The 56,201-nt window shown below is 61.9% G+C and carries 49 protein-coding genes, 1 other RNA gene and 1 pseudogene; 21 read left to right on the top strand and 30 right to left on the bottom strand.

Annotation, left to right across the window (positions count from 1 at the left end):
* Positions 1–78: 78 nt before the first annotated feature.
* Positions 79–978, top strand: coding sequence for an SDR family oxidoreductase (locus tag ATY29_RS34285; protein WP_003564778.1), 900 nt, complete (start codon positions 79–81; stop codon positions 976–978).
* A 365-nt stretch (positions 979–1,343) separates the two neighbouring features.
* Here the strand turns inward: ATY29_RS34285 and ATY29_RS34280 are convergent, their stop codons facing one another.
* A complete protein-coding gene (locus ATY29_RS34280; protein WP_025416591.1) occupies positions 1,344–2,096 on the bottom strand; it encodes a pyridoxine 5'-phosphate synthase in 753 nt (250 codons plus the stop codon).
* Between the two features lie 445 nt (positions 2,097–2,541).
* On the opposite strand from ATY29_RS34280, the gene ATY29_RS34275 reads away from it, so the two are divergent.
* Positions 2,542–3,234 (top strand): MerR family transcriptional regulator, encoded by a 693-nt coding sequence (locus ATY29_RS34275; protein WP_003564782.1) that lies wholly within the window; start codon positions 2,542–2,544, stop codon positions 3,232–3,234.
* A gap of 62 nt (positions 3,235–3,296) precedes the next feature.
* Here ATY29_RS34275 and ATY29_RS34270 read toward each other — a convergent pair whose 3' ends face one another.
* Together ATY29_RS34270 and ATY29_RS34265 are read right to left on the bottom strand one after the other, a co-directional pair.
* On the bottom strand, positions 3,297–4,424 hold the full coding sequence (locus ATY29_RS34270) for an ATP-dependent DNA helicase (RefSeq protein ID WP_003564784.1): 1,128 nt from the start codon (positions 4,422–4,424) through the stop codon (positions 3,297–3,299).
* An 83-nt stretch (positions 4,425–4,507) separates the two neighbouring features.
* On the bottom strand, positions 4,508–5,434 hold the full coding sequence (locus tag ATY29_RS34265) for a LysR family transcriptional regulator (RefSeq protein ID WP_025416592.1): 927 nt from the start codon (positions 5,432–5,434) through the stop codon (positions 4,508–4,510).
* A 131-nt stretch (positions 5,435–5,565) separates the two neighbouring features.
* On the opposite strand from ATY29_RS34265, the gene ATY29_RS34260 reads away from it, so the two are divergent.
* The 4 genes from ATY29_RS34260 (at position 5,566) to ATY29_RS34245 (ending at position 8,919) form a co-directional block, all read left to right on the top strand.
* A complete protein-coding gene (locus ATY29_RS34260) occupies positions 5,566–6,045 on the top strand; it encodes a carboxymuconolactone decarboxylase family protein (protein ID WP_025416593.1) in 480 nt (159 codons plus the stop codon).
* 68 nt (positions 6,046–6,113) lie between these two features.
* Complete coding sequence (locus tag ATY29_RS34255) at positions 6,114–6,869, top strand: SDR family oxidoreductase (RefSeq protein WP_097534144.1); 756 nt, start codon at positions 6,114–6,116, stop codon at positions 6,867–6,869.
* Positions 6,870–6,935: 66 nt separating this feature from the next.
* On the top strand, positions 6,936–7,352 hold the full coding sequence (locus ATY29_RS34250) for a cupin domain-containing protein (RefSeq protein WP_025416595.1): 417 nt from the start codon (positions 6,936–6,938) through the stop codon (positions 7,350–7,352).
* Between the two features lie 85 nt (positions 7,353–7,437).
* Entirely contained in the window at positions 7,438–8,919 is a 1,482-nt protein-coding gene (locus tag ATY29_RS34245; RefSeq protein ID WP_097534225.1) for a cyclic nucleotide-binding domain-containing protein, read from the top strand.
* 452 nt (positions 8,920–9,371) lie between these two features.
* Here the strand turns inward: ATY29_RS34245 and ATY29_RS34240 are convergent, their stop codons facing one another.
* On the bottom strand, positions 9,372–9,860 hold the full coding sequence (locus tag ATY29_RS34240) for an RrF2 family transcriptional regulator (RefSeq protein WP_025416598.1): 489 nt from the start codon (positions 9,858–9,860) through the stop codon (positions 9,372–9,374).
* A 222-nt stretch (positions 9,861–10,082) separates the two neighbouring features.
* Here ATY29_RS34240 and ATY29_RS34235 point away from each other — a divergent pair, with 222 nt between their 5' ends.
* Genes ATY29_RS34235 through ATY29_RS34225 form a run of 3 tightly spaced genes read left to right on the top strand, consistent with a single transcriptional unit; the run spans position 10,083 to position 11,789 of the window.
* Complete coding sequence (locus ATY29_RS34235) at positions 10,083–10,463, top strand: COG4315 family predicted lipoprotein (RefSeq protein WP_025416599.1); 381 nt, start codon at positions 10,083–10,085, stop codon at positions 10,461–10,463.
* Positions 10,464–10,494: 31 nt separating this feature from the next.
* Complete coding sequence (locus ATY29_RS34230; RefSeq protein ID WP_003564800.1) at positions 10,495–11,010, top strand: RNA polymerase sigma factor; 516 nt, start codon at positions 10,495–10,497, stop codon at positions 11,008–11,010.
* Positions 11,007–11,789 (top strand): anti-sigma factor family protein, encoded by a 783-nt coding sequence (locus ATY29_RS34225; RefSeq protein WP_003564802.1) that lies wholly within the window; start codon positions 11,007–11,009, stop codon positions 11,787–11,789. Before ATY29_RS34230 ends, ATY29_RS34225 begins: the two co-directional genes overlap by 4 nt.
* A 3-nt stretch (positions 11,790–11,792) precedes the next feature.
* On the opposite strand, the gene ATY29_RS34220 is transcribed toward ATY29_RS34225, so the two are convergent.
* The 3 genes from ATY29_RS34220 to nthA are packed head-to-tail and all read right to left on the bottom strand — an operon-like array spanning position 11,793 to position 13,406.
* Positions 11,793–12,164: a nitrile hydratase accessory protein gene (locus tag ATY29_RS34220; protein WP_003564803.1), complete on the bottom strand. Its 372-nt coding sequence runs from the start codon at positions 12,162–12,164 to the stop codon at positions 11,793–11,795.
* Complete coding sequence (gene nthB, locus ATY29_RS34215; RefSeq protein ID WP_097534143.1) at positions 12,151–12,810, bottom strand: nitrile hydratase subunit beta; 660 nt, start codon at positions 12,808–12,810, stop codon at positions 12,151–12,153. The genes ATY29_RS34220 and nthB overlap by 14 nt, the downstream gene beginning before the upstream one ends.
* Entirely contained in the window at positions 12,807–13,406 is a 600-nt protein-coding gene (gene nthA / locus ATY29_RS34210) for a nitrile hydratase subunit alpha (RefSeq protein WP_244597494.1), read from the bottom strand. Before nthA ends, nthB begins: the two co-directional genes overlap by 4 nt.
* 381 nt (positions 13,407–13,787) lie before the next feature.
* Here nthA and ATY29_RS34205 point away from each other — a divergent pair, with 381 nt between their 5' ends.
* Both ATY29_RS34205 and ATY29_RS34200 read left to right on the top strand, forming a co-directional pair.
* On the top strand, positions 13,788–15,062 hold the full coding sequence (locus ATY29_RS34205; RefSeq protein ID WP_097534142.1) for an SDR family oxidoreductase: 1,275 nt from the start codon (positions 13,788–13,790) through the stop codon (positions 15,060–15,062).
* A pseudogene (locus tag ATY29_RS34200) lies at positions 15,062–15,537 on the top strand (DUF2269 family protein). Before ATY29_RS34205 ends, ATY29_RS34200 begins: the two are co-directional and overlap by 1 nt.
* Here ATY29_RS34200 and ATY29_RS34195 read toward each other — a convergent pair.
* Positions 15,529–16,122, bottom strand: a complete 594-nt coding sequence (locus ATY29_RS34195; protein ID WP_003564813.1) for a LysE family translocator — start codon at positions 16,120–16,122, stop codon at positions 15,529–15,531. The pseudogene ATY29_RS34200 and the gene ATY29_RS34195 sit on opposite strands and share 9 nt — an antisense overlap.
* Before the next feature lie 154 nt (positions 16,123–16,276).
* Here ATY29_RS34195 and ATY29_RS34190 point away from each other — a divergent pair, with 154 nt between their 5' ends.
* The gene (locus tag ATY29_RS34190) at positions 16,277–17,125 is read left to right on the top strand and encodes an aldo/keto reductase (protein WP_097534223.1); all 849 of its coding nucleotides are present in this window, start codon (positions 16,277–16,279) and stop codon (positions 17,123–17,125) included.
* Between the two features lie 142 nt (positions 17,126–17,267).
* Here ATY29_RS34190 and ilvN read toward each other — a convergent pair whose 3' ends face one another.
* A complete protein-coding gene (gene ilvN / locus ATY29_RS34185) occupies positions 17,268–17,840 on the bottom strand; it encodes an acetolactate synthase small subunit (protein ID WP_003564820.1) in 573 nt (190 codons plus the stop codon).
* 20 nt (positions 17,841–17,860) lie between these two features.
* Positions 17,861–19,651, bottom strand: a complete 1,791-nt coding sequence (locus tag ATY29_RS34180) for an acetolactate synthase 3 large subunit (protein WP_097534141.1) — start codon at positions 19,649–19,651, stop codon at positions 17,861–17,863.
* A gap of 324 nt (positions 19,652–19,975) precedes the next feature.
* Here ATY29_RS34180 and ATY29_RS34175 point away from each other — a divergent pair, with 324 nt between their 5' ends.
* Complete coding sequence (locus tag ATY29_RS34175; protein WP_003564823.1) at positions 19,976–22,000, top strand: ATP-binding protein; 2,025 nt, start codon at positions 19,976–19,978, stop codon at positions 21,998–22,000.
* Here the strand turns inward: ATY29_RS34175 and ATY29_RS34170 are convergent.
* Both ATY29_RS34170 and miaA read right to left on the bottom strand, forming a co-directional pair.
* Positions 21,985–22,899, bottom strand: coding sequence for a dihydrodipicolinate synthase family protein (locus ATY29_RS34170; RefSeq protein ID WP_003564825.1), 915 nt, complete (start codon positions 22,897–22,899; stop codon positions 21,985–21,987). The genes ATY29_RS34175 and ATY29_RS34170 overlap by 16 nt on opposite strands.
* Positions 22,900–22,982: 83 nt before the next feature.
* Positions 22,983–23,879, bottom strand: a complete 897-nt coding sequence (gene miaA, locus ATY29_RS34165; protein WP_025416605.1) for a tRNA (adenosine(37)-N6)-dimethylallyltransferase MiaA — start codon at positions 23,877–23,879, stop codon at positions 22,983–22,985.
* Between miaA and serB the strand changes: the two genes are divergently transcribed.
* The gene (gene serB, locus ATY29_RS34160) at positions 23,878–24,768 is read left to right on the top strand and encodes a phosphoserine phosphatase SerB (protein ID WP_003564829.1); all 891 of its coding nucleotides are present in this window, start codon (positions 23,878–23,880) and stop codon (positions 24,766–24,768) included. The two genes, miaA and serB, sit on opposite strands and share 2 nt — an antisense overlap.
* Positions 24,769–25,071: 303 nt before the next feature.
* Here serB and ATY29_RS34155 read toward each other — a convergent pair whose 3' ends face one another.
* From ATY29_RS34155 to ATY29_RS34135, 5 genes are all read right to left on the bottom strand, one after another.
* Positions 25,072–26,793, bottom strand: coding sequence for a Do family serine endopeptidase (locus ATY29_RS34155; RefSeq protein WP_003564831.1), 1,722 nt, complete (start codon positions 26,791–26,793; stop codon positions 25,072–25,074).
* Positions 26,794–27,000: 207 nt separating this feature from the next.
* Positions 27,001–27,960, bottom strand: a complete 960-nt coding sequence (hflC, locus tag ATY29_RS34150; RefSeq protein WP_003564833.1) for a protease modulator HflC — start codon at positions 27,958–27,960, stop codon at positions 27,001–27,003.
* A gap of 3 nt (positions 27,961–27,963) precedes the next feature.
* Positions 27,964–29,043, bottom strand: a complete 1,080-nt coding sequence (gene hflK, locus ATY29_RS34145; RefSeq protein WP_003564835.1) for an FtsH protease activity modulator HflK — start codon at positions 29,041–29,043, stop codon at positions 27,964–27,966.
* A 149-nt stretch (positions 29,044–29,192) separates the two neighbouring features.
* Positions 29,193–29,711: a dihydrofolate reductase gene (locus ATY29_RS34140; protein WP_097534140.1), complete on the bottom strand. Its 519-nt coding sequence runs from the start codon at positions 29,709–29,711 to the stop codon at positions 29,193–29,195.
* A 13-nt stretch (positions 29,712–29,724) separates the two neighbouring features.
* A complete protein-coding gene (locus ATY29_RS34135; RefSeq protein WP_003564838.1) occupies positions 29,725–30,519 on the bottom strand; it encodes a thymidylate synthase in 795 nt (264 codons plus the stop codon).
* A 111-nt stretch (positions 30,520–30,630) separates the two neighbouring features.
* Between ATY29_RS34135 and ssrA the strand changes: the two genes are divergently transcribed.
* The 4 genes from ssrA to ATY29_RS34115 all read left to right on the top strand — a co-directional run bounded on the left by ssrA (position 30,631) and on the right by ATY29_RS34115 (position 32,246).
* Positions 30,631–30,993: a transfer-messenger RNA gene (gene ssrA / locus ATY29_RS34130) on the top strand.
* Between the two features lie 128 nt (positions 30,994–31,121).
* Complete coding sequence (locus ATY29_RS34125; RefSeq protein WP_003564953.1) at positions 31,122–31,637, top strand: SspB family protein; 516 nt, start codon at positions 31,122–31,124, stop codon at positions 31,635–31,637.
* 49 nt (positions 31,638–31,686) lie between these two features.
* Entirely contained in the window at positions 31,687–31,881 is a 195-nt protein-coding gene (locus ATY29_RS34120) for a DUF4169 family protein (protein WP_003564956.1), read from the top strand.
* Between the two features lie 140 nt (positions 31,882–32,021).
* Entirely contained in the window at positions 32,022–32,246 is a 225-nt protein-coding gene (locus ATY29_RS34115; protein ID WP_003564964.1) for a ribbon-helix-helix domain-containing protein, read from the top strand.
* A 101-nt stretch (positions 32,247–32,347) separates the two neighbouring features.
* On the opposite strand, the gene ATY29_RS34110 is transcribed toward ATY29_RS34115, so the two are convergent.
* From ATY29_RS34110 to ATY29_RS34100, 3 genes are all read right to left on the bottom strand, one after another.
* Positions 32,348–36,052, bottom strand: a complete 3,705-nt coding sequence (locus ATY29_RS34110) for an AsmA family protein (protein WP_025416609.1) — start codon at positions 36,050–36,052, stop codon at positions 32,348–32,350.
* A gap of 89 nt (positions 36,053–36,141) precedes the next feature.
* Positions 36,142–37,554 carry an FAD-binding oxidoreductase gene (locus ATY29_RS34105; RefSeq protein WP_097534138.1) on the bottom strand — a complete coding sequence of 471 codons (1,413 nt, stop codon included), beginning with the start codon at positions 37,552–37,554 and terminating at the stop codon, positions 36,142–36,144.
* Positions 37,555–37,764: 210 nt separating this feature from the next.
* Entirely contained in the window at positions 37,765–38,799 is a 1,035-nt protein-coding gene (locus tag ATY29_RS34100; RefSeq protein WP_097534136.1) for an aldo/keto reductase, read from the bottom strand.
* A 92-nt stretch (positions 38,800–38,891) separates the two neighbouring features.
* On the opposite strand from ATY29_RS34100, the gene ATY29_RS34095 reads away from it, so the two are divergent.
* Entirely contained in the window at positions 38,892–39,794 is a 903-nt protein-coding gene (locus ATY29_RS34095) for a LysR family transcriptional regulator (RefSeq protein ID WP_097534134.1), read from the top strand.
* 249 nt (positions 39,795–40,043) lie between these two features.
* On the top strand, positions 40,044–41,138 hold the full coding sequence (locus ATY29_RS34090) for an AbrB family protein (RefSeq protein ID WP_097534132.1): 1,095 nt from the start codon (positions 40,044–40,046) through the stop codon (positions 41,136–41,138).
* Here the strand turns inward: ATY29_RS34090 and ATY29_RS34085 are convergent.
* Positions 41,098–42,009: an AraC family transcriptional regulator gene (locus ATY29_RS34085; RefSeq protein ID WP_003564971.1), complete on the bottom strand. Its 912-nt coding sequence runs from the start codon at positions 42,007–42,009 to the stop codon at positions 41,098–41,100. The genes ATY29_RS34090 and ATY29_RS34085 overlap by 41 nt on opposite strands.
* 40 nt (positions 42,010–42,049) lie before the next feature.
* On the opposite strand from ATY29_RS34085, the gene ATY29_RS34080 reads away from it, so the two are divergent.
* A complete protein-coding gene (locus tag ATY29_RS34080; RefSeq protein WP_003564974.1) occupies positions 42,050–42,457 on the top strand; it encodes a PTH2-like family protein in 408 nt (135 codons plus the stop codon).
* 50 nt (positions 42,458–42,507) lie between these two features.
* Here ATY29_RS34080 and ATY29_RS34075 read toward each other — a convergent pair whose 3' ends face one another.
* The 9 genes from ATY29_RS34075 to ATY29_RS34035 all read right to left on the bottom strand — a co-directional run bounded on the left by ATY29_RS34075 (position 42,508) and on the right by ATY29_RS34035 (position 56,060).
* The gene (locus ATY29_RS34075; RefSeq protein ID WP_003564977.1) at positions 42,508–43,173 is read right to left on the bottom strand and encodes a YiaD family glycine zipper/OmpA-like lipoprotein; all 666 of its coding nucleotides are present in this window, start codon (positions 43,171–43,173) and stop codon (positions 42,508–42,510) included.
* Positions 43,174–43,416: 243 nt separating this feature from the next.
* Positions 43,417–44,415, bottom strand: coding sequence for a flagellin N-terminal helical domain-containing protein (locus tag ATY29_RS34070; protein ID WP_097534130.1), 999 nt, complete (start codon positions 44,413–44,415; stop codon positions 43,417–43,419).
* Between the two features lie 276 nt (positions 44,416–44,691).
* Entirely contained in the window at positions 44,692–47,847 is a 3,156-nt protein-coding gene (locus ATY29_RS34065) for an efflux RND transporter permease subunit (RefSeq protein WP_097534128.1), read from the bottom strand.
* On the bottom strand, positions 47,844–49,055 hold the full coding sequence (locus tag ATY29_RS34060; RefSeq protein WP_097534126.1) for an efflux RND transporter periplasmic adaptor subunit: 1,212 nt from the start codon (positions 49,053–49,055) through the stop codon (positions 47,844–47,846). The genes ATY29_RS34065 and ATY29_RS34060 overlap by 4 nt, the downstream gene beginning before the upstream one ends.
* Positions 49,056–49,321: 266 nt before the next feature.
* Positions 49,322–50,230 carry an adenylate/guanylate cyclase domain-containing protein gene (locus tag ATY29_RS34055; protein ID WP_097534124.1) on the bottom strand — a complete coding sequence of 303 codons (909 nt, stop codon included), beginning with the start codon at positions 50,228–50,230 and terminating at the stop codon, positions 49,322–49,324.
* Between the two features lie 169 nt (positions 50,231–50,399).
* Positions 50,400–51,950 carry a SpoVR family protein gene (locus ATY29_RS34050; RefSeq protein WP_003564984.1) on the bottom strand — a complete coding sequence of 517 codons (1,551 nt, stop codon included), beginning with the start codon at positions 51,948–51,950 and terminating at the stop codon, positions 50,400–50,402.
* Positions 51,947–53,221: a YeaH/YhbH family protein gene (locus ATY29_RS34045; protein WP_003564986.1), complete on the bottom strand. Its 1,275-nt coding sequence runs from the start codon at positions 53,219–53,221 to the stop codon at positions 51,947–51,949. Before ATY29_RS34045 ends, ATY29_RS34050 begins: the two co-directional genes overlap by 4 nt.
* Before the next feature lie 12 nt (positions 53,222–53,233).
* A complete protein-coding gene (locus tag ATY29_RS34040) occupies positions 53,234–55,177 on the bottom strand; it encodes a PrkA family serine protein kinase (protein WP_003564987.1) in 1,944 nt (647 codons plus the stop codon).
* Between the two features lie 406 nt (positions 55,178–55,583).
* Complete coding sequence (locus ATY29_RS34035) at positions 55,584–56,060, bottom strand: VOC family protein (RefSeq protein ID WP_097534122.1); 477 nt, start codon at positions 56,058–56,060, stop codon at positions 55,584–55,586.
* Positions 56,061–56,201 lie beyond the last annotated feature (141 nt).

The following is a 56,201-nucleotide window of genomic DNA, read 5'->3' as shown; positions in this document are numbered from 1 at the left end:
TTTACACCGCGAAGTCAATTCCTATTCTAGTGTTAGTCTCTTTTTGAGACCGCCGTCAAACGCAGAAGGAAATGACGTATGAGCGAAACCATCCTGGTCACCGGTGCTGCCGGACAGCTCGGCCAGCGTGTCATCCACCACCTCATCGAAACCTACAATGTCGCCCCGGGCAGGATCGTCGCGGCAACGCGCAGCCCCGAGAAGCTCTCCGCTCTCGAAGACAAGGGCGTCGTTACCCGCAAGGCCGATTTCGATGATCAAGCCGGCCTGGAGAAGGCTTTTTCGGGCGTCGACCGGCTGCTGATCATCAGCACCGATGCGCTTGATACCCCCGGCAAACGCCTCACCCAGCACAAGGCCGCCGTCACTGCTGCCGCCAAGGCAGGCGTTAAGCACATCGCCTATACCTCGATGCCGGCGCCAGACGATTCGCTCGTCACCTTCGCACCCGATCACCTCGGCAGCGAAAACACCGTTAAGGCAAGCGGCATCGCCTATACGATCTTCCGCAACGCCTGGTATCACGACAATTACCTGCACGGCATGCCGCACAACCTGCAGGGCGGCAAATGGTACAGCGCCACGGGCGACGGCAAGGTCTCGACCATCGCGCGAGACGACTGCGCCCTGGCTATCGCCGCAGCTCTTGCCTCCCGCACATCCGAGAGCGCCACCTATACGCTGACGGGCACGGCATCGCTGAACAACCGGCAGATCGCCGCCATCGTTTCCGAAGCCGCCGGCAAGCCACTCGACGTGATCGACGTCAATGACGAACAGCTCGGCCAGGGTATCCGCGGCGCCGGTCTCCCCGGCTTCGTCGCCGACATGCTGGTGTCAGCCGACGCCAATATCCGCGCCGGCAAGTTCGACATCGTCACCGGGGACTTCACCAAGCTGACGGGCAAACAGCCGCAGACGCTGAAGGATTTCTTCGTGGCGCATAAGGCTGCGCTGACGGCGGCCGGCAGCCATTGATCTCTCATACATCCCCGCGCAACATCGCAGGGATGCAGTGCGAGTGAGGAAGCTTCACGTCAAATAAGTTACGCACGGCACGGACGCGCCGTGCGTGAATTCCTGTAAAATCGCGCGGGCCAAGCCCTGAGGACAGAAATGACGGAGGAGAGGAAGTGCCGTGTAGGCCCCCCTCTGCCCTGCCGGGCATCTCCCCCACAAGGGTGGAGATCGGCAAGAGGTTGGACCTTCGTTCCCCCACTGCCGTAGCGCAGCAGCTATACGGTAGTTATTTGGGGAAACCATCGCGCCCAGCCGATCTCCCCACCTGTGGGGGAGATCGGCTGGGCAGAGGGGGTAACCCCAGGCACTGCTGGACGATACTGTCAAACCACCTGCCCACAAGCACGGCGGAACCGCCGAACCGTTTCCGCCATGCCATATTCCAGTGCATCGGCGGTCAGTCCGTGGCCGATCGAAACCTCAGCCAGATCAGGAATGCGCTTCACCAGCTCAGGCAGGTTTGCGACCGTCAGATCATGCCCGGCATTGACGGCAAGGCCGATCGCCAGAGCCGCATCCGCCGTCTTCCCCAGCGCTTCGAGAATCGGGCCCGCCCGTTCCGGCGCGTCGTAGCAGCCGCCATAGGGGCCGGTGTAGAGTTCGATCCGGTCGGCGCCGACCGCCTTGGCGATCTCGACCGCCTGCGCATCGCCATCGCCATCGGCAAACAGCGAGACCCGGCATCCCATCGCCTTCAGCCGCGCAACGGCATCGGTCAGGAAGGCCTGGTATTTGCGGAAATCCCAGCCGTGATCGGAGGTTGCCTGCGCGGGATCGTCGGGCACCAGCGTCACCTGCTCTGGCGCGGCGCCGGCGCAGAGCTCGAAGAATTCCTCGGTGGGGTAACCCTCGATGTTGAACTCGGCCGCGGGGAATTCATCGTCGATCAGGTTGCGGATGACGGCTAAGTCGGAAAAACGGATGTGCCGCTGGTCGGGGCGCGGGTGCACGGTCAACCCGCTGGCGCCGGACTTCAGCGCGATACGCCCGAGCGCTTCGACGCTCGGCCAGGGCAGGTCGCGTCGGTTGCGCAGCATGGCGATGGCGTTGAGGTTCACGGATAGCTTGGCGGGCATGATTTATATCCATCGGTCACGGGAATAAGAGGCCCTGCTTTTAAGCCAAGTGCCGCGCGATGGCCAACGAGATTCGCAGATGGATGCGATGCAGATCGCTCATGGAACGTGGCGTCCACCCCGCGCGCGTACTGCAAACAGCAATTCCCGTCGCCTTTGAAAACGACCGGAAAATACTGCAGCGCAGCAGATGTTTTGCTGCAAACACACAAGGCAACCGGTGCAAAATATGCCGTCGCGTTGCTATCCCATTTAAAAGAGATTATTTTTAGCACTTATAAAAAAGATCGTTCACGCATAACGTGGACATTGTGTCGCGTAAACGTAAGCCGCGTACTGCTTCTTTCCCACGATAAGAAATGCCTAGAGGAAAACCCCACTCGCCGCGCCCGGGAAGCAACTGGCAAATCCGCATGAGGTGCAACACGATGCCCTAGGAGGGTTCATGCCAGACGGTTCCAAACGCCTGTTTGCTACCGCCGGTATTGCGTCGGAGGCCCGGTCGAAATACCGGTTTCTGCCTTCGGCCGCGCTGCCGCCGGATCTACCGGACGGTCCGGTGCCAATCGCCGATATGGCCAACGCATTCGGCGTTACGCACCGGACACTGCATTTTTACGAAGAAAAGGGATTGATTTCGGCCAATCGCATCGGCCTGATGCGGGTCTACGGTCAGGACGACGTGATGCGCATGGCGGTCATCACCGTCTGCCGGGAGACGGGCATGCCGATTGCCGTTATCCAGGAACTGATGGACGAGCTTCGCAAGGCCGATTCGCAGGAAAGGGCCGAGGTGATGTTCCGCGAGGCCTTGCAGGTGCGCAAGCGCGAGCTGACGGCCGAGATGTCGACGCTGCACCGCCAGCTCCAGCAGGTCGGCGACCTCCTGGATTTCGACGGCAGCATCGAAGAGCCGCCGCTGAACGACAACCAGGACAGCGCCGGCCTGACCCCACAGGAGCGGGGCTGCCTGGAACTGATGGCGGAAGGCTATTCCACCCAGCGGATCGCCCGGGCGCTCGACCTCAAGCATGACGAGACCCGGGATCTCGAAGCCGGAATCATCTTGAAATTCCGCGCCAACAACCGCTTCCAGGCGATCGCCAAGGCAGTGCTGCTCGGCATCGTGCAGGCCTGACGCGCCGCATACAAGCCTGGACGTCCCCGACGGCCGCCACCGTCGCTTCCCCTCCAATCCGCTCAGCGAACGATCGTCAGCGTCTCCGCCGCGCGGGTGATCGCGGTATAGAGCCAGCGTTCCCGTGTATCGCGAAAGGCCCAGCTCTCGTCGAACAACACGACGTCGTTCCACTGCGAACCCTGCGCCTTGTGAACGGTCAGCGCATAACCGTAGTCGAACTCGTCGTAGCGCTTGCGGGTGTTCCAGGGGATCTCGCCCTCGACATCTTCAAAGGCCTGCTTCAGGAGCTTGATCTTCGCTGCCCCGCGGTCCATGTCGTCGTCTTCGGGACGGACCAGCAGATTGATGCCGGGTTTGGTCGTTTCCTTGGACGAGGTCATCACCTGCCAGAGTGAGCCGTTGAGCAGGCCCTTGGCGGGATCGTTGCGGAGGCAGACGAGCTTGTCGCCGGTCTGCGGATACTCGGCATTGAAGCCTTTCAACTCGCGCAGGCGCTGATTGTAGCGCCGCCGCGTCCTGTTGGTGCCGACAAGCACCTGGTCGGCTTTCATCACGAGATCCTGGGTAACCTCGTGCTTCGAGATCACCTTGGCCGTGCCGTAATCGCCGTACATCACCTCGTTGCCTTCGCGCACCTGCATGGCAAGCTTGATGATCGGATTGTCGCGCGCCTGGCGGTGGATATCGGTGAGCAGGTAATCCGGGTCCTGATTGGTGAAGTAACCGCCGCCGCTGACCGGCGGCAGCTGGCCGGGATCACCGAGCACCAGGATCGGGGTGCCGAAGCTCATCAAATCCTTGCCGAGCGCCTCGTCCACCATCGAGCATTCGTCGACGATGATCAGCGCGGCTTTCGCGACCGGGCTCTGCCGGTTAATCGAAAACATCGGCGCGATCGAGGTCTTGCCGGTTTCCTCGTCCTCCACCGCTTCCTCGCCGCGCGGGCGATAGATCAGCGAATGAATGGTCTTGGCGTTGGAGGCGCCGCGCGAACGCAGCACTTGCGCCGCCTTGCCGGTGAAGGCGGCAAACAATACGTCGCCATCGACATTCTCGGCGAAATGCCGGGCAAGCGTCGTCTTGCCCGTTCCGGCATAGCCGAACAGGCGAAAGAGTGGCGAACGCCCTTCATTCAGCCATTTCGAAACAGCCTTGAGGGCTTCGTCTTGTTGCGGCGCAAATTGCATGATCGGACGACTTGGCAGGATTCGCAGCCGTTAGGCAAGGCGGAAACTGATGCGGCAGAGCCGATGATGGCAGATCCCGGCGCTCAGCCGTTCCAGCCTCGGTCCGCGCCGCTCGTGGCCATCGACGGGTCCCGCCCGATGGCATCGGTCAGAAAATCCAGAACCGTCTTGACGCGCAGCGGCATGTTCCGTCTCGAGGGATAGACGACGGTGATCGGCAGGCGGCTCGGCCGAAAATCCTCCATCACCGGGATCAGCCGGCCGGCGGCGATATCGGGCATAGCGATGATATGGGAGAGCACCGCCAGTCCGGCGCCGGCAAGCGCCGCCCTGTGAATGGCGACGGCGTTGCAGGCGGTCAGCCGCGGCGAGATCCGAACCGAAATGTCTTCCGAGCCGTTCGAGAACGACCATATGTTGGCCCCGCCTGCCCTGCTGTAGCACAGGCATTCATGGTCCTTGATGTCCTTCGGAGCGAGCGGCGCCGCCCTGCGGGCGAGATAGGCGGGAGACGCTACGAGGAAGGCCGTCGTCCAGCCGAGCCGCCGGCAGACGAGGCTGCTGTCGGCGACGGAGCCGAGGCGCACTTCGAGGTCCAAGCGCTCCTCGATCATATCGGAGCTCTGCTCCCTTAAGAGCAGTTCCACCGAGAGCTTCGGATGGGCGGATAGAAGATCGCCCAGCAGATCGCTGAGATAGAGGCCGAGTGGTGCCGGAACGCTGAGCCTGACCTTTCCGGAAGCCATGGCGCCCTCCGATCCGGCCGCATCGCCGAGTTCCTCTACTGCTTCGAGTATCCTTAGGGCCATCGGCAGCATGCGCTCCCCCTCCGCCGTCAGTGACAGGCCGCTCGTCGTGCGGTGCAGGAAGCGGGTGTTGAAATGGCCCTCGAGGGCTGCCACCTGCCGCGACACCGCCGGCTGGGTCACGTCGAGATCGTGCGCCGCCGCCGAAAACGAGCCCGTCTCCACGACGCGCTGAAAGGTCCGCAATGCCGAAACGATATCCATCCCTGCCCCCTCATACTTTTGCACATAGGCTTTATGTCGCCAAACTAAGCGAGAATGGCTTTACAGTCCAGCAATTAAGGATATCTTTTATCCATAAGGATATTGAATATCCTTAATTAGAGGAGAAAGACATGACCCAGCGATTGAACTACGCCCAGCAGTCCCCCGAGCTTTTCAAGAAGTTCATGGAATTCAGCATGGCGCTGCGTAGCAGCGTGATCGACGAAAAGCTGCAGGCCCTCATCGAGATCCGCGCCTCGCAGATCAACGGATGCGGCTTTTGCCTCGACATGCATGTGAAGCAGGCAAAAATCCATGGTGAGAGCGAGCTGCGTCTCCATCACGTCGCCATCTGGCGGGAATCGAACCTGTTCGTTCCCCGCGAGCGCGCAGCGCTTGCCTGGACCGAAGCGCTGACGAAACTTCCCGAGGGCGGCATTCCCGACGAGGTCTATGAACGGGTTCGCGGCCAGCTTTCAGAAAAGGAAATCTCCGACCTGACCTTCGTCGTCATGGCCATCAATGCCTGGAACCGCGTCAATGTCGGCTTCAAGACCGTTCCCGGTTCTGCCGACAAAGCCTACGGCCTCGATAAAGCGGGCCTGAACTAAACCTTACAATTCATTGAGAAGATTCACCTTTGACGCTGCCGCATCCCGGCAGCGAACGGAGATCCGTTATGAAAATCGTCGTCATCGGCGGAACCGGCCTCATCGGTTCGAAGACTGTCGAACGCCTGCGCAAGCGCGGGCATGAGGTGATTGCCGCCTCGCCGAACTCAGGCGTCAACACGATCACCGGCGAAGGGCTGGCAGAAGCGCTTGCGGGCGCCCAAGTCGTGCTCGACCTCGCCAATTCGCCGTCCTTCGAAGACAAGGCCGTGCTCGAATTCTTCGAAACCTCGGGGCGCAATCTTCTCGCCGCCGAGAAGGTCGCGGGCGTCAAGCACCATATCGCGCTTTCGGTCGTCGGCACCGACCGCCTGCAGGAAAGCGGTTATTTCCGCGGCAGGCTCGCCCAGGAAAAGCTGATTGAAGCCTCGGGCATTCCCTATACCATCGTGCATTCGACGCAGTTCATGGAATTCCTGAACGGCATCGCCCAATCCGGCACGGTCGGCGAGACGGTCCGCCTGTCGCCGGCCTATGTGCAGCCGATCGCTTCCGACGACGTTGCCGACGCCATGGCCGACGTGGCGCTCTCCGCCCCAGCCAATACGGCGGTCGAGATAGCAGGTCCGGAACGGGCCCGCCTGAGCGAACTCGTTGCCCGCTACCTGAAGGCGACGAAAGACCCGAGGACCGTCGAGGCCGACGCCGAGGCGCGATATTTCGGCGCAAGGCTGAACGATCGGTCGCTCGTCTCCGACGACAATCCGCGGCTCGGTACGATCACCTTCGAAGAGTGGTTCGCCAGATCAGCCCAGTCGAAGTGATTGCCTTGCCTCAGGACGCGGCCGCTCGGGCGCGTCCTCTCCATCCCAGCAACAAAGGAGATTCCCATGATCAGAGCATCAGTCATCGTCGCCGCCCTCGCCTTTCTCACAGCCACCGGCGCTGCCGCCCACGACAGCGGCAAATCCGCGAAGGTGACGCTCGTCTATGAGCACGAACTGCCGAACGTACCGGGCAAAAGCATCAAGGGCGTGCTGGTCGAATACGGCCCGGGCGGCTTCTCCGAAGGCCATACCCACCCGGACTCGGCCTTCATCTACGCCACTGTGCTCGAGGGATCGATCCGCAGCCAGGTCAATGACGGCCCGGTCAAGGTCTTTCAGGCCGGAGAGAGCTTCTCGGAAATGCCGGGCGACCGCCATGGCGTCAGCGCCAACGGCAGCGAGACGAAACCCGCCCGCCTGCTCGCCGTCTTCGTCGTCGACACCGACCAGAAAGAACTGACATTCCCGCTGCAGAACTGATGGTCCCCCGCGCAAGTCGATGCTTGCGCGGCTGGCCGACATGCTGAATCATGTGCCGCCCGCCCCCTTCCGGAGACAGACAGAGATGATCTACGACGCGCTCTTCGGCAAGCCGCTAATATCCCTCATCGTGGTAGGCTTTGCCGGCATCCTCGTCTGGTACTTCCTCTCCAGCCAGCGGCCGACGACGCGTCTGGTGGTGCAGATCCTCTTCTTTGCCGTGATGACGCTGATCCTCGTCGGTAGCGGCATGGAACCCCACCGCTTTCAGGGCTATCAGTCCGAAGACCCGCAGGCCCTGCTCGTCATTGTCGCCAAATCGCTTTGGTGGGTCCACCTAGCATGGGCCGTCATCGGTTTCATCAGGCTTTATCTGGTGCTGGAGGGCAGTCCGCGCGAGGCGCGCCTGCTGCAGGATCTGGTCATCGGCGTCGTCTATATCGGCATGGCGCTCTCGATCCTCGCCTTCGTCTTCGGCGTGCCGATCGGAACCCTCGTCGCGACCTCAGGCGTGGTCGCCATTATTCTGGGTCTGGCGCTGCAGAACACGCTCGCCGACGTCTTTTCCGGCATCGCGCTGACGCTCGGCCGGCCCTATGTCATCGGCGACTGGATCCTGTTGAGCGACGGCACGGAAGGGCGCGTCGTCGAAAGCAACTGGCGCGCGACGCACATCCTGACCAGCGCAAACAATATCGTCGTCCTGCCGAACAGTTTTCTCGCGAAGCTCGGCCTGACCAATGTCAGCCGGCCGGACGAGACCCATCTCCTGATCCTCACAATCCGTATCGCCCCGACGCGGATGCCGGCATCGGTCCGCAAGATCATGCTCTCTGCTCTCACGAGCTGCAATACGATCGTGCGCGATCCGCCGCCGGTCGTCGCCTTGAAGGGGCTGGATGCCACCGCGCTCGAAGTCGAGCTGCAATTCCGGGTAACGAGCCCCAGCCAGCGCGTGCCGGCGCGAAACGAGGTGCTCGATCTCGTCTATCGCCATTGCAAATCCGCCGGCCTGCTTCTGGCCGTTCCGCCCGCAGCCAGTGTCCTGACCGCCGATCTGCCGACGGAAGAAAACGCCAAGCCGCCGAGCGTGACGCCGCTCGCGCTGATCGAAGCTATTCCGGTGTTTGCAACGCTGACATCCGATGAAAAGCAGAAACTCGCCGAAACCACCGCCGTGCGACAATTCCGCAAGGGCGATGTGATCGCGCGGGAGGGCGAAATGCTGCCCTCGCTGATGATGGTGCGCGCCGGCATCATCGTGGCGCGGCGCGAAGGCGAAGAGCGCGGACGGTTTGCGCCGGGCGATTTCTTCGGCGAGACCGGCCTGCTTGCCGGCATGCAGGAAGTCTGCGCCCTGGAGGCCCTGACCCCAGTGACCGTCTATGAAATCGACCAGGAGGCCTTCGCGCCGCTGCTCGCCGAACGCCCCGCATTGGCCGAAGAGATCGCCGAAGCCCTCGCCGGCCGCGCCGAACGCTTCCGCGATGGCGCCGCCCTGCCTACTGAACAGGCCCGCAACGCCCACGCCATCCTGAAGACCATCAGGACCATCTCCAGGGCGTAGCTATTGGCTTTACAGTCGATGACGACGCAATAACTCGAAGATCATAGGATCGGTGAAATTCGCAATAGGATCGTCACTGATGTCTGTTTTTCGATGATACTCACCTGCATCAAACGCCTCATATATCCCGTAAAATGGTTCCGGTAGCTCTGTCGCATTGGATTCTCCCAAGCCCGTCAGCACGCCAGACCATAGGTCGTTCATGAGTCGATCACAGACTTCATAAGACAGCTCTCGATCTTGATATTTTTGCGCAATCCGAAGAGCCGTGGAATTGTAAAACTCCCAATTGGCCATAAAGCCAGCCCATTTTCTTATATCGCTATCAGCAATACGGACCTCCGCCAGAGCGAGACTTGCATGAGGAAAGTTTCTAGAAAATCACACATCTTCGTCATTCAAAAAAGCGGTCATCCCTATTTGTCAACCGGACCCAAATTTAGACGGCGCCCTCAGCCGGCGCGCTTCAGCACCCATTCGAAGGTGCTCTGCCAGAGGTCGGGTCGCACCTCCTCGGATAGGATGCCGACTAGATCGGAGAGCCGGACGCGCCTCAGCGTATCGCGCCAGGCCTCGTCGGCTTCCCACATGATGCGCGCGACCGCACAAGGCTTGCTATCGCAATAGCCGGCCGGCCGGCACGGGTTGTTCTCCCGGATGTTCGTGCAGGTGAAGCTGCGCGCCTTTCCCTCGACCGCTTCGACGATGTCGAGGAAGTTTATCTCGGAGGCGGATCTCGCAAGTCTGTAGCCGCCGCTCGGGCCGAGCGTGGTATCGACGAGGGAGGCTTGCGAAAGGCTTTGCAGCGCCTTGGAGAGATATTCCTTCGGCAGACCATGAAGCTCGGCGAGCGCCTTGGTGGAGAGATACCTGCCCTCGGGCAGGCCCGCGAGAATGGCGCAGCAGTGCAGCGCCCACTCGACCTGGCTTTTCAGGATCATTCAGCAACTCGTCATGGCTGGTTCTGCGAACCGAATTAAGGATATAGAATATCCGCAAAACAGCATGATGTAAATGATCTGACGGGGCAGACTGTAGCGTTGAACTGGGGGCGCGCTTCCCCTGCCACGACTATTTTCGCTGGATGGGGAATAAAACCGCCTCGTCCGGTGTCTCATCTCAGGTATCGCAGAATTGCGTGCCCAACCTCAAGGAGAGACATCATGACATCCGTGAAATTCCTGTCCGTCGTGGCGGCAGCCGCCCTTGCCGCGACCGCCGCCTTCGCCGCCCCTCCCGTCAAGGAAGTCGAATCGGCCAAGGGCAAGGTGCTTGCCGGCGAAAACGACATGACCCTCTACACCTTCAAGAAGGACGCCAAGGGCGTTTCCAACTGCAACGACGATTGCGCCAAGAACTGGCCGCCGCTGATGGCCGCTTCCGGTGCCAAGGCCGATGGTGCATATTCGATCATCGAACGCAAGGACGGCACGAAGCAATGGGCCAAGGACGGCATGCCGCTCTATTACTGGGTCAAGGACAAGAAGGCCGGCGACATCACCGGCGACGGTGTCGGCGGCAATTGGGATCTCGCCAAACCTTGATAGTCTGGGCCTTGAAGCCAAGGAAGCCGGAGTGAAGATACCCGCACCCGAAACATTCGAGGGCGAGATCCTGGCCCTCCTGCCCTCGCTCAGGCGCTATTCGCGCAGCCTGACGCGTTCGGACGCCGATGGCGAGGATCTGCTCCAGGACTGCGTCGAGAAAGTGCTGGCGCGCCGTGGCCAATGGCGCGGCCTCAACCTGCGCGGCTGGGTCCTGACCATCATGACCAATCTCTACCGCAACGGCCGGCGCGGCAAGGCGCGCGACGGCCTGGTCGAGCTTGATGCCGCCGGGGATATGGCCGCTCCCGAACCCCCGGCCGATCCGCTGGAGCGCGCACGGCTCGATAATGCATTGAACAGCCTTTCGGAGGAACACCGCGCCGTGCTGATGCTCGTGGTCATCGAAGGATACACTTACAGCGAGGTTGCCGCTTCCCTCGACATTCCCATCGGCACCGTCATGTCCCGGCTGTCGCGCGCCCGCCGGCGCGTTGCCGAGCGGCTGAAGGCCGACAACGTCATTACGCTTCGGAGACCGAAATGAACGAAGCCAACCCGATCGTCACCGAAGCCGATCTCCACGCCTATGCCGACGGCCAGCTGCCGGAAACCGCGCGTGCCCGGATCGAAGCATTCCTTGCGGATAATCCCGGCGAGGCGGCGATGGTCGCCGAATGGCAGGCGCAGAATAGCGGCATCCGATCACTGTTCTCAGTCTACGAGAAGGCAAAGGACACCGACCCCCTGCTCGTCGCCCACACACGCGCCGTCTCCTCTCCGCCGAAACGCTGGGCGATCGCCGCCGCGGCTCTCGTCGTCTTCGCGCTCGGGACCGTCAGCGGCCACTATGGCCCGGCACTTCTAACAAGGCCGGACCTGCAGCTTGCCAGCTCCGAAACCTTGCCGAAACAGGCGGAGACCGCCTTCATGGTCTACGCCGCCGAGGTTCGCCACCCGGTCGAGGTCTTCGCCGACGAGGAGGCCCATCTCGCCACCTGGCTCGGCAAGCGCCTGGCGATCCAGAACCTGAAGATCCCGAACCTGCAGCCGCTCGGCTTCAAGCTGGTCGGCGGCCGCCTGCTGCCGGTCGATGGCAGGCCCGGCGCCATGTTCATGTACGAGAACCAAGGGGGCGAACGCCTGACCGTCATGGTCGGCCGCAACAAGGAAAACCGCACGACGAGCTTCCGCTTCGCCTCCTCGGGCAATCTCGAAACCTTCTACTGGATCGACGGCGAACTCGGTTATGCCGTCACCGGCGAGATCACGCGTGAGACCCTGCGCGGTATAGCCGAGGAGTGCTACAGGCAGTTTCCGTCGTGAAGATCAGCGCAACGGATCGTTGATGAGTTCGATCCGCTGCCCATGCGGCGTCGCTTCCGCGGCCCGCTGCCAGCTCTGCTGCAGGTCGAGAATGACGGATGCATCCGCTATGCCGCGGCTGACCAGCAGTTCGCAAAGGGCCGCCACCCAGCAGTCGAAATAGTCGCTGCCATCCTCCGCGCGGCCGGGCTCATGCAACTCCTTAGACAGGGCCTCGGCCCATTCGCCCCAGGCGAACAGCCCCTTCTCATGCAGATGCACCGTCATGGCGAAAGCGTCGGCAGCCCAAGGCTCGGGAAAAACCGGATCACCCTCCGGCGACCTCGGCAAACCTGGCGATTGCGCCAGCTGAGACCGCGTTTCACACACGCTCAAGATAGCTCTCCCACGCATCGATCGAGACCGTCAGCAATGGGTCGGCCCCCTCGCCCCAAATCTCCACGCCGTCGAAGACGACGGTATAGAGCCATTGCGGGTTCTCGCCTTTGCCATGGGCATTATCATCGGGGAAAACGAAAGAGCCCTGCACAGCCTCGACGACACCTGTCCTGGCGCGCGCATAGCGCGGCAGCCGCGTATGGGTCGCCGGATTGAAATTTTTCGTCCGCACCGCCTCACCCACCGCAAAGAGCGGCGCGACCTCGACAGGACGATCGCAAGGACCGCCTTTCGCCAGAGCCGCCGACACCATATCCGCCTTCAGCACCCGCTTCGGCGCCGTCCCCTCCCTCAATTTTCGCCCGGACGAGAGCTCCTCGCGCGTCGCAAAGCCGTGCCGTTCCAGCAGCGTCTCGACGCCGCGCATCCAGATCTCATAATAGCTCGCCGCGAGATAGGCAGCCGGCGGAATATTCTCGCGCGCATGCCGGCTTTCATCGATCGTCCAGGCGCCGAAAGCGCCGCAGGAAAGCGTGATGCCGAGCGCCCGCTTTTCCCATTCGGCATGGAAATAGGGCTCGTCCTTTTCGGGCGCGACAAGCCCAAAGCCCATCTGACCGCCGAGATCATGCGGTCCGTTCATGGCAGAACCTCCGGGCTGCCGGCTGCTGAAATCTTCGAGCTGCCTGCAACCGCCGTGCCGATCATCGCATCGCGGCTGACTAGACCGGCAAGCGATTGCTCATCCATGCCTTCCGTGCCTGCCGGCCGCTCGGGGATCACGAGATAACGCAACTCCGCCGTCGAATCCCAGACCCGGATCTTCTTGCCCTCAGGCAGCGTCAGCCCGAATTCGGCCAGCACGCCGCGCGGATCGATGACGGCGCGCGAGCGATAGGCCGGCGCCTTGTACCACACCGGCGGAAGGCCGAGCACCGACCAGGGATAACAGGAGCAGAGCGTGCAGACGATGAGGTTATGGGTCTCGGGCGTATTGAAAACGGCGCGCATATGCTCGCCCTGCCGGCCGGCATAACCGAGGCTCGCAATCGCCGCCGTCGCATCGCGCTTCAGCCAGTCGGCGAAATCGGCATCGCTCCAGGCTTTGGCGACGACATGCGCACCATTGCGCGGCCCCACCTTCGTCTCATAGGTCTCGACGATCGCATCGATCGCCGCCGGATCGATCAACCTCTTCTCCGTCAGCAGCGTTTCCAGCGCTTTTACGCGGGCCTGCATGTCGGAGTAGTGGTTGTCGTGATCGTGATGATGTTCGTCATGGTCGTGCAAGGCAATGTCCTCCCGAAACGGCGACTGAAAAGTGAGCGAAGTCCGCGTCTTGCTCCCTCTTCTCCCCAGCGGGGAGAAGGTGGCCCGAAGGGTCGGATGAGGGGGCCGCACGGCACGCCATTCATTGTTGCCCTTCGCTTACGCTCAGCGCATTCGCTCCTATTGTCGCTCACCCCCTCATCTGCCTGCCGGCATCTTCTCCCAGCTGGGGAGAAGGGGAATCGCGGAAACGTCTCGCCCTTTTTTAAACCGTCGCCCCTCTTTCTACCATACACCACAACTCCGCCAAGCCCTCCTATCCGCCTCAAGCTTTTCCGCTAATCTCCTGCCATGAACATCCTGATTCTCGGCGCAACCGGCTTCATAGGCTCCGTCGTCGCTGCCCGGCTTGCGGCCGATGGGCATGCCGTCACCGGGCTCGGCCGCAATCCCGCGCGTGCCCGCCTGAAACAGCCGGCGATCGATTGGCGGCGGGCCGATCTGTCCCGTATGGCCAAACCCGAGGACTGGGGCGATCTCCTTGAGGGCCAGCACGTCGTCGTCAATTGCGCCGGTGCGCTGCAGGACGGTCTTTCCGATGACGTGGCGGCGACGCAGGCCGATGCAATGCTGGCGCTCTATTCCGCGGCCAAACGGACGTCGCGGCCTCTGATCGTCCAAATCTCCGCAAGGACGACGGGCGCGGCGGGCAATCTGCCTTTTCTCGCCACCAAGCGGCGGGCCGATGAGGCGCTGGCGGCAAGCGGTCTGCCTTATCTCATCCTGCGCCCTGCCCTGGTTCTCGGCCGCAATGCCCATGGCGGCTCGTCGCTGCTCAGGGCGCTCGCCGCCAGTCCCCTGGTGCTTCCGCTCATCCATGCCGACAGTCCGGTCGAAACGCTTGCTGTGGACGATGTGGCGGAAGCCGTATCGCGGGCGGTCACAGGTGACCTCCGTGGGAATATCGATCTCGCCGCCGATGAAATCCTAACGCTCGCCGAGCTCGTCCGCCTGCACCGGCAATGGCTGGGCCTGCCGGCTGCCCGCGTCTTTTCCCTTGCCCCGTGGCTTGCGAGGCCCGTGACGTGGCTTGCCGATATGGCCGGGCTGCTCGGCTGGCGTTCGCCGCTGCGCTCGACGGCGATGACGGTCATGTCGGAGGGCATACGAAGCGCCAAGGCAGAAAGCGGCCTCACCACGACATCCGCGGCCGCAGCGCTCTCGGCCAATCCCTCCGGCGTGCAGGACCTCTGGTTCGCTCGGCTCTATCTCCTGAAGCCGCTGACTATAGCAGGCCTCTCCGTCTTCTGGCTGCTCTCCGGCCTGATCCCGCTGCTGGCGCTGGAGAAGACATCGGCCCACTTCCTGCCGTTCATGCCGGACGCGACGGCCACGGCTCTGACGCTTGCGACCTGCCTCATCGACATCGCACTTGGCGCCGCCGTGCTTGTCCGTCCGCTCGCCAAACGCGCCCTCCTCGGCATGCTGGCCGTCTCTTTCGCTTACCTCATCGGCGCCAGCCTGCTCGAACCGGCGCTTTGGCTCGATCCGCTCGGCGTCCTCGTCAAGGTGCTGCCGTCGATCCTGCTGACGCTGACGGCGCTTGCCACGCTGGATGAACGCTGATGCTGGAACAATGGCTGCTGCTTGCCCATGTCATCGGCGCGACCGCGCTCTTCGGCACCGGCGCCGGCATCGCTTTCTTCATGGTGATGGCACACCGGACGCGAATCCCGTCCTGATCGCCCATGTCGCCGCGACCGTCGTCGTCGCCGACACCGTCTTCACCGCCACAGCCGCCGTACTCCAGCCGGTGACCGGCTATCTGCTGGCGCGCTCGATCGGTTGGGAGCTTTCGGAAGGCTGGATTGCGCTTTCGCTGACCCTTTACGTCGTCACTGGCCTGTTCTGGCTGCCGGTCGTCTGGATCCAGATCCAGCTTCGCGATCTCGCCCGCGCCGCCTCGGCTTCCGCAAGCCCCTTGCCGCCTGCCTATTTCAGCCTCTACCGCATCTGGTTTGCCTGCGGCTTTCCGGCCTTCGCAGCCGTCCTCGGCATTCTCTGGCTGATGCTGACGAAACCGGCGATCGCTCTATTTTAGCATCGGCCAGAGGCTCGCCACCAAGAGTACCGCCATGCTGATATTGAACCATTTCAGCCGCACCGGGTCGGAAAGCCATTCCCTGAGCGCCGAGCCGAAGCCCGCCCATGTCGAAACGCTGGGAATATTGACCGCCGCGAAGGCCAGGCCGACGATCAGCACGCTGACGAGATAGAGCTGAGGATTGGTATAGGTCGCCATCGCCGTGACCGCCATCACCCAGGCTTTCGGATTGACCCACTGGAAGGCGGCTGCCGCGAAAAAAGACATCGGTTTTACGCCGCTCTTGCCTTCACTCAGCGACCGCGATGAGGCAATCTTCCAGGCAATCCAGACGAGATAGGCGCCGCCGGCAAATTTCAGCACCGTATAGGCGACAGGCACCGCGTGCAGCAGCGCGCCGAGCCCCAAGCCGACGCCGATGAGCAGCGAGAAGAAGCCGACACCGATGCCGAACATATGCGGGACGGTCCTGCGGAAGCCGAAATTCACGCCCGATGCAAAGAGCATCATATTGTTCGGCCCCGGCGTGATCGACGTCGTGAAGGCAAAGAGGACGAGGGCGAAAAACGTATCCAGCGGCATGAAACCTCCCGGGGACCGGCCATTCTTCGGAGCCGGTTTTATTTAGGTCAATCTAGCTGTCCTAAAGTGCCGATGCCATTCCATCATTGTCATGGTGACAGGATTACTTGAAAGATAGGAATTGGCCGCAATCTCCTGCAAAATGGAAAAGATCATGCAAGACGACCCGATCCCGACAATCACCTTCCCGAACGGCGCGCAAGTGCCGGCGCTCGGCCAGGGAACTTGGGCCATGGGCGAGGATGCCGGTCATGCAGGCGCCGAGGTCGAAAGCCTGAGGACCGGCATCGATCTCGGCATGACGCTGATCGACACCGCCGAAATGTACGGCGACGGCGACGCCGAGGAGATCGTCGGCCAGGCGATCAGCGGGCGGCGCGACGAGGTGTTTATCGTCAGCAAGGTCTATCCATGGAATGCCAGCCTGAAAGGCACGATCGAAGCCTGCGAGCACAGCCTCGAACGACTGGGCACCGACCGCATCGATCTCTATCTCCTGCACTGGCGCGGCAACTATCCGCTCGCCGAGACCGTCGCGGCCTTTGAAAGGCTCAAGGCATCCGGCAAAATCGGCGCCTGGGGCGTCTCCAATTTCGACACCGACGACATGGAGGAACTGCTCGGCGTGCCCGACGGCGCCAATGTCGCCGCCAACCAGGTGCTCTACAATCTCGCCCGCCGCGGCATCGAATTCGATCTGCTGCCCTGGTGCCAGAGCCGCGGCATTCCCGTCATGGCCTATTCGCCAATCGAGCAAGGAAACATACTGCATAATGCGGAGCTGATCCGCATCGCTAAGGCCTATCAGGCAACGCCAGCGCAGTTGGCGCTGGCCTTCCTGCTCGAACGCGACGGCGTCATCGTCATCCCGAAGACCTCGAATGCCGAACGCGTTCGCGAAAACCGCGACTGCGTCTCGCTTGAGATCACCAACGAGGATTGGGAAGCGCTGGACGCCGCCTTCCCGCCGCCGGCAAGGAAAAAGCCGCTGGAGATGCTTTGATCGCCAGCGGCTCGAACTGTTTCCCAAAGCCCGCCAACTCCTCTTCCGTCATGCTCGAGCTTGTGTCGAGGATCTGCGCCGTTCCATACGCAGCAGATCGTCGGCACAAGGCCGAGGACAACGTCGAGTCAATATTGGGGACTCACATCCCCTGCGCGCCACGGTTCATCGCGGCAATACCCGTGCGGCAGACCTCGATCAGGCCGAGCGGCTTCATGATTGCCACGAACTGGTCGATCTTCGACGACTTGCCGGTGATCTCCAGAATGAAGTGATCGATCGTCGCGTCGACCACCTTGGCATGGAATGCATCGGCAAGACGCAGCGTCTCGGCGCGCATCTCGCCTTCGCCGATCACCTTGACCAGCGCCACTTCGCGCTCGATCGGCCGTTCCTGACCGAGTTCGCGGGCGCGCACCGTCAGGTCGACGACGCGATGCACCGGCACGATGCGCTCGAGCTGCGCCTTGATCTGCTCCAGCACGTGCGGCGTGCCGCGCGTGACGATGGTGATACGGGAAAGATGCGCTTGGTGTTCGGTTTCGGAGACCGTCAGGCTCTCGATATTGTAGCCGCGGCCGGAGAACAGACCGATGACCCGGGCAAGAACGCCCGGCTCGTTGTCGACGAGAATGGAAAGCGTGTGACTTTCGATCGCCGCCGTTTCGGGCGAGATGAAATAGGCGGAGCCCGTGGGCTGTAGGTGTGCGTTCATGGCGATGGTTCTTTCCTTTATCAGACGAGCGCGCGGCCCTTGGCGTCGATCGCATTGGCGACCGCTTCGTCGGTGGCTTCGTCCGGCAGCAGCATTTCGTTATGGGCCTTGCCCGAGGGAATCATCGGGAAGCAATTGGCGAGATTGGCAACACGGCAATCGAAAATGACCGGCTTTCTGACTTCGATCATCTCCAGAATCGTGTCGTCGAGATGCTCCGGCTTTTCACAGCGCAGGCCGACGGCACCATAGGCTTCCGCCAGCTTGACGAAATCGGGCATCGCCTCGGTATAGGAGTTCGACAGACGGTTGCCGTGCAGCAGTTGCTGCCACTGGCGCACCATGCCCATATATTGGTTGTTCATGATGAAGATCTTGATCGGCGCGTCGTGCTGGATCGCTGCCGACATTTCCTGGATGCACATCTGGATCGACGCGTCGCCGGCAATATCGATGACCAGGCTTTCGGGATGGGCGATCTGCACGCCGAGTGCAGCGGGCAGGCCGTAGCCCATCGTGCCGAGGCCGCCCGAGGTCATCCAACGGTTCGGCTGCTCGAACCCGAAGAACTGCGCCGCCCACATCTGGTGCTGGCCGACTTCGGTGGTGATGTAGGTATCGCGGTCCTTAGTGTGGGCATAGAGCCGCTCCAGCGCATATTGCGGCATGATGACATCGCTGCTTTTCGTATAGGCGAAGGAGTTACGCGCCCGCCAGCGGGCGATATCGGTCCACCATTCCTCGATACGACCCTTCTCCGGTTTCTTCGGCAGCGCCCGCCACAAGCGAACCATATCTTCGAGAACGTGGCCGACATCCCCGCGGATGCCGATATCGACGCGGACGTTCTTGTTGATCGAGGAAGGATCGATGTCGATATGGATCTTCTTCGAGTTCGGCGAAAAGGCGTTGAGGCGGCCGGTGATGCGGTCGTCGAAGCGCGCGCCGATGCAAACCATGACATCGCAGTCGTGCATCGCCATGTTGGCTTCGTAAGAGCCGTGCATGCCGAGCATTTTCAGCCAGTTCTTGCCCGAAGCAGGATAAGCGCCGAGGCCCATCAGCGTCGAGGTGATCGGGAAATCGGTGAGCTCGACCAGCTCGCGCAGCAGCTTGGAGGCCTCGGGGCCGGAATTGATGACGCCGCCGCCGGAGTAGATGATCGGACGGCGCGCATTCGCCATCAGTTCGATCGCCGCATGGATCTGGTTGAGGTCGCCCTGGATCTTCGGCTGATAGCTCTTCTGAATCGTGTAATCCGCGGGCGGTGTGTAGGTGCCGGTGGCAAACTGTACGTCTTTCGGAATATCGACGACCACCGGGCCCGGACGGCCGGACTGGGCGATGCGGAAGGCCTCGTGAATGACGGCGGCGAGCTGGTTGACGTCCTTGACCAGCCAGTTGTGCTTGGTGCAGGGCCGGGTGATGCCGACCGTATCGCATTCCTGGAAGGCGTCGGAGCCGATCAGCGGGGTCGGGACCTGACCGGTCAGGCAGACGAGCGGGACCGAATCCATCAGCGCATCCTGCAACGGGGTGACCGCATTGGTAGCGCCCGGACCCGAGGTGACCAGCATGACGCCGACCTTGCCGGTGGAGCGGGCATAACCTTCGGCCGCGTGGCCTGCCCCCTGCTCGTGGCGGACGAGGATGTGCTTGACCTCGTCTTGCTGGAAGATCTCGTCATAGATCGGCAGGACCGCGCCGCCGGGATAGCCGAAGATATGTTCGACGCCATTGTCCTTCAGCGCCTTGAGAACGATCTCCGCTCCCGTCATCCGATTGCCTGCCGCCTGGTTGTCCGTGCTCATCTGTCTGTTCCGTTTGATGCTGGGATTTGCGTTTGTGGCCGGAAGCCCGAATTTCGGGCATAAAAAAAGGCCCCGAAGGAGCCTGTCATCTAGCGCATGGGTGGCTACCGCCGGATGGTTACACCATCCTGCCCATGCGCTTTCCCACCACGATAAGAGCCGTTGCGATTTTCATGGTCGGAAGTGATAGACAGAAAATTTCGCAGCGTCAACGCATGACGCGATAAAAAACTACCCCCCGCTGGCGTCCCGACAAATCGATAGGATGAAGGATTTGTTAAAGGATGGGCTTTATCCTTAGGCCCCATTGCAAGGAGTAGCCCTTTGCTCAACAACGACTTGCGCATGTCAGCCACGGCAGGCGATCACGATCGCCGCGATGGCCATGCGCCGGGAAATCGCTTTCTCGGCCGCGTCGTTGCGTGCAGCGGCTCGCGGGCAACGATTGCCGCCGTCGCCGAACAAGGCGGCACCGATCTCACCGAACTTTGGTCCGTCGGCCGGCTGATTTCGATCAGCGTCGGCCGCAACCGTGTCGTTGCCCTCGTCTATCAGATGAACACCGGCGGCCATGCCTGGGGCGAAGGCCAGGACAACAATTTCAAGATCGAGACCGAACTGCTCGGCGAAGTCCGTGTCGATGAGGACGGGCGTGAGGAATTCTCCACCGGCATTTCGCGCTATCCCTATCTCGGCGCCATCGCCCACCGCATCCGCTCCGCCGACCTGATGCGCATCTACGATGCCGGCGAGGGTACGACCGCCATCATCGGCAAGCTGACCCAGGACGAAAGCATCGACGCGGCGATCCACATCCCCTCGATGCTCTCCAAGCATTTCGCCGTCGTCGGCTCCACCGGCGTCGGCAAATCGACGGCCGTGTCGCTGCTGCTGCACAAGGCGATCGCGGCCAACCCAAAGCTGCGGGTGCTGATCCTCGATCCGCATAACGAATTTGCCGCCGCATTTCCAAAGCACGCCGTCACGATCGACACCGATACACTCGACCTGCCCTTCTGGCTGATGCGGCTGGAAGAATTCGCCGAAGTCGTCTTTCGCGGCCGCCCTCCGGTGCCGGAAGAGCTCGACATGCTGCGCGATATCTTGCCGGAGGCCAAACGCGCCTTCCGCGGCAGCGACAATTCGCTGGTGCGTCGCACGACGGAAAAGAGCTCGATCACCGCGGATACGCCGGTTCCCTACCGCATGGCCGATCTGCTGGCGCTGATTGACGAGCGCATCGGCCGCCTGGAGGGGCGCTCGGAAAAACCCTTCCTGCGCTCGCTGAAGATGCGCCTCATCGCAGCGATCAACGATCCGCGCTATCACTTCATGTTCTCCAACAACACGATCAGCGACACGATCACCGAGACGATCGCGCAGATCTTCCGCATTCCCGGCGAGAATCGGCCGATCTGCACCTTCCAACTGGCCGGCATTCCCTCCGAGGTGGTCAACTCCGTCGCCTCCGTGCTCTGCCGCATGGCCTTCGAGGTGGCGCTGTGGAGCGAAGGCGCCATCCACATGCTCGTCGTCTGCGAGGAAGCTCACCGCTACATCCCCTCCGATCCAACGCTCGGCTTCGTGCCGACGCGCCAGGCGATCGCCCGCATCGCCAAGGAGGGCCGCAAATACGGCGTCTCGCTCGGGATCATCACCCAGCGGCCGGGCGAACTCGATCAGACGATCCTTTCGCAGTGCTCGACGCTCTTTGCCATGCGCCTCGCCAACGACCGCGACCAGGAAATCATCCGCTCGGCGATCCCGAATTCGTCGATCTCGACGACGAGCTTCATCTCCTCGATCGGCAACGGCGAGGCGATTGCCTTCGGCGAGGCAATCAGTGTGCCAATGCGCATGCGCTTTTCCCGCGTCGACGAAAGCCTCCTGCCGAAGGCTGCCAGCGCCAACAGCAAGCACAGCGAGGAAGATCCGGATACGGTCGATCTGCGCAAGATCGTCACCCGCATGCGCGCGGTGAGCGTCGGGCCCGACATTTCGAATTTCCAGCAGAGTTACGCTGCGTCCGCCGCAGTCCCCGACGAGGTTGAGGCGGCCGATGAGGATATCGACGCCAAGCCCTACACTCCGCCTGCCCCGTCGGCCGCGCCGCTCGAATCCTACCGGCGGGAACTGCTGCCGCAGACGCCGCGGCTCGACCCCGCCGCACCGCCAGCGATCGATCCCCGGCTGGACGCGCTCCGCCGCGAGATGCGCCGCGAAGAGCCGGTCTTTCCCCGGCCCGCACCTCCAGCCGACCAGCCCGCGGTCACCCGCAGGGAGCCCGGCACGTCGCTGCGCGAAAGCATTCTGAAAAAACCGCTGAGCGGCCTTTACACCAAGGATTGACGCTCCAGAGCTGCGAGCGGCTCGGCGACGTCGAGTACGCGTTGCCGCTCCGTCGGCCCAAGCGGCAAGAGAGGCCGCGGCAGCTCTGCTGCGGCCAGCAAAAGGTACTCGACCAGCGTATAGACTACACGGACGCTTCCGAATTCCTTGAACAACTTCCAAAGCGGCTCCAGCAGCCCATCGAGCCTGCGCGTCTCATTGTCGTCGCCTGCAATCGCCGCCTTGGTCAAGGCAAGGGCAGTACGCGGCAGCAGACCGGCGATGACGCTGTACCAGGCGTCGGCGCCCGAAAGCAGCGCTTCGGCCGCGCCCCAGTCGCCGCTATAGCCGATCGCGAGACCGGACTTCTCACGTAATACCGCGAGTTCCCCCCGCACATCGCCGTCGGCCGGCAAGGGCATCTTCACCGCCTTGATCGTCTCGATATCGGAGAGACGCTGCAGAAGGTCCCGGCTGAAGGTGAAATGCGTCGTACCGGGATTGTTGTAGATACAAAGCGGCAGCGTCACCGCCTTGGTGACCGCAAGGAAGTGCTGGTAGGCTTCTTCCTGGGTCAGCGGCGTATAGGACACGGGCGCAAGCAGAAGCGCGTCTGCACCAGCGGTCGCGGCATCCCTGGCGAGATCGACGGCATGGTCCGTCCTGAGAGCTCCGACGCCGACGACGATGGGAACACGACCTCTAACGCATTCGACCGCAGCTTGAACGGCGCGCAGTCGCTCCGCTTGCGTGAGAAAGGCGTAGATCCCGGTGCTGCCGAGAAGGCCTATGGAGGCGACGCCGGCGTCACACAGCGGTTCCAGCAGACGGCAGAGGGAATCGGTGTCCACGCGGCCATCCATATCGGCCGGCGTTGGCGGAAAGGCTGAAAGACCATGAAACGGCGAAGCTGAAGTCATGATGTGGTCCTCTGAAAGGCAGTCAATGTGAAAACAGCAGGCGCGATCCGGCGCCGGAAAGCGGGGGCGCGGCGCTCCTCATTCTAAACCGCCAGCCGTTCCCAGCTGTCGTCCATTTGGTTGCGGAACCATGTCATTTGCCGCTTGGCATATTGCCGCGTCGCCGCAGCACCCTTCTCCAGCACCTCGTCGCGCGTTATCCCGCCATTCAGCATCGCCGCAATCTGCGATACCCCGATCGCCTTCATAACCGGCGCCGTGGCCGGCAGGTCGAGCGCAAGCAGCGCCCTCACCTCGTCTTCCGCGCCCTGCTGCAGCATCTGTTCGAATCGCCCATTGATGCGCTGATGCAGCACTGCCCGGTCCGGCAGCACGACGATCTTGCGGGCCTCAGCACCGTCGATCACCACCGGTCCCGACCGGCCCTGGAAATCGGCGATCGACCGTCCCGTCGCCTTCACCACTTCAAGCGCCCGGACGATGCGCTGCCCGTCCTGGCGGTTGAGACTGGCCGCCATGGCGGGATCAGCCTCGGCGAGTTCCGCATGGAGACCCTCCGGCCGCTCCTCCAGCAGCCGGGTCCGCAGCTCCTCCCGCAGCGCCTCCGGTATCTCGGGCATATCGGAGAGACCGCCAGTCAGCGCCTTGAAATAAAGCCCGGTGCCGCCGACGAAGACCGGCAACTGTCCGGCCGCCCTCAGCGTCGGCAAGAGCGCCGAGACATCGCGCAGCCAAGCGCCGGTGGAATAGGCCGCACCCGCCGGCACATGGCCGTAGAGATGATGCGGCACACCCTGCATCTCGTCTTTCGACGGGCGCGCGGTCAGCACCCGCAGCGTACCGTAGACCTGCATGCTGTCGGCGTTGACGACCACGCCATCGTGGCGCTTGGCCAATTCGACGGCGAGCGCGGACTTGCCGCTGGCGGTCGGCCCGGTTATCAGGATCGCGTTCACTGTGCTCAGAAGGTTTTCCATCATGGCCCTCGTTGCCACGCTTGTTGCCAATCCGTCAAATCCCGTGCTGACACCCAAGATCGCCGAACAGGCGGCCGAGGCGGTCGACGCTTCCGGCCTCTACTGGCTGGCCGACGGTATCGCCTGCGATATCGCCTTGCGTGACGGCACGGATGCGCAAGCGGCCGAGGCCAATATTCTTGCCGTCATAGCGAGCGCGCCGATCGACCTCGTCATCCAGGAGCAGGAGACCCGCCGCAAGAAGCTGCTGATCGCCGACATGGATTCGACCATGATTGGCCAGGAATGCATCGACGAACTGGCCGCCGAAGTCGGCCTGAAGGAGAAGGTCGCGACCATTACCGCCCGCGCCATGAACGGCGAGATCGCTTTCGAGCCCGCTTTGCGCGAACGTGTCGCCCTCTTGAAGGGCTTGCCGATATCCGTCGTCGATGAAGTGATCGCCAAGCGCATCACGCTGACACCGGGCGGCCCGGAACTGATCGCCACCATGAAATCGAAAGGTCATTATACCGCCCTGGTCTCCGGCGGCTTCACCGTCTTCACCAGCCGCATCGCCGCCACCCTCGGTTTCGATGAGAACCGCGCCAACACCCTGCTCGAAGATGGCGGCATCCTCTCCGGCTTCGTCGCCGAACCGATCCTTGGCAAGCAGGCCAAGGTCGATGCGCTGAACGAGATTTCGGCTCACCTCGGCATTTCGCCTGAAGACGCGATCGCCGTCGGCGACGGCGCCAACGACCTCGGCATGCTGCACCTTGCCGGCGCCGGCGTCGCCCTGCACGCCAAGCCCGCCGTTGCCGCCGAGGCGCAGATGCGCATCAACCACGGAGATCTCACCGCGCTGCTCTATATCCAGGGCTATCGGAAGACGGATTTTGTGACACTTTGAAAGCTCCGCTCATCATCTCTGCGCGGTTACTAAATCAGAAACCCGGTCGATTGCGGTCCACCGGCACACTGTCGAATGCGTCGGCATGAAATATGGCGCAAACGCTCGCCCCAATCTCCTCATCCCTGTGCTCGTCACAGAGATCCAGCGCGCCCAAGTCCTTGGGCGGAGAAGATCCGGTAGCTCTCGAAACTCGTTCACCGCGCGGACTCGCTGTGGCTGGCTTCCTGTGACAAGCGCAGGAATGACGGAGGAGAGGTTGAGCGAGAACAGGAAGGCGGCGGCTAGTTGCCGCCCTACCTCCTATTCCATCGGCACCGCCACAAACCGCAGATCGCCATTCGCCGATGCGATCATCAGTTGGGCGTTGCGGCGGCCTTCCTGCTTCAGCGACTTCACCTTGGCGGCGACCGCGTCCGGCGACTTCATGAACTCCTGAGCCACCTCGACGATCACGTCGCCGGGCTTCAGACCCTTTTCGGCCGAAGCGGAGCCGGGCGTCACCTCCGTCACGACGACACCGTCGACGCTTTCCGCAATGCCGAAAGCCTTGCGCGTTTCGGCGCTCAAAAGCGACAGCGACAGGCCGAGCACGTTCTTCGGCGTGGCCGCATCCGGTGACACCTGGCCCTGGTGTTGGTCCGGCGCGGGCGCCCCCGGTGCGGGCTGGGCCTGATCGCCGGAATCCGGCTCGTCCATGTCATTATTTTCGCCGGGATCCGGGGTAATCACACCGTCATCCTGCGAACCGTCTGGCGCCGCGTCGCCGGATGCTGCCGCCTGATCGCTGTCCTCGAGCCGGCCGAGCTTCACCTTGACGGTCTGCTCCTTGCCGTCGCGCAGCACCACCACGTCGACTTCCTTGCCGACCGTGCTTTCCGCCACGACGCGCGGCAGGTCGCGCATTTCGCTGACGGTCTTGCCGTCGAACTTCAAAATGACGTCGCCCGCTTTGATCGAGCCATCATCGACCGGGCCGCCCTTGATGACGCCGGCGACCAGCGCACCCTTGGCGGTGTCGAGGCCGAGGCTGTCGGCAATATCGTCGGTGACCGGCTGGATGCGCACGCCGAGCCAACCGCGCCGCGTCTCACCATATTCGCGCAATTGATCGACGACGCCGGAGGCAAGTTCGGAGGGTACGGAAAAGCCGATGCCGATCGAACCGCCGCTCGGCGAAATGATCGCCGTATTGATGCCGATCACCTCACCCTTCATGTTGAAGAGCGGCCCGCCGGAATTGCCTTTGTTGATCGCCGCATCCGTCTGGATGAAGTTGTCATAGGGGCCGGCATTGATATTGCGGCCGCGCCCGGAAATGATGCCGACCGTCACCGAACCGCCGAAGCCGAAGGGATTGCCGATCGCCATCACCCAGTCGCCGATGCGCATTGTGCTGGAATCGCCGAATTTCACCGATTTCAGCGGCGACTTTGGCTCGACCTTCAACACCGAAAGATCGGTCTTGGTATCCGTGCCGATCAACTTCGCCTTGAGCTTCGAACCATTGGCGAAGTTGACTTCAATATCGTCGGCGCCCTCGATCACGTGGTTGTTGGTGACGATATAGCCTGTGGGATCAATGACGAAGCCAGAGCCGAGCGAGCTGACATTATGGTTGCCGCCCTTGTTGCCCTGCTTCTTGTCGAAGAAGTCGTTGAAGAATTCCTGGAAAGGCGAGCCGTCGGGCGCGCGCGGCGCCGGGCCGACGCCCTCGTCGTCCTTCACGTTCTGCGAGGTCGAGATGTTGACCACGGCGTCGAGCAGCCCTTCGGCGAGATCGGCGACCGAAGCCGGACCGTTGTTCGGCGCACCGGCCTGAATTGAGGGGGCCGGCTGTGGTGCAGCTGTTGCAGGCGGCGTGGGCACAGGAGTAGCCGGAGCGGGTGTAGCAACGCCGGGCGCTGTCGTCTCAGGCGCGATTTGCCCATAGGCCACCCCATTCATGCCGGCATGCGCAAGAATTGCAGCGCTGGCCATAAGCGCGAGCGTTCGTCTGAAGGGCGAGCGATTCGTGGGGGCCATTAAGCATCCTCATAGGGGGTAAATGCGCACATTGAGCACCAGCATAAGGCGGAATGATGGAGGGCGAAATCACCTTTTCGCGAAATCCCCGTGCAATGTGACGTCGCCTCGCAAAAGCCCGATTGTCTCAATCATTCCACGAAAAAAGGGCCGGCTCTCGGGCCGGCCCTTCGGAATCGTCGGGGATGCGGGTGGCGCCCCTTGCCGTTAGTTCGCCGGCTGGGGGGGTGCTGGCGGAGCAGCCGCGCCGGGAGCTGCCGCAGCCGGATTTGTCGGCGCTTTCAGGGTGCCGGCGGCATTGTCGAAATAACGGAAGAATTCCGTATTCGGCGACAACACCAGCGTCGTGTCCTGCGATGATAGCGCTGAGGAGTAGGCGGCCATCGAGCGATAGAACTCGAAGAAAGCCGGATCCTTGCTGAAGGCGTCCGCGAAGACACGGTTGCGTTCCGCATCGCCTTGACCGCGCAGGATTTCCGCGTCGCGCTGGGCACCCGCGGTAAACTCGACGACCTGGCGGTCGGCGACGGCCCGGCGCCGCTGGCCTTCTTCATTGCCCTCCGCGCGGATGCGCTCGGCTTCGGCCAGGCGTTCCGAGCGCATGGCGTTGTAAGTGTTGGGCGCTACCTCGGGAGAAAGGTCGGTGCGGCGGATGCGAACATCGTCGATATGCAGGCCGAGATTTTCGGCATCCGTGCGCAGGTCGTCCCGGATCTCCAGCATCATCGCGACACGCTCTTCCGAGAGCGCTGCATTATAGTCGCGCAGACCGTAGACGCGGCGAAGCGATGAATCGAGCTGCGCCCTCAGCCGCGCTTCCGCAGCCTCGCGATCGCCCGATACCGTTTCGCGGAAGCGGCGAACATCCGAGATGTTGTAGATCACGAAGGCATCGACGTCGAAGGTCTGGCCGTCCTGAACCTGAACGCGGATATTGTCGAGATCGAGCCTCAGCGCCTGTTTTTCGACCAGCTGGACGCGGTCGGCATCCATGAAGCCGAAGGGCAGCTTGAAATAGATGCCGGGCTCGGTCTTGACCGACTGAATCTGGCCGAAGCGGACGACGATCGCCTGCTCGCGTGCATTCACCACGAAGATCGACGAATAGAGCCCGACCAGCACGATGGCGAGGATGAGGAGAATGATGGGAAGTCTGTTCGATGTCATGGTTCAACCTCCCTGCTGAGCCGGCTTGCTGAGCTCATTGAGCGGCAGATAAGGCAACACACCCTGCTTCTCGTCGATGATGACCTTCTTCGAGCTCTTTAGTACCTGTTCCATCGTTTCGATGAACAGCCGCTTGCGGGTCACTTCGGGAGCCTTCGAATATTCGTCGTTGATCGCGCTGAAGCGCTGTGCCTCACCTTCGGCCTCCTTCACGACACGGTTCTTGTAGGCGGCTGCATCTTCACGAATTCGCGCCGCATCGCCTCGCGCCTGGCCGAGCTTCTGGTTCGTGTAGCGGTTGGCGTCTTCGATCGTGCTGTCGCGGTCGCGGCCGGCACGCTGTACTTCTTCGAAGGCATCGGCGACTTCGCGCGGCGGCGCCACGTTCTGGATCGTCACGCCGGTCACGGTCACACCGGCGCCATAGCGGTTCATCGTATCCTGCACGATATTGAGCACATCCACTTCGATCGGCTGGCGATTGCTGCGGAAGGCATCCTGCGCCGGACGACGCCCGACAATTTCGCGCATGGCGCTGTCGGAAACCTGCTGCAGGGTCTCTGCCGGATTTTCGACGTTGAAGAGATAGGCCTTCGGATCACTGACCGTGTAGAAGACGGCGAATTGCACGTTGATGACGCTCTTGTCGCTGGAGAGCATCAGGCCGTTCGAAGAGGATGCCGAGGTCGCCCCGATATTCAGCTGTTGCACGGTCACCTTGACCGTCTCGACGCTTTCCATCGGCCAGAAATGGAAATGCAGGCCGGGCATCGAGATCTCTTCCTTCGGCTTGCCGAACCGCAGTTCGACGCCGCGTTCGTCCGGCTGCACCACGTAGACGCACTGGATCAGCCAGAAGATGGCAACGACCGCCGCGACGATCACCGCCACGCCGCCGTTGAAACCGCCGGGCACGATATTGCGCAGTTGGTCCTGTCCGCGCCGGATAATGTCTTCCAGGTCAGGCGGTCCGCCCTTGCCGCCGCCACGCGGGCGGTTCGGCCCCTGGCCCCATGGTCCCTGATTATTACCGCCGCCGCCGCCCCAAGGGCCGCCGCCGCCATTCTGATTGCTCCAGGGCATCAAAACCTCGTTGTTCGTTAAGTCTTCCACGCATCCGGAACCGTGGGGGCTGACCGGCGGGTGCGTTGGTGACCGTTATAGGTATCGCCGCATCGGCTTTCAACGCAACGTGAGAAACTTGGTCAATTTAATTGGAAAATAGTTCATTTTCAGGCGCGTCGGCGTTCATAGACAACGAAGTGCGTGGGATATGTATCCTTCTCGCCGGCAGGAACCGCGATCGCCTCCCCGGCCTGCCAGATATCGGCATCGATCGCAGGAAACGACGCATCCCCGGCGAGATCGGCCTCGACATGGGTAATGCACATCCGGTCGGCATGGCCGATCGCCTGGGCGTAGACCTGCCCGCCGCCGATAATACAAATCTCGTCGGCGCCGCTTTCGCGCGCCAGCTTTTCGGCCGCCGTCATCGCCTCGGACAGCGAATGTGCCGTCTGCACATCTGGATGGTCTATCGTCGCCTGCCTGGAGATTACGACATTCGGCCGCCCCGGCAGCGGCTTGCCGATTGAGTTGTAGGTTTTGCGGCCCATCACCACGGGCTTGCCCAATGTCAGCGCCTTGAAGCGCTTGAGATCGCTCGACAGCCGCCAGGGCATATCGCCGTCGCGGCCGATGATGCCGTTACGGGCAACGGCGACGATGATGGTCTTCAGAATGTCGGCCATGGAATATCCCGGATCAGACGGCGATCGGCGCCTTGATGCTGGCATCCGCCTCGTAGCCGATCAGCTCGAAATCGTCGAAGGTGAACCCGAAGATATCCTTCACATCGGGGTTGATGCGCATGAAGGGCAGTGGCTTCGGTCGGCGCGCCAATTGCAGCTTCGCCTGGTCGAAATGGTTGTGATAGAGATGGGCGTCGCCCAGCGTGTGGACGAAATCGCCGGGTTTCAACCCTGTCACCTGAGCCACCATCATCGTCAGAAGCGCATAGGAGGCGATGTTGAAGGGCACGCCGAGGAAGATGTCGGCCGAGCGCTGGTAGAGCTGGCAGGAAAGCTTGCCATCGGCCACGTAGAACTGGAACAGGCAATGGCAGGGCGGCAGCGCCATCTGGTCCACTTCGGCCGGGTTCCAGGCAGAGACGATGTGGCGGCGCGAATTCGGGTTGTGGACGATGCCTTTGACGAGATTGGCGATCTGGTCGATATGGCTGCCGTCGGGCGCCGGCCAGGAGCGCCACTGGGCCCCGTAAACCGGCCCGAGCTCGCCGTTTTCGTCGGCCCATTCGTCCCAGATCGAAACGCCGTTCTCCTTGAGATAGCGGATATTCGTCTCGCCCTTCAGGAACCATAAAAGCTCGTGAATGATCGAGCGCAGATGCAGCTTCTTGGTGGTGAGTACCGGAAAGCCCTCTTCGAGGTCGAAACGCATCTGATAACCGAACACCGATCGCGTGCCGGTGCCGGTGCGGTCGCCCCGGTCGGAGCCCTTTTCCATTACATGGCTAAGCAGATCGAGATATTGCTTCATGGCGCGCTGATTCCGTTTCGGCCAATTTAAGCTCCTGGCAGCAGGAAACCAATCACCGGCAAGCATTTTCCCAATGTTTCTGATGGGGCGCATAACGCTTTTATGACGTTTGCTCTTTCCTTGGGCTGAGGAAACCACTATATCAGCCTTGCCGGCTTTCGGGCCGGCTATGGCGATAAATGAGCGGTGTAATAAACCTATTGGACCCGGGGGCGGTACCCGGCGCCTCCACCAAAAACCGGCGGTCCGGAAGGCCGGCTTTTGATGGGGGCGAAACAGGATCGACAAGGGTGTAAAGATCGTCTTTTTGCTCGGCATTGTACCGCCGTTATCGGGCTAAAATTGTAGTTGCAAACGACAACTATGCGGAAGCTCGTCTCGCTGCTTAATCGCAGTGTGACACTTCAAATCAAGCCCTAGTGGTTCGCACCTCTAGGCGGGGTCCGAAGGCACCTGGCAACAGAAGCCTTCACCTTCTCCCTGCCGCCGAAATCATGTATGCTGTTGAAAAACGTGACTCGGCTCCGGCCTTTCCCAAGGCGCCCGGACGTGGCATATAACCTTGTGAAAAGACTTCCGAACCGACGAAAGACAGGAAAAGCATGGGGCAGGACCATATCCGCTACGACATTCTGGCACAGGATGCACTTCGCGGCGTCATTCGCAAAGTTTTGGCGGAAGTCGGAGCGACGGGCCGCCTGCCCGGCGACCATCATTTCTTCATCACCTTCCTCACCGGTGCTGCCGGCGTGCGCATCTCCCAGCACCTGAAATCGAAATATCCCGAGCAGATGACCATCGTCATCCAGCACCAGTTCTGGGACCTGAAGATCACCGAGACGCATTTCGAGATCGGCCTTTCCTTCTCCGACGTTCCCGAAAAGCTGGTCATCCCGTTCAATGCGATCCGCGGCTTTTACGATCCCTCCGTCAATTTCGAGCTCGAATTCGACGTGCCGCTCGCCGATGGCGAGGAACTGCCGTCCGGAGAAATTACCGCCTACCCTGTCGACGCGGCTGGAAAGCCGGATGAGGCCGCCGGTGCAAAACCTGCCGATGGCGAAGAGAAAAAGCCGGGCTCCGTCGTCTCGCTCGACTCCTTCCGCAAGAAGCAGTGATTTGAAGGGAGGCAAAGCCTCCCTTTTTCATAAGGATTCTGGCCCCGAAATGAGTGCCGAGATCGTCAATCTGCGCCAATTCCGCAAGAAGCAAGCCCGCTCCGAAAAGGAGGCGCAGGCCGAACAGAATCGCATTTCCTTCGGCCGCACCAAGGCGGAAAAACAACTCACCCGCAGCCTGAACGAAAAGGCCGACAAGGCCCATCGCGACGGCCGGCTTGAGACCGATGATGACGGCGCGTGAAGCTTTCAAGCAAAGCTTGAACAGCCGGAATGGTTCCTGTCGTGGCCTCTGCACGCTTTCAGGCGACAGCCATTGAGATCAGCCACTTGCGCGGCTTCCTTGAATCGATCTGCCAACCAATCAAGGTGTGAAGCCGCTTCATGATCCGCAAGCATTCGGCGACATTGCACGGCCATCGCACCAGTTTTTCGCTGGAGGATGAATTCTGGACCGAGCTGAAGACGATCGCCGCCAGTCGTTCGATGCCGCTCGCCGCGCTGATTTCCGAAATCGATGACCGTCGGCCGCCGGACAGCAATCTGTCCTCGGCGCTGCGGCTCCACGTGCTGGCCTGGGCGAAGGCCGCCGCCAACCCCCAGCCGTAACGCGGGGACTGCTCCCATGTCGCTCGAAACACGCGGCACTTTGGGAGCAGGAGGTCAGCGAACCAAGCGGCTAGCGGCCCGGAGGGATTAAACTCGATCCGCTATTGCGCCTGGACGCCCGGCACCTGGTCGAAATTGAGCGAACCGGGCGGTCCGCTGCGTCGCGCTGCTTCCGCCTCGGCGGCAGCCCTCGCCTGCTCATCCGCCTTGGCTTTGGCTTCCGCCGCGCGTGCAGCCTCCGCCTCGGCAGCAGCCTTCTGCGCGGCGGCTGCCTGCGCCAACGCGCGCAGCCGCTCTTCCTCCGCCTGCCGTTGTTGCTCGATTTCGGCCGCCTTGATGCGCTGGGCGTCGTTGAACCGGTAGAGCGCCGCCTCGCGGCGCAGCCGCTGCTTTTCGAGCACAATTGCCTGCAGCCGCTCGACGCGGCGGCGCTCGCGCTCGAAGGCGCGCAACGACAGATAGCTGGTGATATCGGTCACATCCATCGTCTTGCCGGGCGACGGCAGCATGCCGGAAAAATTCAGCCTGAGCGCCGGCTCGGCGCCGGAAAGCGCTTCTGCGCCTGGATTGAGCCCAACCCCCAGCGTCGCGCTGATCCGTTCCTCCGGCAGCGCGATCTGCGCATCGGCGGTGATGCGGGCGAGATCGTTGGCGATGGTGACATTCTGCACGCGCAGCGTCCCGTCGGTGATATTGAAGGGGATGCCGAGCGGCGGCAGCTTCGCCTCGCCGTTGCTGAGCAGGGTCTCGACGATCGGATGCACCTTGCCGGCATTGATCTGCTCCTGCATCGTATCGGTCGCGGCAAGCAGCGGCGGAAGGATGGAAAGGTTCAGCCCGCGTATGCTGGTATCGCCGAGCCTCAGATCCCCCGAACCGTTCAGCGAACTGGCGATCTCGGCGATCGTCTTGCCCGAGGCTTCCATCGACAGCGACAATCCGAATTTGCCATTGGCGATCGGCGCGCCGTCGCGCAGCCAGACGACGCCGGCAAGATCGGAATCGGCAAGCGCGAGCTTCGTCTGCAGGAAACCGGTGCCGTCGGCATTGGTGAACAGTAGATTGCCGGAGAGCTTTCCGCCGTCCCAGTTGCCGGCCATGTCGTTGAGCTGCAGCTCGTCGCCCTTGTAGGCGACGTTGCTGGTGAAGTCGGTGACCGCCGTTTCCGGCAGACCGGGCCAGAACTGCTTGGCCGTCAGCTTGACCTTGACGTCGAGATCCTTGAAGACGGGCAGCCCGAGCGGCGCCGTCGTCAGCGCGCCACTGGCGGGATCGACGATCTGACCGAACACCGCCTCGCCAAGCCAGCCGGCATCGGCCTTGGAGAACGTCAGCTCTCCGTTAGCCGTCGTCTTCACAGCCTTCCGGTCGAAGCTCAGCGCGCCTGAAAACTCGTTGTCGGCCGCATGCCCCTTGAGATCGGAAAGGACGATCTTGTCGCTATCGACATCGGCATCGACCTGCAGGCCGAACGGCAGCCCGGCTCCCGTCTGCGGCAGGGCGATCCCGTTCATGATGAGATAGGGGTCGAGATCGGCGCTGTCGAGCGAGAGTGCGATCTTGCCGTTCATGAAAGTCTCCGGCCGGACATCGACCTTGCCGTTAGCGGTGAACGAGGTCCGGTCGGTCGCAAAGGTCAGTGCAGCGTCGGCGGGATCATTGCCCGATGCCTTGACCTTCAGCGTCAGGCGGCCGTTGGCGCCGACATCGACCGGCAGCGGGTCGAGCCCGGCCTGGCCGAACAGGACCGACGGCACAGCATTTTCGAGCGTCGCCTCGAGGCTCGTCGTACCGTTGCCAGTCAGCGCCAGGAGATCGGACATGCGGTAGTCGAGATTGACGCGGCTGCCGTTGGACACGCCGGCAAGCGTCACCGTCAACGCATTCCCCTCATCGCCGCCCAGCGTCAACGCGCCGCGCAGCGCCGTATTACCGTACCAACCGGCATTGCGCACCAACCGGTCGAGCGCCGGGTGACCTGGCAGGTGCTCGCGCAGCATGGTGAAAAAGCCGCCGGGATCGGCCGATTTGAAGGTGATCTCGCCCGCACCCTTGTAATCGAGTAGCGAGCCTTCCGCCTTGCCCGTCGCCGTCAGTTCGGCGCCTGCAATATTCTTGATCGCCAGCCTGTCGACGGCCAGTGCCCCGTCGGCAATCGTGAAGGTGGTATCAACATTCTCGGCCTCGACGCCGAAGGCGGTGAACTTGTCGGCTTTGAGCTGGGCGGCGATCCTGTGGTCGAGCACATTGTCACCGGCATCCTGGCCGGTCATGAGCCCGCTCAGCGCCTGCAGCGCGTCGAGATCCAGCGTATCGCCGTTCAGCGCCACCGACAGGGTCGGCGTCTTACCCTCGATCGCCTGCCGCTCCAGCCTGCCCTTCAGGGTCGCCGGTCCGATGGCAATCTCAAGATTTTCGAAACGCTGCAACTCGTGCGTCAGGCTGACATTGGCAGAAAAGCCCGCCTGTCGTAATTGCCTGATGGCCGGATCGACCGAGCCGGCAAGCCAGGAGGCAAGCCCCGTCGGCTGGCTGGAGGCGACCACGATCTGGCCGTTGAACGAGGCCTCGCCCTGAAGCAGGAGTTTGCCTTTGCCTTCCACCTGCGTGCGCCCCGGCAGCGTGCCGGTGGCGCTGTCGATCATCCAGCCGGTGCCGGCCGGTTCGAGCTCCAGTTGCACGTCGCGCAGCGTCGTATCGCCGGCGACGATCGCCGGCAGCTTGACACTTGCCTTGCCCGGCACCTGCGGGATCGGCACCTGCCCGATGACATCGATCAGCGAGTTCAGTCGCTGGCGCGCCGAAACCGCCGCATCGCGCGTCGTCTTGCCGGCCGCGCCCTGATTGCCGATGCGGTTGACGTCGATCTGCTGCCCGTCGGCTGTCAACAGGAATTCCGGCGCATTGCCGGTATCGAGCGTCGCCTCGCCCGATATGACGTAGGGGTCGTCCGTCGGCCCGATCTCCATCCGGTATTCGGGAATACGGATGCGTTCATTGGTGAGCTCGAAGCGGCCCTTGACGCGTGGCGGCTGCTCCTTCTTGTTGGCGGGCTTGGCGCTGTTGCGGTTTTCGATCGCCGCCGACAGCTGCCCCTGATAGTTCGGCTTGCTGTCGACGAGCTTCAGTTCACCATCGAGATCGATGCTGACGGGGTGACTGTCCGGCGAAAGCTTTGTGCGCATGCGCAGCACGCCCTTTTCGTCCGGCTGACTGCTCGAGATCAAAAAGCTGCCGTGCTCGCCGTCAAGCGCCGCATCGCCCTCGATGCGCCACGGACCGGCCAGCGACTTGGCCGACATTTCCGCGTTGAGGCCGGTGATGCGACGGGAGCGGCCGGACTGGTCGTCGATGAACTCGACTTCGCCGCCATTGACATGCACGTTTTCGAGAACGACGTTTTTCGCCGGTATTTCGGCGCGGCTGCCGCGCATCCAGTCGAGCGTGCCGTCCTTGAGCAATCTCAGACGCACCTTCGGATTGACGACGCGCATGTCGAAGATCAGCGCCTCGCCCGACAGGAAAGGCGCAAGCTCCGCATCCATGGAGAACTGCTCGACCTTGACGATCGGCGTGCCGTCCGCTTCCTGGCCGACGCGCACGTCATGCAGCGTGACCGACGGAAACGGCAGGAGCCGCGCATCCACCGTGCCGTAGACGGTGACTTTCTTGCCAATGATGCGGCTTGCCTGATCCTCGAAATTCTTGCGGAAATCCGTCCAGTCGATGAACAGCGGCGCAAGCAGCGCCACAAACAGCACTACGACGATCACTCCCCCCAGAAAGACGAGGAACCGGCCTACCAATGCAAGGATTCTCCATTCGGGAATATCTTGCTGACACTAGCGCTATTCATATCGGGGGCAAGGCCCAAGTTCATGAGAGTATTCCGTTTTCAGCCATGGTGAAAAATCTTGCCGGGATTGAAGATATTGTCCGGATCGAGCGCCTGTTTCACCTGTCGCATCAAATCCACCGTGCCTCCCAGCTCCTGCTCGAGGAACGCCATCTTACCCTGCCCGATCCCGTGTTCACCGGTGCATGTGCCGTCCATGTCGAGCGCCCGCCGATTGAGCCGCTGCACGAAACTCTCGGCCTTGGCGATGTCTTCGGCGCTTTTGTCATCGAACAGCAGCAGCACATGGAAGTTCCCGTCGCCGGCATGGCCGACGATCGGGCCGAGCAGTCCATGGGCCTCGATATCGGCCTGCGTTTCGGAAACACAATCGGCAAGCCGCGATATCGGAACACAAACATCGGTCGAAAGTGCGGCAAGCCCGGGCGCCAGCGCCCTTGCCGACCAATAGGCATCGTGGCGCGCCTTCCAGAGCTTCGTACGTTCCTCGGCATTGGCGGTCCATAGGAATTCGCCCCCGCCGCATTCCGCCGCGATCTCGCCAAAGGCTGCCGATTGCAGCGGCACCGTCTCGTCGGTACCATGGAATTCGAGGAAGAGCGTTGGGCTTTCGGCATAGGAAAGCTTGGAATAGGCATTGCAGGCCCGCATCTGCATCGTATCGAGCAGTTCGATGCGCGCCACCGGAATACCCATCTGGATCGTCATGATGACGGCATCGCAGGCAGCCTTCACGCTCGGAAAGGCGCAGGCACCGCCGGCGATCTTCTGCGGAATCGCCTGCAGGCGCAGCGTCACCGAGGTCAGGATGCCGAGCGTGCCCTCGGCGCCGACGAAGAGTCGCGTGAGATCGTAGCCGGCTGAAGATTTGCGGGCGCGCCGGGCCGTGCGGATCTCCTCGCCATTCGCGGTGACGGCGGTGACGGCAAGGACATTGTCCTTCATCGTCCCATAGCGCACGGCATTGGTGCCGGAGGCCCGCGTCGAGGCCATTCCGCCGATCGAGGCATTGGCGCCGGGATCGATCGGGAAAAACAGGCCGGTATCGCGCAGATGGATGTTCAGCGCCTCGCGCGTCACACCCGGCTCGACGGTGCAGTCGAGATCCTCGGGATTGACCTCGAGCACCCGATTCATGCGGCTGAAATCGATCGAAATACCGCCATTTGCGGCATTGACCTGGCCCTCCAGCGAGGTACCGACGCCGAAACCGATCACCGGCACCTTATGGGTCGCACACGCCCGGACCGCCGCCTTCACGTCCTCGGCACTTTCGGCGAACAGTACACCGTCCGGCAGTTGGGGCGGGATGTAGGTCGTCGTGTGGGCATGCTGTTCGCGAAAGGATTGGCCAGTCTGAAAGCGCTCGCCGAAGCTCTGCTTGAGAAGGCCGAGCACGGCTGATATCCCCGCCTCGTTGCGTGTGCCGGCTTTCGCGTCCTTCAGCGCCATCCCTTTGACCTCCCTGCTACAGCGCCGCGCGTCTCTTCAGACGCGCAAAGGACGCTGTAGAACTTTCAAATTGCTGCATAATTTCATCCCTAAATCGATTTCGATTTAAGGAATTATGCAGCAGGCTGGGTATGCGGCAAGTCAAAGCGGCTGTCCAGTTAAGAATGGCAGAAGATTTCATTCCCCTTTTCTTATACGCCCGTCCGGAGCCTAGACGATCGGTGGGTTGAGCCGCGCAAAACCCTCCTGCCGCCGATAGGGGAAATAGGGATAGGGCGCCGTCACGGCGCTGACGGCGTCGAGCCTTTCGACTTGCTCCTCGGAGAGGTTCCAGCCGACCGCGCCGAGGTTCTGCCTGAGTTGCTCCTCGTTGCGGGCGCCGATGATGACACTCGATACCGTCGGTCGGCCAAGGAGCCAGTTGATCGCGATCTGCGGCACCGTCCGGCCTGTCTCCTCCGCAATGCTATCCAGCACCTCGACGATGTCGAACAGCTTTTCGTCGTCGACGGGCGGGCCGTATTGCGCCGTCTCGTGCAGCCGGCTTTCCTTAGGCAGGGGCTCTCCGCGGCGGATCTTGCCGGTCAGCCGTCCCCAGGCGAGCGGGCTCCAGACGAGGGCGCCGACGCCCTGGTCGGCGCCGAGCGGCATCAGTTCCCATTCGTAATCACGCCCCGCCAGCGAATAATAAACCTGATGGGCGACATAACGCGGATGGCCGTGGCGCTCGGGGGCGGCGAGCGATTTCATCAGCTCCCAGCCGGCAAAATTGGAAACGCCGAGATAACGGATCTTGCCTGCCGCAACGAGGCCGTCGAGCGTCGAAAGCACTTCTTCCACCGGCGTCGAGGCATCGAAAGCGTGAAGCTGCAAAAGGTCGATGTAGTCGGTGCCCAGCCGGCGCAGCGCATCCTCCGTCGCGCGGATCAGCCGCGCCCGCGATGTTCCCCAGTCCTGCGGTCCCTCGCCCATCGGCAGTGCCGTCTTCGTCGAGATCAGCGCGGCATCGCGCCGGCCGCGGATCGCCTGGCCGAGCACTTCTTCGGAAGCACCGGCCGAATAGACGTCGGCCGTGTCGAACAGAGTGACACCGGCTTCGAGGCAGATGTCGACCAGCCGCCGGGCCTCCCCGGCATCGGTAGTGCCCCAGGCCCCGAACAGTGGACCGCTGCCGCCGAATGTGCCGGCGCCGAAGCTCAAGGCCGGCACCTTGAGGCCGGATGCGCCGAGATTTCTGTATTCCATGGATCTGTCTCCTTCGTTTCCACTGAGATAGACCTTGGTCAATTGGTGATATAGATTGCCTATGAGCAAATCATCTGTGACTTGAATTCATCATGAGCCGTCAGGACATCAATCGCTCCGGCGAAATGGAAGTCTTCGTCAGCGTCGTCGAGCGCGGCGGTTTTTCCGCGGCCGCTACGGCGCGACGCATGACGCCGTCGGCCGTCAGCAAGCTCGTCGCCCGGCTGGAAACACGCCTCGGCGCTCGCCTGGTCAATCGCTCGACGCGGAAGCTGCAACTGACGCCGGAAGGCTGCGCCTTCTATGAGCGCAGCATCGCCATCCTTGCCGATATCGCCGAGGCCGAGCGCCAAGCCTCGACCGGCGAGGAAGCCTCGGGCCGCATCCGCATCAACACCAGCGGCTCCTTTGGAAATCATGTGCTGGCGCCGCTGGTGCCGGCCTTCATGGCGCTTCATCCCGCCGTGACGCTGGATATTTCCCATACCGACAGAATCGTCGATCTGATGGAGGAGCGCGCCGACGTCGCGATCCGAGCCGGCCCCTTGAAGAATTCCAGCCTGATCGCCCGCAAGCTCGGCGCCACCGGCAAAATCATCGTCGCCTCGCCGGATTATCTCAAGCATCACGGTGAACCGCGTAGCGTCGCCGATCTCCACCGCCATTGCCGCATCGGCTTTTCCTATGCCCGCGCCGTCGAGGGCTGGCCGCTGCGCGAGGACGGCGAAACGGTATCGGTTCCGATCACCCCTGGCGTCCAGGTGGGAGACGGCGAAGCCATGCGGCATCTGGCATTATCCGGCGCCGGCCTTGCGCGGCTGGCAGCCTTCACCGTGCGCGCCGATATCGACGCCGGGCGCTTGACGCCGGTGCTTGATGAGGCCAATCCCGGCGATCTCGAAGAATTCTACGCTGTCTATATGGGCCAGGGCGGCCCGCTGCCGACGCGCGTGCGCGCCCTGCTCGATTTTCTCGCCGGCCATGTGCGCCTCTGATAAATTTCGCCCAAACCGCTCTCAAGCGACGACTTGGAAAAACAATAACTTGAAGCGGCCGGATGAATCAGTTTGGCATCCCCGCGGTCGGCGAGAAGCCAGATTTCGCAATTGACCGCGCGCCTTTCACCCACCTATACCAGACCCGCGCCAGCCGGTCCTTGCAGCCGGCCTCTCTTCGTCATGCCGGAGCTTCCTCCCATCTTCAGCCTCAGGGCTTGGCACCGGCCAGGAAAGATACGGGGATACATGCCATTCAGCGACGCACGCCGCCTGTTGCGGGATGCCGGCCTGTCGAAATGGGCGCTGCTACTCGCGCTTTCCACAGCCTTCACCATCTTCCTCGAACTCTTCGCCCTGCCCGCCTCGCTGCTGATCGGGCCGATGGTGGCAGCGCTCCTGCTGGCGCTTACCGTCGGCAAGGGAAAGCTCCGCGTGCCCTTCTGGCCGCTGCAGTTCGGCCAGATCCTCGTCGGCCTGATGATGGCGCGCACCATCACGCCCGACATACTCGGCACCATGGCAAAAGACACGCCGCTTTTCCTGCTGTTCATCTTCTCGGTCATCGCCATCGCCACCGGCCTCAGCTGGCTGCTGACACGCTGGCAGGTGCTACCCGGCACGACCGCGGTCTGGGGGTCTTCGCCCGGCGGCGCCTCCGCCATGGTCATAATGTCGGAAGCCTATGGCGCCGATGCCCGCCTCGTCGCCTTCATGCAATATCTGCGTGTCGTCTTGGTTGCCGTCGGCGCCTCGGTGATCTCGCGTCTTTGGGTGGCGGCCGACGGCGCCGAACCGCCGCCGCTCATCCTCTTCCCCGCGGTCGACTGGCCGGCCTTTGCTGCAACGATGGCGTTTGCGGCCATCTGTGCCTATGGCGTGCGCCGCCTGCGCATTCAGGGCGGCACGATCATCGTACCGCTCTTTCTCGGCGCATTCCTGCAAGGCGTCGGCCTCTTGAAAATAGAGTTGCCGATGTGGCTGCTCGCAGTCGCCTATGCGCTCGTCGGCTGGAGCATCGGCCTGCGTTTTACCCGTTCGATCATCAAGCATGTGGCGCGCGCCCTGCCGAGAGTCTCCGCCTCCATCCTTCTCCTCATGGTGATTTGTGGCTTGATGGCAATGGCGCTGCACAAGTTTGCCGGCATCGATCCACTGACGGCCTATCTCGCCACCAGCCCCGGCGGCGCCGATTCCGTCGCCATCATCGCTGCCGCGAGCGATGTCGACGTGCCCTTCGTGATGGCGATGCAGACCGGCCGTTTCCTGGTGATCCTGATGATCGGCCCGATGCTGGCCCGCTTCATCGCCAGCCGGTCCGGACTTGCGGAAAATCCCGCATAAAGCGCGGGGCGGACTTGTGGGCGAGCGTTGCCCACTGCCCAGGTGTCATTCCATAGGCCTTCTTGAAATGCCGGTTGAGGTGGCTCTGGTCGGCAAAGCCGGTCGCCGCCGCCGCGTCCGAAATCCCCTCTCCTGCGCCGATCATGGCGCGGGCCCGCTGCAGCCGCCGCATCAGGAGATAGCGGTGCGGGCTGGTGGCGAAGGCCACCCGGAAATGCCGCGACAGCGCGAAACGGTCGAGCCCCGTCACCGCTTCCAGCTCGCCTGAGCATACCGCTCGGGTCGCATGCGCCTCGAGATAATCCCGCGCCGCCCGTGCCTGCCGCCAGGCGACAGCTCCGAGCGGCCGGCGCGGCATCTGGGCATGCCTGGACAGCCCGCCCGCCACCCTCGACACGAAATCGTCGACGAAAAGCTCGTCCAGCTCGCGATCGAGTTCGCCGAGTGCGGCAAGCAGCACACCCGCCAGCGCCGGATCGCCGATGACGGGTTCACCGATGAAAGGCAGGCCGACGCCATCGGCCTCCAGGCATTCGAGAAGCAGCGACGGCTCCAGGTAAAGCATGCGATAGTGCAGGCCGTCCTCGGTCCCGGCCCCGCCGTCATGCTCCTCATCGGGATGCAGCACGATCACTTGGCCCGGCAGGCTGAAACGTCGCTCGCCGCGATAGCGGAAAGTCTGCACGCCCTTCAGCGTCACGCCAAGTGCATAGGTGTCGTGGCGGTGCGGCTCGAAGGCATTGCCTGAAAACTGCGCCTCGATGCGCTCGATGCCGGGAAAGGCCGGAGCCGCCAGGATGGCGTTGCCGGACGGTCCCGCGCACAAACGTTCAAGACCTTCGAAGGCCTGTGGATGTAGATCCTGGCTCAAAGCGCCCGATACTCCATAACCCGAGGTGAAAGACAGTCAGATGTTTGATACCAAAATTGCCGTCGTCCTGCGAAACAATCTTGCCGGCTGGCAGAAGCTGAACGTTACCGCCTTCCTGATGACCGGCATCGCCGGCGGGCATCCCGAAATCATCGGCGAGCCCTACAAGGACCGCGCCGGCAATCTCTATAATCCGCTGTCGATCCAGCCGATCATCGTACTCTCCGCCGATGAGGCGGCGATGTCGACCATCCATCGCCGTGCGCTGGAACGTGACGTCACCGCCTCTCTCTTCATCGAGGAGATGTTTGCGACTGGCCATGATGCCGCCAACCGCGCCGTCTTCGCCGAATTTACGCCCGACGACGCCAAGGTGGTCGGCATCGCAATACGGGCCGAAAAAAAGATCGTCGACAAGATCACCAAGGGTGCGACGATGCAGCAGTAATAAAAACGGCCGGGCATAGCCCGGCCGCTTCAAAGACGGAAAAATCCGGCTCAGCCCTGTGTAATCGGCGCGATCTGGATCTCGACGCGGCGGTTCTGGGCGCGGCCGGCCTCGCTGGCGTTGGAGGCGACGGGCTGCGACGGGCCGAAACCGACAGCGGAGACGCGGCGCTGGTCGATACCCTGGCCGCCGAGATAATCGGCAACAGAAAGCGCGCGGCGCTGCGACAGGTCCTGATTGTGCTGCAGGCTGCCGGTCGAATCCGTGTGGCCGTTGACGTCGATCAGCGTGCGATTGAATTTGCGCAGCACGATCGCCACCGAATTCAGTGTCGGATAGAAGCCCGGCTTCACCGCGTCCTGGTCGACGTCGAAGGTGATGTTCGACGGCATGTTGAGGATGATGTTGTCGCCGTTGCGGGTTACCGAAATGCCGGTGCCTTCGAGCTGGGCGCGAAGCTCGGATTCCTGCTGGTCCATGTAATTGCCAATCGCGCCGCCGGCGAGCGCGCCGACACCGGCGCCGATCAGCGCCGCGTTGCGCTTACCGTGGCCGCCGCCGCCGACAGCCACGCCGACGAGAGCGCCGCCAAGCGCGCCAAGCGCCGCGCCACCCGCCGTATTGGAAACCTTCTGTTCGCCGGTATAGGGGTCGGTGGTGGTGCAGGCGCTGAGATAGCTTGCTGCAACAGCCAGAAGTAGGAATTTCTTGATCATGGACAGGATGGTCTCCGTTCGAAGCTGATGCGAGCAAATGGCAAGGATTGCGGCAAGAAAATGAAGATGCTCTCTTGATAAGGGAATTTCAGGCGCCAAAACAGCAGCCGTGTTGCGACGATGCGCTGATATCACCAGTTTTAGCAACTCGACTAAGCTTACAGCCGGCAGGCAAGACGGTCAGCCCTCATGGTGAGGAGGCCTAAGGCCCCCTCAGCCACGAGGCTGGTAAGGGCACACCACTCAGAAATTCCGGAACAGCTGCCGTACGGTATCGTAAGTGGCATTGGCGATGTTCAGAGATTGCAGGCCGAGCTGCTGCTGCGTTTGCAACGCCTTGAGCTTGCTCGACTCTTCCTCCATGTCGGCATCGACGAGCCGGCCGATGCCGGCGGTGTTGTTGTCGTGCAATTTGGTGGCAAAATCGTTCTGAAGGTTGATGCGTTTCTCCAGCGCGCCGAAGGCCGAGCCGACCGTCGTCAGCTGTGTCAGTGCCGCATCGACGACACTGATCATTTCGCCGATCTGTCCCTTCGTCGTGGCGGCCGAAAGCGAGATGACTACCTGCCCGGTGGTGGTACCATTCTTGCTTTCCATCAGCACATAATTCTGCGAGGCGCCAAGCTCGGTGGCGAAATGGGCCGATGTCAGTACGCCGTATTCCCCCGAACCGGTGGCGCGATCGTCGATCAAATAACGCGCGTCCTTGGAGGTCGTCGCCCCCACAGGCGTATTGTCGATATGGTAGGTCAGCATACCCACGGAGACCGTGCCGTCGGCATTGCGGATGAAGGAGGCCGGGATCTGGCGCGGCTGCGTCGGCGTCGCGTCGTTGTTGAGGATCACCCAATTATCGCTGTTGAAGGTTGCCGATTCCGAAACGCTGCGCAGCTGCTCCTGCAGCTGCTTGATCTCTTCGTTGACCTTGTTCTTGTCAATGCCGTCTTCGGTCGCGGCAACCAGCTTGGCCTTGATCTCGGAGACAACGTCGATGACGTTCTCGACGCCGGTATAGGCCGTGCCCATCGTCGCCGCCGCCATGCCGAGCGCATCCTGGATCGCCGAAACAGCCTTGTTGTCGGTGCGGGCGGTGGTGGCGACCGACCAATAGGCGCCGTTGTCGGCGGCTTTAGCGACACGCGTGCCGGTCGTGATGTGGTTTTGCGTGACCGTCATATTCCGGTTGATATCGCGCAGCACATGAAGCGCCGCGTCCACGGAGACGCGCTGATAAATACTCACGGGAACTAAACTCCAAAACGCAAACAGGACGCAAACTGCACAAGAAATGAACCGTTGCCGCGCGGACATTCATGTCCGGGGTCGCTGGGAGTCCAGCGCGTTGCAGCCTTCAGGAAAACGAAGAAGACCAGCCGGTTGCTGGCCACGATCATTGCCGTTTATGCTTAACAAACGGCTAAACTTCAGAAGAAATTTATCTTATTTTACAAGGTTTCATACATCATAACAAACGCCGCCGAATGGGGACCCGGCAGCGGTTTCAATTCGGACAAAGACCTATTCGGCGGCCTGCAACTGCTCCTCGTCGGGCACGGCCCGTGGCCGCGTGGCGACCGCCATCTCTTCGTGCAGCCGGGCTTCCTCATGGGCGTGCGGCTTGCCGAAGCGGGCAAGCAGCAGATAGGCGACCGGCGTGATGAACAGCGTCACCAGCGTCGCGAAGCCGAGACCGCCGACGATTACCCAGCCGAGTGCGACGCGCGCTTCCGCACCCGCGCCATGGGCAAAGACCAGCGGCACGCCACCGAGGATGGTGGCGATCATCGTCATCATCACAGGGCGGAGGCGCAACGCGCAGGCCTTTTCGATCGAGGATCGCACGTCCTCGCCCCGGTCGCGCAGCTGATTGGCGAATTCGACGATCAGAATGCCGTTCTTCGCCATGACACCGACCAGAAGCACCAGGCCGATCTGGCTGTAAATGTTGAGGCTGGAGCCGGTGATGATGAGCGCGAAGACGGCGCAGGCTAGGCCGAGCGGCACCGTCGACATGATGATCAGCGAGGACAGAACGCTTTCGAACTGCGCCGCCAGCACCAGGAAGATGATGACGATGGCAAAACCGAAGGTCAGCGCCATGCCGCTCGAATTCTCTTCCAGCGTCGCAGCTTCGGCGAGCGGCAGCAGACGCGAGCCCGCTGGCAGTAGCGGCGCGGCAAGTTCAGTGACCTGCTTGACCGCATCGCCGAGCGACATGCCGTTCTTCAGGCCGGCGGTGATTGCCACCGAGGCCAACTGCTGCTCGCGGTTCAGCTGCGGCGCGACCGAACCTTCCTTCATCGTGGCGATGACCGACATGGGCACGATCTTGCCGTCGCCGGTTTTCAGGAAGACGTTTTCGAGGTCTGTGGGGTCGTCGATCGGCCGCGTCGTCGAGGTCAGCAGCACGGGATAGGATTCGCCGTCGACAAAGACGTCGACCACCGAGCGCCCTTCGAGCAGCGACTGGATCGCCGTCGAAAGGCCGGTTATGTCGATGCCGAGATCGGAGGCACGCTCACGGTCAATCGCCACCGAGACCTGCGCCTGGCTGGGCTCGTTGGTCAGGCGCGGCGTATCGTATTGGCCGGTGGCATCGAGCGCCTGGACCAGCTTGGCGGCCGCCGCCGTCAGCGCCTCGTGATCATTGCCGATCAGCGCCATCTGCACGCCACTGCCGGCGCCGCGGATGCGCAGGCTGTTAGAAGAGATGGCGTTGCCGCGCAGCGCCGGCACCCTTGCTGCCGCCTGGTTGATGTCGCCGACGATCTCCGCCTGCGTCCTGTGGCGCTCTCCCCAGGGGGCGAGCGTCAGCACCATGAAGCCGCTGTTCAGCGAACCGCCCTGGCCGGAAATCGAGAAGATGTTGCGGATGTCGCCGCTGGTCACCAGCGGCTGCAGATTTTCCTCAACGAGCTGCATCTTGTCACGGGTATATTCTAGGCTCGATCCCTGCGGCGTCGTCAGCCGCATCATCACCATCGACCGGTCCTCTTCCGGCGTCAGTTCGCTCTTGACGGTCGAAAACGCGATAACGGCTGCACCGGCAAAGATCACTGAAAACAGCAGGACGACGAAGGGCGCATTGAGACAGCCGTGCAGCGCCCATTTGTAGAGCCGGGCGAGCGCGCCGCCGAAGCGGCCGAGCGCGCCATGATCCTCGAGCATCGGCTTCGTCAGCATACGCGAGGCAAGCATCGGGCAGAGCGTCAGCGCCACGATCGACGACAGGCCGACGGAGAAGGCGAGGACGAAGCCGAATTCACGGAACAGGCCGCCGACCTGTCCCGGCAGGAAGGAGAGCGGGATGAACACAGCCGCCAGCGTCGCGGTCGTCGCGACAACAGCGAAGAACACTTCGCGCGTTCCAAGCACGGCGGCCGCCCGCGGCCCCATGCCTTCGGCGCGCCGCCGCACGATGTTTTCGAGCACCACGATCGCGTCGTCGACGACGAGGCCGGTTGCCAGCACGATCGCCAGCAGCGTCAGGATATTGATCGAGAAACCGACCATATAGATCGCCGCCAGCGTTCCGATTAGCGCAACCGGCATGCTGACCGCTGGGATCAGCGTCGCCCGCCAGTCGCGCAGGAAGAGATAGATGACAGCGGTAACGATGACGGCGGCGAGCACCAGCGCCAGTACCACCTCGTGGATCGCACCCTGGATGAAGACGGCATCATCGCTGGTGATCGCGATCGTCGTGCCCTCGGGCAGCGTCTTCGACAATTGCTCGACGGCGGCCTTGATGCCGGTCGAGATGTTGAGCGTGTTAGACTGCGCCTGACGGATGATGCCGAGGCCGATGCCGGGCTTGCCGTTGGAGCGCAGCGCCGTTTCGCCGTCGCGCGGTCCGAGTGTCACCGTCGCGACATCGCCGAGGCGGACGCGATCCTGCAGTATGACGTTGGAAAAATCCGCCGGCGTCTGCAGGTTTGCGGTGGCGCGCACCACGATATCCTGCGTATTGCTCTTCAGGGATCCCGCCGGCACGTCGAGAGCTGCATTGTCGAGCGCCTTCGTCAGGTCGCCGATGGTCAGCCCGCGGCTCGCCAGCGCCCCCTGGTCGACATCAACCCGGAAGACCTTCTCCTGGTCGCCATATTCCTCGACATCGGCGACGCCGTCGACGGAGGCGAGGCGATCGATCACCTCGTTTTCGACGAGCTGCGTCAGGTCGTCCATGTTGAGCTTGGTGGAGGTGACGGCAAGTCGCATGATCGCCGAGGAATCCGAATCCGCCTTAACGATCTGCGGCGCGTCCGCTTCATCGGGCAGGTTCTGGGTGATGCGGCCGATCGCGTCGCGCACGTCGTTGGCGGCAACCGCGAGATCGATCGCATCCGAGAATTCCAGCGTTACCCGGCTCTGGCCGAAGGAAGAGGTCGAAGAGATCGATTTCAGGCCGCTGACGCGCGCGACCGCGCCCTCGATCACCTTGGTCAGTTCCTGATCGATCGTCTGCGGCGATGCGCCGTCGAAGGTCGTGCGCACGGTGACGACCGGACGGTCGACATCCGGCAGTTCGCGCACCTCGACGCCGACGTAAGCCGCAAGGCCGGCAACGACCATCAGCGTGTTGAACACCAGCGCCAGGATTGGCCGGCGAACGAAAAGCGCGGTGAAGCTCTGCTTGCCCGAGGCCCTGTCCTGATGAATCTCGGTCACGCTCATTGGGTGACGGCCTCCCCATTCGAGGCCATTTCAGCGGAAACGCGCACCGCCCCGCCCTCGCGCACGCGCTGCAGGCCCTGGGTCACGATCTTGTCGCCGTCCTTGAGATCGGCTTTGACGAGAACGAAATCCGGATTGCGCTGCACGACGCTGACCCGCACCTTGTGTGACTTGTCGTCGTTAACCAGCCAGACGAAGGACCCCTGCGAATCCCACTGTACGGACTGCGGATCGACCGCCGGATATTTGTCGCCGGGAAATTTCATGCTGACGCTGAAGGACATGCCCGCGCGCAGTTCATCCGAACTGTTGTCGATCTTGGCGCGCAGGCGCAGCGTACGGCTTGCCGCGTCGATGCGGTTGTCGACGGCTTCGACCACGCCGGAAAACATCTGCCCCGGCTTTGCCACCGACATTGCCTCGACCGGCTGGCCGACCGACACCGTGTTGGCGAAGCGTTCCGGCACCCAGAAATCGACGAGGATTTCCGAGCGGTCGTCGAGCGTGACGATCGGGATGCTCGTCGTGACGTTGTCGCCGATATTGACTGGTACGATGCCGACGATGCCGTCGATCGGCGCAATGATGTTGCGCCGTGCGAGATTGAGTTCGGCAGCTTGCAGCTGCAGTCGCGCGCCCTGCTCGGCGATCTCGGAATCGAACACGTCCATGCGCGACACGCTGGACTTGATGTTGTGATAGAGATTGGATTTTTCGACGGCGGCCTTGACCGCTACATCAGCCTGGCCGCGGGCGATTACCTGCTCTTCGCTGTCGAGCTTGGCGAGCACCTGGCCAGCCTTGACCTTGTCGCCCGACTTGATGAGGATTTCGCGGATGGTGCCCGATGCCTGTGCGGTCACAGCGACCGAACGGATCGCATCACCGGTGCCGATGGCGTTCAGCCGGTCGTTGACGACGCCCTGGACGACGGCTTCAGTCGCGACAAGAATGGCGCTGTTGCGCCCGCCGCCATTGCGGCGGTTCTGCCCCTGACCTTGTCCGTCGCCACGCTGCTGGCCTTGCACCCGGGCGGGAGCGTCGGCATCCGCCGTCTCCTCAGCCTTCGGCGCGATCTTGGAAACGATGCCGTCTGGAATACCTGCATCGCGCATCATATCGCCGGCACCGGGCACAAAGAAAACCCACGCGGCAAAGCCGGCAGCGATGACGATGAGTGAGAGTATAAACTGCTTCCAAAAGGCCATTCACGTCTCCGGAGGGACTCGAGGTCGGACCAGGGTCGGTCGAAAGAGGCGCTGCGGGATCAAGGTCCCGACTGATGCGACAATATCGCGCGTTTACAGCTTACCGGCAAGCATAAGCAGCCGGCATTACCGATTTGTAATATCAGGAAAGAATGGAAATAACCCGGCCGCTCACTTTTGCTTGAACGAACACTCGCCATGTCTTTGACGCCGCCGATTGACGGGCGGGATGCCGTGCAAAATCTCTGCCGATGCGGGTTGAATGTCTATCGACGCATCGACCATCGCAAACCGATGACGGCCGCAATCCCCAGTATCGGCCACACCGCCCAGAACTGCCCCGTCCAGGTGAAGAGGTTGATGCCGACAATGCCGAGCGCCACGATCGCCAGCGAGGTGATCTTCCGGTTGAACAGGATCTGATTGCGATTCCAGGCGAAAGCCGCGACGACGGCGAGCGCAAGCACCGGAAAGCGCGCCCAGAAAACCCCCTGCCACGATAAAAGATTGATGCCGATCAGCACCGCCGCGATGACGCCGAGCACAGCGAACTGTCTGCGTCTGCCAGGTCGCGGGCTTGCTTCGGCAATCTCAGCCGCCGGCTGCGGACGTGCTGGGCCTGGTCGTTGGGGAGGCGGCATCTCGTCCTTGGCATCGCCGATCTTCACCGCGTAGCTCGGCACGCCTTCATCGACGTTCTTCACCATCAGCGGCCCGAGAAATTCAAAACCGACCGCGACCTTGTTGCGGACCTGATCGTAGACGGTGCTTGATATAACGATGCCGCCGGCGGAAGCCGAGGCCTGAAGCCGTGCGGCGATGTTGACGCCGTCGCCATAGATGTCGTCGTCTTCGACGATTACGTCGCCGAGATTGATACCGATGCGGAACAGCATGCGCCCGTCTTCCGGGCGGCGGGCGTTGAAACCGGCAAGTTCGTTCTGGGTATCGACAGCGGCGCGCACCGCCTCAACCACGCTTGGGAAATCAGCGATCAGCCCGTCGCCCCAGGTATTGATGACACGGCCGCCATGGCTTTCGATCAGGCGCCCCATCGCCTCCCGGCAGCGCTTCAGCGCCGCAAGCGTCCCCTCCTCATCGGCCCCCATCAGACGGGTATAATCCTGCACGTCAGCACAGAAGATCGTCGTCAGCTTGCGCCGCGTTTCACCCATGGTCTCTCGTCTCCGCGCTGTCCGCTCCCGGAAGGTCGCTGCAAACGTCGAATGTCGGTGAGTGATGGGCGATTGCAGCGGCGGTAAACTACTAAGCCTTTGTCTTCGTTACCATCGATAATTGCACCTTATCGTCGGCAAACAACGCGGCTTGGAGACATATCGGGGATCATTGAACGATCTTGCGCGGGCTCGCCGTGTGCTCCCTCGCCACGGTGTTCGAACTATCGATCTCCTGAAGCAACACGTCGTAGCCCCAGAGATCGGCGAGATGCTGCAGGACAAGCCTCGTGTCGGCCTCCTGAAGATAGCTTCCGTTCATCATGATATGTTGCAGCAGCAGGCGGCGGTCACCGGCGAGGTCGACGTCGACGATATCGATGGCCGGATCGGTCCAGCCGATGTCGTATTCGCGGGAAAGCTGACGGCGGATGCGCAGGTATCCGCGCTCATTGTGGATCGCCGAAACCAGAACCCCTTCAGTCTGCTCCGGATCATCGTAGAGATGGAACAGCCGCAACTGGCGGATCAGGTTCGGGCTGAGGAATTGGCTGATGAAACTCTCGTCCCGGTAATTGGCCCAGATGTCGCGCAGCACGGCCATCGCATCGCCGCGTCCTGATATATCGGGGAACCATGTGCGGTCTTCCTCCGTCGGCTTCGTGACGATCCTCTCGATATCCTGCATCATCGCAAAACCGAGCGCATAAGGGTTGAAACCCGAGAACCGCCGATCGTCATAGCTCGGCTGGAACACCACGTTGGAGTGCGATTTCAAGAATTCGAGGAAGTTTCCGTCGCTGATCTGCCCCCGCTCATGAAGCCGGTTCATGATCTGGTAATGGACGAAGGTCGCGGTTCCCTCATTCATCACCTTGGTCTGCCGCTGGGGATGGAAATATTGGGCGACATGGCGGACGATGCGAAGAATTTCGCGCTGCCATGGCTGCAGCCGCGGGGCGGTTTTCTCGAGAAAATAAAGGATGTTGTCCTGCGGAAGACCAAGCGCGGCACGGCGCTTTTCCAGGCCGCCGTCGCTCGCCTTTTTGGCCTTGCCGACGGGAACCGTGCGCCACAGATCGTTGAACATCTGCTCCTCGTGGGCCCGGCGCTCCTGCTGCCGCTTCTCCTCCTGGCGAAGGTCTATGGTAGTCTTGCCCGCATATCGATGCACCCCATGTGACATCAGCGCATGCGCCGCATCGAGCGTCCGCTCGACGGCCGTCTCGCCATAACGCTCCTCGCAGCGGGTGATATATCCTTTGGCGAAATCGAGGTAATCGAGGATTCCTTCGGCATCGGTCCAAAGCTTGAAGAGATAATTGTTCTTGAAGAAGTGGTTGTGGCCGAAGGCCGCGTGCGCGGTGACGAGCGTTTGCATCGTCGCCGTATTCTCCTCCATCAGATAGGAGATGCAGGGAGAGCTGTTGATGACGATCTCATAGGCAAGGTCGCGCATGCCGCGGCGGTAAAAGGCTTCGTGATGCGCGAAGTGCTTGCCGAAGGACCAATGGCGGTAAAACAGCGGCATGCCGGTCGAGGAATAGGCATCCAGCATCTGCTCCGAAGTGATGACCTCGATCTGGTTCGGATAGACGTCAAGGCCGAGTTCGCCGAGCGCGATTTCCTCGCAGGCGTCGTGGATGCGCTGCAGCGTTGAAAAGTCCCAGTCGGCCCCCTCGAACAACAGCCGCTCTTTCGGCCTCATTGTCATGGTCATGGCGTCACCCTCGACTGCGCGTCACGCTTCTGGAAGAGATCGTGGAAAACCGGGAATATTTCGCTTCGCCGGCAGACCTTGCGCATCGAAAGCGGCAGCAGCTCGGAGCGGATGCCGTCATAGAGCATCCAAAGCGGTGAACGGGATACCGACGAATCGCCGCCTTCTTCGCCGACCTCGATATAGGCGAAATACTGGCACAGCGGCAAAATCTCGCGCAACAGCTGACCGCTGAGGTTGCCGTCCGAATGGGCGTTGTCGCCGTCAGAGGCCTGGGCGCCATAGATATTCCACTCTGCCGGATCGAACCGCGCCGCGATGATCCCGCGCATGGCCGCAAGCGCGCTGGAGACCAGCGTGCCGCCGGTCGCCGGACCGTAGAAGAAGGTTTCCTCGTCCACTTCTTCGGCCTTGTCGGTATGGCGGATGAAGACGATCTCCACCTTCTTGTAGCGCTTAGACAGGAAAAGATAGAGCAGCAGGTAGAACCGCTTCGCAAGGTCCTTCATGTGTTCCGACATCGAGCCGGAGACGTCCATCAGGCAGAACATCACGGCTTTGGCCACTGGCTTCGGCTCGTTCTCAAAACGGCGATATCGGACGTCGAGCGGATCGATATAGGGAATGCGCCGGCTCTTTTCCGTCAGGGCTTTGAGTTTTACCTCCAGCCCTAGGCGGGTCTCATCATCCTCGCACTCCTCGATCTGTCGCTGCAGGGCTTCGATCTCTTCACGACGTGGACGGTGAAGCGCGACACGCCGCATCATCGCCAGCCTCGTCGTGCGACCGACGGCAATATTGGACGGCGATCCGGACACGGAATAGCCGGCCCGGAACGGCGTTTCCTCTTCAGTTTCGGCTAGACGCCGTTTGGCAAGATCAGGCAGTTCCAGGTCATCGAGAAATACATCGAGGAACTCCTCGCGCGTCAGCACGAAACGGAAACCGTCCTCACCATCACCTTCGCCGGCATCTTTTGGTTTTCCGCCATTCCTGCCCGGCGGCCGCGGAATGATATCGCCTTCGACGAAGGCCCTGTTTCCGGGCAGGATGTGATCGGCGGTGCCGCCTTCGCCCTTTCGAAGGCTCGGCTCGGCCATTCCGTCGATCGGCAGGCTGATCTCACCGCCGTCGAGCACATCGCGAATGTTTCGGTTTTGCAGAGAACGCTTGACCGCCTGCTGCACGGCGCCTTTCATGCGCCGAAGAAACCGTTGCCGATTTTCCAGACTTTTACCGCGCGGATTTAGCCGACGGTCGACAATGTGCATAGTGGCTCCACATTAACTTGCCTGTTTGACGCGCATGTACCATTCGACGAGGCGCCGAACCTGCCTCTCCGTGTAACCCCGCGCGGCCATGCGCGAGACGAATTCACTGTGCTTTTTTTCTGTCTCCGAATCCTTCTTCGAGCCGAAGGAAATCACCGGCAAAAGATCCTCAACCTGCGAGAACATACGTTTCTCGATCACTTCCCGGATCTTCTCGTAGCTCGTCCATGACGGATTTTTTCCGCCGTTTGCTGCCCGCGACCGCAACGAGAACTTGACGATTTCGTTGCGGAAATCCTTCGGATTGGCAATTCCTGCCGGCTTTTCGATTTTTGTCAGTTCCTGATTGAGGAGCTCGCGGTCGAGAAGCTGGCCGGTATCGGGATCCTTGAAGTCGACGTCTTCGATCCAGGCATCGGCATAGTCGACGTAGCGGTCGAACAGGTTCTGTCCGTAGTCCGCATACGATTCAAGATAAGCCTTCTGAATCTCATTGCCAATGAACTCTGCGTAGCGTGGCGCAAGATCGGCCTTGATGAATTCCAGATAACGCTTCTCGACATCGTCGGAAAACTGCTCGCGGCGGATCGCCTGCTCCAGCACATACATCAAATGGACAGGGTCGGCGCCGATATCCGTTGTATCGTGATTGAAGGTGGAGGCGAGCACCTTGAAGGCGAAGCGGGTCGAAATCCCGTCCATGCCCTCGTCGATGCCGGCAGCATCCCGGTATTCCTGAACGCTGCGGGCGCGCGGATCGGTTTCCTTCAGGCTCTCGCCGTCATAGGTGCGCATCTTCGAGAAGAACGTCGAATTCTCGTGTTTGCGTAGGCGTGAAAGCACCGAAAAGCGAGCCAGCATTTCGAGCGTTGCCGGGGCGCATGGCGTATCCGCGAGTTCCGATCCCTCGATCAGCTTCTCGTAAATCTTCTGCTCTTCCATCACCCGGAGGCAATAGGGCACCTTGATCACACAGATACGGTCGATGAAGGCCTCGTTGTTCTTGTTTGCCTTGAAGGTCTGCCATTCCGCTTCGTTCGAATGCGCCAAAACGATACCCGAGAAAGGTATGGCGCCGATATTCTCCGAGCCGATATAGTTGCCCTCCTGCGTCGCCGTCAGCAGCGGATGCAGCATCTTGATCGGCGCCTTGAACATCTCCACGAATTCGAGGATGCCCTGATTGGCGCGGTTGAGCCCGCCCGAATAGCTGTAGGCATCGGGGTCGTTCTGAGAGTAAGTTTCGAGCTTGCGGATGTCGACCTTGCCGACCAGCGACGAAATATCCTGATTGTTCTCGTCGCCGGGCTCGGTCTTGGCGACGGCGATTTGGCGCAACCGCGAAGGTTGCACTCTGACGACACGGAAGCGGGAAATGTCGCCGCCGAAGTCGTCGAGCCGCTTCAGGCACCACGGGCTCATCAGCCCGTTCAGGCGCCGTAGCGGAATGCCGTATTGTTCCTGGAGCAGCGAACCCATTGTCTCCGGATCGAAGAGGTTGAGCGGGCTTTCGAAAACGGGGCTGATCTCGTCGCCCGCTTTCAGCACGTAGATCGGATGAACCTCCATCAGCAGCTTCAGCCGTTCCGCCAGGGACGACTTGCCGCCGCCGACCGGCCCGAGCAGATAGAGGATCTGCTTGCGCTCCTCGAGCCCCTGCGCCGCGTGCCGGAAGAAGGAAACGATGCGTTCGATCGTCTCTTCCATGCCGTGAAAGCCGGCAAAGGCTGGATAGATCCGGATGGTCCTGTTCATGAAAATCCGGCCGAGCCGCGCATCCCTGGCGGTGTCGACCATCTGCGGCTCGCCGATCGCGGCGAGCAGGCGCTCGGTCGCATTGGCATAGGCGATCGGGTCCTTTTTACAGAGATCGAGATACTCGGCCACCGACATATCGGTTTCGCGGCGCGCTTCGTAACTGCGCGTAAACGCATCGAATACGGATTCGTTCAGCATGGGCCCTCCAGTAAGGTTATGCCGCAGGCTCAAAGTCGTATAACCATCGAGATGGCTACGACGTTCCTAAGAATCAATAATTTCGTAGGTATATTCGACGCTCACCGGCAGGTTCTTGCAACGCACAAAAACGTGCATGCACCGGTTATTTTTACTCTACGAAACTGTTTCTCATTATAGTTGAAAAAAGCACCCGTGCGGTATCAGCACATTTCGCGACGTGACAGAAAGATGAAAAGGGTGTGCAATGTCGCCCGTGATTCGAGTTTCGGAAAATCGACGATTGGCAGTCAAATCTGCACAGAGTCGATGCCGGACAGCACGTGCCGATCCGCGCCTGAGGTGATGGAAACGGCCGCATCACGGCCGTAAGCCAATCATTCGAATCGGTCGCCGCCGGCGCAGTTCAGCCGTTGAATGCCTTCTCCAGTGCGGCGACATCGATCTTGACCATGCCGAGCATCACCTCGGTTACGCGCCCGGCCCGCTCGCGATTGTCGTCGGCGATCATTTCGGAAAGCATGCGCGGCACGATCTGCCAGGATAGACCCCAGCGGTCCTTCAGCCAGCCGCAGGCCTCCGGCGTGCCGCCATTGGCGAGAAAGGCATCCCAGACTCGATCGATCTCGTCCTGGCTCTCCAGCAGAATCGCGATCGAAAAAGAATGGTTGAAGCTATCGAGCGGGCCGGCCCTCATCGCCAGGAAGGCCTGATCGCCAAGCGTGAACTCGATCAGCTCGACGCTGCCAGGAGGTCCGCTCGGCGTTTCCGCCGGAAGGATGGTCGTACGGCCGATCCTGGAATCCGGGATGATGGACACATAGAATTCGACGGCTTCGCGCGCTTCCTCAGCGAACCAGAGATTTGAAACGACCTTCGCCATGATACAGCCTCCTTGTTGACGATTGATCCGGACCACTGTCCGATGATCCAAGGACGCCCCGCCGGCGTGGGTTCCGACAGAGGGCGGCTGAAATTTTTCGGTCGTGTTGCCGCTTCCGTATCCAGCGGCCCGGCCGCCATG

Source organism: Rhizobium hidalgonense (assembly GCF_002914525.1).
Taxonomy (GTDB): Bacteria; Pseudomonadota; Alphaproteobacteria; order Rhizobiales; family Rhizobiaceae; genus Rhizobium; species Rhizobium hidalgonense.
This window is presented reverse-complemented; position numbering and strand designations above follow the sequence as displayed.

What these genes read in the sequence shown, in the direction of transcription:
- ATY29_RS34285 (WP_003564778.1), top strand. Translation starts at nt 79, where the DNA reads ATGAGCGAAACCATCCTGGTCACCGGTGCTGCCGGACAGCTCGGCCAG.
- ATY29_RS34280 (WP_025416591.1), bottom strand. Translation starts at nt 2,096, where the DNA reads ATGCCCGCCAAGCTATCCGTGAACCTCAACGCCATCGCCATGCTGCGC.
- ATY29_RS34275 (WP_003564782.1), top strand. Translation starts at nt 2,542, where the DNA reads ATGCCAGACGGTTCCAAACGCCTGTTTGCTACCGCCGGTATTGCGTCG.
- ATY29_RS34270 (WP_003564784.1), bottom strand. Translation starts at nt 4,424, where the DNA reads ATGCAATTTGCGCCGCAACAAGACGAAGCCCTCAAGGCTGTTTCGAAA.
- ATY29_RS34265 (WP_025416592.1), bottom strand. Translation starts at nt 5,434, where the DNA reads ATGGATATCGTTTCGGCATTGCGGACCTTTCAGCGCGTCGTGGAGACG.
- ATY29_RS34260 (WP_025416593.1), top strand. Translation starts at nt 5,566, where the DNA reads ATGACCCAGCGATTGAACTACGCCCAGCAGTCCCCCGAGCTTTTCAAG.
- ATY29_RS34255 (WP_097534144.1), top strand. Translation starts at nt 6,114, where the DNA reads ATGAAAATCGTCGTCATCGGCGGAACCGGCCTCATCGGTTCGAAGACT.
- ATY29_RS34250 (WP_025416595.1), top strand. Translation starts at nt 6,936, where the DNA reads ATGATCAGAGCATCAGTCATCGTCGCCGCCCTCGCCTTTCTCACAGCC.
- ATY29_RS34245 (WP_097534225.1), top strand. Translation starts at nt 7,438, where the DNA reads ATGATCTACGACGCGCTCTTCGGCAAGCCGCTAATATCCCTCATCGTG.
- ATY29_RS34240 (WP_025416598.1), bottom strand. Translation starts at nt 9,860, where the DNA reads ATGATCCTGAAAAGCCAGGTCGAGTGGGCGCTGCACTGCTGCGCCATT.
- ATY29_RS34235 (WP_025416599.1), top strand. Translation starts at nt 10,083, where the DNA reads ATGACATCCGTGAAATTCCTGTCCGTCGTGGCGGCAGCCGCCCTTGCC.
- ATY29_RS34225 (WP_003564802.1), top strand. Translation starts at nt 11,007, where the DNA reads ATGAACGAAGCCAACCCGATCGTCACCGAAGCCGATCTCCACGCCTAT.
- nthB (WP_097534143.1), bottom strand. Translation starts at nt 12,810, where the DNA reads ATGAACGGACCGCATGATCTCGGCGGTCAGATGGGCTTTGGGCTTGTC.
- nthA (WP_244597494.1), bottom strand. Translation starts at nt 13,406, where the DNA reads ATGCAGGCCCGCGTAAAAGCGCTGGAAACGCTGCTGACGGAGAAGAGG.
- ATY29_RS34205 (WP_097534142.1), top strand. Translation starts at nt 13,788, where the DNA reads ATGAACATCCTGATTCTCGGCGCAACCGGCTTCATAGGCTCCGTCGTC.
- ATY29_RS34195 (WP_003564813.1), bottom strand. Translation starts at nt 16,122, where the DNA reads ATGCCGCTGGATACGTTTTTCGCCCTCGTCCTCTTTGCCTTCACGACG.
- ATY29_RS34190 (WP_097534223.1), top strand. Translation starts at nt 16,277, where the DNA reads ATGCAAGACGACCCGATCCCGACAATCACCTTCCCGAACGGCGCGCAA.
- ilvN (WP_003564820.1), bottom strand. Translation starts at nt 17,840, where the DNA reads ATGAACGCACACCTACAGCCCACGGGCTCCGCCTATTTCATCTCGCCC.
- ATY29_RS34180 (WP_097534141.1), bottom strand. Translation starts at nt 19,651, where the DNA reads ATGAGCACGGACAACCAGGCGGCAGGCAATCGGATGACGGGAGCGGAG.
- ATY29_RS34170 (WP_003564825.1), bottom strand. Translation starts at nt 22,899, where the DNA reads ATGACTTCAGCTTCGCCGTTTCATGGTCTTTCAGCCTTTCCGCCAACG.
- serB (WP_003564829.1), top strand. Translation starts at nt 23,878, where the DNA reads ATGGCCCTCGTTGCCACGCTTGTTGCCAATCCGTCAAATCCCGTGCTG.
- miaA (WP_025416605.1), bottom strand. Translation starts at nt 23,879, where the DNA reads ATGATGGAAAACCTTCTGAGCACAGTGAACGCGATCCTGATAACCGGG.
- ATY29_RS34155 (WP_003564831.1), bottom strand. Translation starts at nt 26,793, where the DNA reads ATGGCCCCCACGAATCGCTCGCCCTTCAGACGAACGCTCGCGCTTATG.
- hflC (WP_003564833.1), bottom strand. Translation starts at nt 27,960, where the DNA reads ATGACATCGAACAGACTTCCCATCATTCTCCTCATCCTCGCCATCGTG.
- hflK (WP_003564835.1), bottom strand. Translation starts at nt 29,043, where the DNA reads ATGCCCTGGAGCAATCAGAATGGCGGCGGCGGCCCTTGGGGCGGCGGC.
- ATY29_RS34140 (WP_097534140.1), bottom strand. Translation starts at nt 29,711, where the DNA reads ATGGCCGACATTCTGAAGACCATCATCGTCGCCGTTGCCCGTAACGGC.
- ATY29_RS34135 (WP_003564838.1), bottom strand. Translation starts at nt 30,519, where the DNA reads ATGAAGCAATATCTCGATCTGCTTAGCCATGTAATGGAAAAGGGCTCC.
- ATY29_RS34125 (WP_003564953.1), top strand. Translation starts at nt 31,122, where the DNA reads ATGGGGCAGGACCATATCCGCTACGACATTCTGGCACAGGATGCACTT.
- ATY29_RS34120 (WP_003564956.1), top strand. Translation starts at nt 31,687, where the DNA reads ATGAGTGCCGAGATCGTCAATCTGCGCCAATTCCGCAAGAAGCAAGCC.
- ATY29_RS34115 (WP_003564964.1), top strand. Translation starts at nt 32,022, where the DNA reads ATGATCCGCAAGCATTCGGCGACATTGCACGGCCATCGCACCAGTTTT.
- ATY29_RS34105 (WP_097534138.1), bottom strand. Translation starts at nt 37,554, where the DNA reads ATGGCGCTGAAGGACGCGAAAGCCGGCACACGCAACGAGGCGGGGATA.
- ATY29_RS34100 (WP_097534136.1), bottom strand. Translation starts at nt 38,799, where the DNA reads ATGGAATACAGAAATCTCGGCGCATCCGGCCTCAAGGTGCCGGCCTTG.
- ATY29_RS34095 (WP_097534134.1), top strand. Translation starts at nt 38,892, where the DNA reads ATGAGCCGTCAGGACATCAATCGCTCCGGCGAAATGGAAGTCTTCGTC.
- ATY29_RS34090 (WP_097534132.1), top strand. Translation starts at nt 40,044, where the DNA reads ATGCCATTCAGCGACGCACGCCGCCTGTTGCGGGATGCCGGCCTGTCG.
- ATY29_RS34080 (WP_003564974.1), top strand. Translation starts at nt 42,050, where the DNA reads ATGTTTGATACCAAAATTGCCGTCGTCCTGCGAAACAATCTTGCCGGC.
- ATY29_RS34075 (WP_003564977.1), bottom strand. Translation starts at nt 43,173, where the DNA reads ATGATCAAGAAATTCCTACTTCTGGCTGTTGCAGCAAGCTATCTCAGC.
- ATY29_RS34065 (WP_097534128.1), bottom strand. Translation starts at nt 47,847, where the DNA reads ATGAGCGTGACCGAGATTCATCAGGACAGGGCCTCGGGCAAGCAGAGC.
- ATY29_RS34060 (WP_097534126.1), bottom strand. Translation starts at nt 49,055, where the DNA reads ATGGCCTTTTGGAAGCAGTTTATACTCTCACTCATCGTCATCGCTGCC.
- ATY29_RS34055 (WP_097534124.1), bottom strand. Translation starts at nt 50,230, where the DNA reads ATGGGTGAAACGCGGCGCAAGCTGACGACGATCTTCTGTGCTGACGTG.
- ATY29_RS34050 (WP_003564984.1), bottom strand. Translation starts at nt 51,950, where the DNA reads ATGACCATGACAATGAGGCCGAAAGAGCGGCTGTTGTTCGAGGGGGCC.
- ATY29_RS34045 (WP_003564986.1), bottom strand. Translation starts at nt 53,221, where the DNA reads ATGCACATTGTCGACCGTCGGCTAAATCCGCGCGGTAAAAGTCTGGAA.
- ATY29_RS34040 (WP_003564987.1), bottom strand. Translation starts at nt 55,177, where the DNA reads ATGCTGAACGAATCCGTATTCGATGCGTTTACGCGCAGTTACGAAGCG.
- ATY29_RS34035 (WP_097534122.1), bottom strand. Translation starts at nt 56,060, where the DNA reads ATGGCGAAGGTCGTTTCAAATCTCTGGTTCGCTGAGGAAGCGCGCGAA.